The following is a 57,671-nucleotide window of genomic DNA, read 5'->3' on the forward strand; positions in this document are numbered from 1 at the left end:
GGTGGGCGATCACCCCTCCGGCATCCCGGCGCTGGTGATGGCGCTGATAGACCCTGACTTTATCAACCTGGCGGGGCCGCCGAGCCTGGACTCCTGCACTCGCGACATCTACCCGGCCGATGCCCGCTTTACCCCGGCTGCGCTGCTGGCCATGGCGCAGGGGGTGGCGAGCGCCGCGCTGCATCTGCACGGGCGCGGCATCCTGCACGGCGATCTCTACGCCCACAACATGCTGCACTCCTTGCAAGGGGAAGGCCGGCTGCTGCTCGGGGATTTCGGTGCCGCTTCCTGTTATGAGCGAACCGATGGTGAACTGACCGGCTTGCTGGAGCGACTGGAAGTGAGAGCCTTCGGCTGCCTGCTGGACGAGCTGCTGGCCCGCTGCGTCCCCCGTGATGACCGGCTGGACGCCCTGCATGCCCTGGTGGATGACTGTCTTGCCGAGGTGGTGGCGGCGCGCCCAGATTTTACCGAGATTGCAGCCAGGCTTGCTGCGGTGGCGGCGGTCATCTGCGCCGAGCCAGTCTTGCTCTGATCCGACTCGCCTTGCCGTCGCGGTAGCAAGCAGGCGAGCAAGAGCAGGAGTGGATGACAAAAAGATGTCAAAAGGGGGCCTTCTGGCCCTTTTTTGTTTTGCTGTGCTTTTTTGGGCAAAAGTTGCGGCTGCCGCCCTGTTGGTGCTTGCGTGCAGCGGGCTAAGTTGTGATATTGAGGCATCTTTACATGACAGGGGTGACAGGATGGAAGCGGCTTTTTGGCATCAGCGTTGGGAAGAGAACCGGATTGGCTTTCATCAGGCGGATTTCAATCGCTGGCTGCAATCCTGGTGGTCGGCCCAGCAGCAGGGCGAGCCCGTGCTGGTGCCCCTGTGCGGCAAGTCCCGCGACATGCTCTGGCTGAGCGGGCAGGGCCATCCGGTCGACGGGTTCGAGCTCTCGTCCGTCGCCATCAACAGCTTTTTCAGCGAGAACAAACTGAGTGAAACGGTGAGTGCCGAGGGGCCCTATCAGTGCCATCAGCACGAGAGCCTGCGCATCTATGAGGGGGATTTTTTCGCCGCCCCCGAACTTGGCCGCCGCTATCGGCTGGCCTACGACAGGGCCGCTCTCATTGCGCTGCCGACCGCCATGCGCCGTCAATATGCCGAGCTGATGAGCCGGCTTATCGAGGCGGGCGGTCAGATCCTGCTGGTGACTCTGGAGTATCAGCCGGAGCAGCAGCGCCAGCCGCCGTTCTCGGTGGGGGAGATGGAGGTACGCACCCTGTTCGAGCGCCACTTCCAGGTCGAGGTGCTGGGGCGAGCGGCGGAGCTCGATCACCCCAGGGTGCTGTCGGGTCAGCTCTCCTACTTCGACGAGGTGGCCTACCGGTTGGTGCGCCGTCCAGAGGCCTGACCAAAAGCGTGACCCGAGGCGATAAAACTCGCCATAAAGCTGCAGCTGGTTGACTCTTTATTACCTCCTTTGACATAGATCAACGTGACAAGGGAGGGGAGTGCCTAAGATGAGCCTGTTTCTCAATCACTGTTGTCATCGGCAGGCGCGCTCTGGTTTGGGACTGCCCGCCGACCATCAACTCAGTGTCTGATTTTCACGCTCATGTTCACTTTTGGCGGCTCTGGTCGCAATTGATTATGGTTTTTCCAGCCGACCCCACGGGGTCGGCTTTTTATTGGCGGCAAGAAGGGGAACAGGAGGCCTGATCAGGCCTCGAAGGTGGCGGCATCGAGCCGAAACGCACGCGGGTCGTCGATAAACTGGCCGGTGATGCGCTCGTCGTGCTCGTGGCCCTGACCATAGCTGCAGAGGATCAGCCGATCCGACGTTCTCGATCTCAGCTGGGTGATAAAGCGCACCAGATCGGCGCGGCTCAGGTTGCCCACCTCCTCGCACACCCTTTCGCGCTGATCAAAGCCCAGATCCTTGTTGCCGATGCTGACCCAGAGCCGCTGTCCCCGACTGCGCAGGTTGGCATCCCGCTCGCTCAGCTGGGCCTGCAGGCCCTCCTTGCTGTCCTGCCACTGCCGGGCGGTGAGTTCGAGCATGGCCAGCGGAAACAGATCGATGAACTCCTCTACGGCATCCAGCAGGATCTGCGGCCCGGCCACCGGCGACTGGATATAGAAGATGAGGCCGGGATGGCGGTTGAGGGGCAGGTTGCCGGCCCCCACCACGTAACCGAGCTGCTGACGGGTGCGCAGCTCGTGAAAGAAGGTGGAGGACATGATGTGGTTGGCCAGTGTGAAGCAGGCCAGATCCCGCGCCCGGGTGGTGCGCGACTGGTAGTAGACCAGCAGGGCCGAGTCTTCATGCTCACAGCCCTGTTCACGAATGAGGGTGCCCCTGTCCTGAATGGAGATGAGCGGGCGACGGGTCTCGGCACTGGGCTGGCTGTTGACGCCGAGGTGGCGCTCCAGCAGGGCGGCGAGTTCGAGGGCCTCGGCGGCGGTCCAGTCGCCGTGCACCAGGGTCTCTACATGCACCTCGGCAAAAAGGCTCGCCACGAAGGCGGGCATCTCGCCCAGCTCGACGCTGCGCAGGTGGCGCAGCAACTGCTCGAACGGCGGGTTGTTGGGCTGCAGCAGGCTGGTGAGCTGGTTGAACAGCTGGGAGATGGGGCGCGCCTTGGACTGGTTGTCCCAGTTGCGGATGAGCTGCTCCTTGATTTCGGCAAAACGGGCCGGATCCGGGTAACCCAGGGTGCGGTTGCCGAGGATCATGTCGAGCAGCAGCGGCTGCTTGTCGGCAAAGCCGCTCAGGTTGATGGTAAAGCCGCCCTGATGGGCATAGATCTGGTAACCGAGCCCCGCCAGCTCCGCCGGGTAGGTGAGGGCGTTGAGGTGGTCGGTGAGCAGCTCCACCGCGAGGCGTGCCATGGCGATGTGGCGCGGGCTCTTGACCGCGTGCTCGCTGTCGATGGAGATGTAGAGGTTGCCCTTGGGCACGCTGAACTGATGCTCGTGCAGGTGCCAGAGCCGAAAGCCGGGCCGATCGATGAGACAGGCGGGCATGTCGGCGGCAAGCTCGGGCGTGCGCACGTCTAGCCGGTTGCTGATAAAGGGGTTGGGCAGCGGCAGGGCCAGCGCCGGATCCGGCTCGCTCTGCTGCCAGCGGATCTTCTCCGCTTCCGTGATGATGGCGACGCTGTAAGGGGTCTGATACCAGCGGGCCAGCCGGTCCGTGCCGAGCTCCGGCGCCGTGACGGTCATGCGCAGGTTGTGCGGGGTGAGCTTGGCGAGCAGGCGGCGAATGAGCGGCTCGTCGTATGCGCGCATCATGTAGTCGCCGTAGAGCAGGTCATCGGGGGCGTAGCTGAACAGGTTCAACACCAGTCCGGAGACGGTATCGAGCGCCCGGCCCCGCTCCTGAAAACGAAACGCCGATTCGAGTACGGTGCGTTTCTCGTCATAGCGCCAGGCCTCCACCCCGCCGCGCTCGATGAGCTTCAAGTAACCGAACAGGGCCGCCACTATCTCGTTGACGTGTTCGAGCCCTAGCGGGGTCAGGCTGAAGTTGACGCCAAAATCCTTGAAGTTGGCGCCGCTGATGCCACCGCCGGCGGAGAGCTGGTTGACCCAGCCCTTCGCTTTCAGCAGAGAGAGCAGGCTGCCGTCCCCTTCGTAACCGATGAGGTGGCTCAGGAAGGTGAGGGGCTTCTTGTCGTAATACTCATCCACGTTGGGCAACGGGAAGGTGAGCGCGAGCTTGCGGGTCTCCTTGACCGGGTTGATCTGGATGCGAATGCCCAGGTCATCGAGCCGGTAGAGGGGCATGTCGAGGGTCGGCGTTCCCAGATTGCGATTCATAATGGGAGCGAAAAAGCGATCGCACCAACCCAGCTGGGTCTCGATGGTGGCTGGCGAGATCATCACCAGCGCCATGCGATCCGCACTGTAGTGGGTTTCGTAAAACCGGATAAGGTCGGAGCGCAGATCCCGGCCGGGCAGGTCGGCCAGGGTATCCAGATTGCCCACCGAGAATTTGGCGAAGGGGTGAGCCGGGTTGACCGTCTCCTTGTGCACCTGGTAGCTGCGGCGCACGTCGTCCTGCAGCTTGAGGCGGTATTCGGAGTCGACCGCGTTGCGCTCCTTGTCCACCCACTCGGGATCGAAGGTGGGGCAGATGAAGAACTGGGAGAAGCGATCCAGCCCGGCCTCGAAGAAGCCGTTGTCGATCTCGAAGAAGAAGTTGGTGAACTCGGTGCCGGTCCAGGCGTTGTTGCTGCCGCCATGACGGCTCATAAATTGCTGGTATTCACCAGGTTTGGGATAGGTGCAGGTGCCAAGGAACAGCATATGCTCAAGGAAATGAGCCATCCCCTGCCGGTCCGCCGGATCGTCGAAGTGGCCGGTGTTGACGGCCAGGGAGGCGGCAGACTTGTCGGTGTCGGGATCGCAAATCAACAAGACCCTGAGCCGGTTCGCCAGCTCCAGATAGTGGTATTGCCGATGGTCGTTGGGACTGGCATATGGGCTCATTGGCGCGTGACTCTTGTTGGATTTATTTGAATTTAAACATGATTATCGACCCCGCTACCCGGTGAGGCAAACCCTTTTCTGAGAGGTAGCGCAATTGTTTCCCCCGGCATGGCGGGGTAAGATCCCCCCGCTATCAAAACAGGCCCGTTGGGCGAGGTTGTAATGAAAATCTACATCATGCGTCATGGCCAGGCTGGCATGAATGCGAAAACAGATGAACAGCGTCCACTGACCGAGCAGGGAATCGAAGAGTCCATCCACATGGCCCGCTGGCTGGCCCCCCAGCTTGGCGGCAAGCTGGATCGGGTGATCCACAGCAACTACCTGCGCGCCAGACAAACCTGGCAGAGCATATGCAGTGAATTACCCAAGGCAGGGGCCGTCGAAGAGAGTGGTGACATCACCCCTTACGGCGATCCGGCCTTCGTGGCAAGTTACCTCACTGCGCTTGCGGCCAAACATGACAGCATCCTGATGGTGAGCCACCTGCCGCTGGTGGGATACCTGGTGCAGAGCCTCTGTCCGGCGGCCGGTGCCCCCATGTTTGCCACCTCGGGCCTGGCCTGTATCGAGTGGCAGAATGGCAAGGGGGTCTTGCTCTGGCTGGAAGGACCACATACAATACGCTAAAAGTTAATAAAAAGTTATAGATTGGTTTTTTGGGGAAGAGAGTTGCGATTTTTCCGGATTTTTATACAGATTTGACGGAATTATTTCGCAGAAGCTGCTGTCATACGGATACAACTGCAAGAGGTTGCAAACGATGAGAGTATTCAAGAAGTACCTGCCACTGATGGTGGCAAAACATGTCAAAACCTTCTTCAAGGGGCGGATTTACATCCACGGCAGAGGACGCTTCGACTTCCAGTCCGGCTTGCTGATGATGCCCACGTCGGCGGACATTCCCCACCGCCAGACCGTGGTCGAGGTCAACGCGTTGATCTCGAGACTGCACATGGATGCGGCGTGATTGCTTCGTCACCTCGCTGATCCGCGTCATGCCCGCCACCGTGCGGGCATGATTGTTTTTGGGGCCATTCCGACCTCTTTGGCGCTGTTCGGTTCCCCTTTTTGTCAGGCAATCCACCCCGGACGGCCTGATGCTTGCTAATCCTGCCGGCCTCCCTATACTCCCGCCTGAAATACCCGCTGGCTTTTTCTGGATATAGCGATGCCCCTTGCCTTCTTGTTTCCCTTCTCCTGCATGGCCATCTGGGCCGGCAACGCCATCGTCAGCAAATTGGCGGTGGGGGTGCTCTCGCCGGCGGCCCTGGCCTGGTCACGCTGGATGGTGGCCGCCATCGTGTTGACCCCGTTTCTGGCCCATCGGGCCTGGCGCGAGCGAGCCAAACTGCGGGCCGGCTTCTATCAGCTGGCGGCGCTGGCCCTGCTCGGCATGGTGCTCAACCAGACCTTCGGCTACTACGCGGCGCAGACCCTGGGGGCCACCGAGATCGGCCTGATGATGGGGCTGACGCCGTTGATGACTGTGCTGCTCAGCATCTGGTTGCTGCGGGAGCGTCCCACCTGGGGGGCGCTGCTAGGCGGCGTCATCTCCATTCTGGGACTGGCCATTTTGCTGGGGCAGGGGGATCCCGCTCGCCTCTTTACTCAGGGCATCCACATCGGCTCCGTCTACATGCTGCTGTCGGCGGGCACCTATGCGCTCTACAGCGTGCTGCTCAAGAAGTGGGATCTGGGGCTCGACAACTGGTCCATGCTCTACGGCCAGGTGCTCTGCAGCCTGCTGTTTCTCACCCCGTTTTATCTGCTAGTGGACGGGCACTGGCCGGACGGGCGGGCGCTCTGGCTGATCCTCTACGCGGGGATCCCGACCTCGGCTCTGTCGCCCTGGCTCTGGATGCAGGGCATCGCCCTGCTGGGGGCAAGCCGCACCGCCATCTTCATGAACCTGTTGCCGGTGATGACAGCGGGCCTGGCCATCAGCTGGCTCGGCGAGAGATTGACCAGCTATCACCTGATCGGCGGCGGCATGACCCTGTTTGGGGTCTTGCTGGCCCAGCTGCTGGTGCAACCTGTGGTGCTGCGCCGGCGCAGGGTGGCGCTGGCCACCTGCCGGGAGGATTGAAAAAAAGACCGCCGAATGGCGGTCTTTTTTATGCGGGATAGCTAGCCTCACTGCGCGGTGAGGTAGAGGTCCTTCGAGTAGACCAGATCCTGCGGATTCTGGTAGGGGTAGCCCTTGATGTTGGGCTTGAGCAGGCGGGACTTGACGTAGAAGTAGACAGGCGCGATGGGGGCGTCGGCCTCGATCACCGCTTCCGCCTGTTGATAGAGGCGGTTGCGCTCGGCGCCATCCTGCGAGTCGTGGGCCTTGCTCAGCAGGGCGTCGTACTCCTTGTTGAACCACTTGCCGCTGTTGGCGCTGCTGCTGGAGGTCAGGATATCGAGGAAGGTGGACGCATCGTTGTAGTCCCCGTTCCAGGAGTAGCGGCTGACCCCGAAATCCCCTTCATTGAGGGCCGAGACCATGGTTTTCCACTCCATGTTGTTGAGCTTGGCCTGGACACCCAGGTTGTGCTTCCACATGGAGGAGATGGCCAGCGCTATCTTCTTGTGCCCCTCGTTGGTGTTGTAGAGGATGTCCACCGTCAGCGGTTTGTCCGGGCCGTAGCCCGCCTCGCCGAGCAGCGCCTTGGCCTGCTTGATCCGCTCCTCCTTGCTCATCAGCTCGCTGGCCGGTCGCTTGAGCTCGAAGCCGTCGACGATGGGCGGGGTCAGGCTGAAGGCGGAGATCTGACCCTGTCCCAGGATCTTCTCGGTGATGGTGTCCCGGTCTATGGCAAGCGACAGCGCCTTGCGCACCTTGGGGTCATCGAACGGTTTGCGCTGGGTGTTGAACACGTAGTAGTAGGTGGCCAGGGTCGGCACGCTCACCAGCTCCTGCGGGCTCTGCTGCTTGAGCTGCTTGTACTGCTCGAGCGGGTAGCTGGTGTAGTGCAGCTCGCCGGCGCGGTAGCGGTTGTAGGCGGCAGTGTCGGAGACTATCTCCAGATAGAACACCTTGTTCAGCACCGTATTCTTGTTGTCCCAGTAATGGGGGTTGCGCTCGGCGATGAGGCGTTCGTTGGGGGTCCACTCCTTGAGCACGAAGGCGCCGTTGGAGACGATGTTGCCCGGCTTGACCCACTCATGACCGAACTTCTCGATGGTCGCCTTCGGCGCCGGGAAGGTGGTGTAGTGGGAGAGGGTCTTCAGGAAGAAGGGGACCGGGTTTTTCAAGGTGATCTGCAGGGTATGGTCATCGAGCGCCTTGATGCCCAGCGTATCCGGGCTCTGCTTGCCCTGGATGACCTCAGCGGCATTGGTGACGCCGGTCAGCTCGATGAACCAGGCATAGTTGGAGGCGTTCTTGGGATCCGCCGCCCGCTGCCAGCCATAGACGTAATCGGCTGCCGTCACCGGCTCGCCGTTGGACCACTTGGCATCGGGTCTGAGCTTGAAGGTGTAGACGGTGCCGGTGGGATCGAGCTGGTAACCCAGGGCGCCGGCAGGTTGCAGCTTGCCGTCCCCGTCCAGGGTGTAGAGCCCCTCGAACAGATCGTTGACGATTTCGCTGCCCGCGCTCTCTTCCACCATTTGGGGATCGATGGAGGCGGGTTCGGTACCTATGTTGCGGATGAAGGTTTGCTGTTCTGCGGGTAACAGCTTGGTACCGGCCGGTACCTGGGCCGCCAGGACGGGGAATGCGAACAGCGCGGCCACCGTGCCGGCAATGAGAGTCCTTTTCATTGAATATCCTTATGTTTTTTTGCTTCCAAAGCCTGGCCAGTGTGCGGGATTGATGGCGAGATCTCAAGAGGCAGACCGGTCTCCTTTGGCATGCGCCCCAGATAGGGGGCAGAGCGGGGATCTTGGCGACTTCATGGCAACATCTTCGTGATTTTTTGCCACGAATTAACATTCGAAAAGTTACCGATTGAAACCAGTTTATGGCGAGCGTCGGGCAGAAAAAATGGCGGGAATGTGCATTTATCAAGCGGCTTAATTCGCTGCAAAAACAAAAAACAGACGTTACATTAGGTTACAAAACAACGCTGCCGAGGATCGGCACTTTTTTTGCTGATGCTTGCAAACGTTTTCAATGCCAACGGAAACGATCTTAAAGGAACCATAATGCGAAACATGATCACCATGGGCGAGTTCATCGTCAAAAAGCAGGCGGATTATCCCACTGCGACCGGCGAGCTGACCTCTCTGCTCAGCTCCATTCGCCTGGCTGCCAAGGTGGTGAACCGGGAGATCAACAAGGCGGGGCTGGCGGACATCATCGGCTCCATGGGTGCTGAAAACGTGCAGGGCGAGGTGCAGCAGAAGCTGGACGTCTACGCCAACGAGCGCTTCAAGGCGGCGCTCGAAGCCCGTGGCGAGGTGTGTGGCATGGCCTCCGAAGAAGAAGAGGATTTCGTCTCCTTCGATTCCGAGCTCTCCCGCCACTCCAAGTACGTGGTGCTGATAGATCCCCTCGACGGCTCCTCCAACATCGACGTCAACGTCTCCGTCGGGACCATCTTCTCCATCTATCGCCGGGTCAGCAAGCCGGGTGCCGGCGTCACCCTGGAAGACTTCCTGCAGCCGGGCAACCGTCAGGTTGCCGCCGGTTACGTGGTCTATGGCTCCTCCACCATGCTGGTCTACACCACTGGTTTTGGCGTCAACGGCTTTACCTACGACCCCTCCATTGGCTGCTTCTGCCTCTCCCACGAGAACATCCGCATTCCGGAGGAGGGCAAGATCTACTCCATCAACGAGGGCAACTACATCAAGTTCCCGGACGGGGTGAAGAAGTACCTCAAATATTGCCAGGAGCGGGACGAGGCGACCCACCGTCCTTACACCTCCCGCTATATCGGTTCTCTGGTCTCCGATTTTCACCGCAACCTGCTCAAGGGTGGCATCTACATCTATCCGTCCGGCACCAACTCGCCGAACGGCAAGCTGCGCCTGCTCTATGAGTGCAACCCCATGGCGTTTCTGGTGGAGCAGGCGGGTGGTAGAGCCTCCGACGGCTTCAACCGCATCATGGATATCCAGCCCACCGCACTGCACCAGCGCACCCCCTATTTCGTGGGCTCCACCAAGATGGTGGAGCGTGCCGAGGCCTTCATGCGGGAGTTCTCCGCGCACGAGAACCCGGCCGAGCAGTCTTGACGGCCAGCGTCACGGGATAAAAAACGGGAGCCAATATGGCTCCCGTTTTATTTGGGTGAGCGGCTAGCCGCTCAATCACCACCACCTCAGGGGCTGGCGTGGCTGGCGAGATCCGCCAGCAGACCGTCCACCAGCTTGAGGCGCATGGCCCGCTCCTGGGTCGGCACCTGGAAGCGCAGCCGGGTCGGCCCGTCCATCTTGTAGATGCGCGGCTGCTCGGAGAGCAGCTTGACCAGATAGGCAGGGCTGACCTTGGTGTCCTGGGTGAAGTCCAGATAGCCGCCGCGCTCGCTCATCTCCACCCGGCGAATGCCCAGCGCCGTGGCGCGCTGGCGGAAGGCGGCCAGCTCCATCAGGGTCTTGGTCGGTTCCGGCAGCAGGCCGAAGCGGTCGATCAGCTCCACTTTGAGTTCGCGCAGCTCCTGCTCGTCCGCCGCACTGGCGATCCGTTTGTACATGGAGAGGCGCATGTTGACGTCCGGGATGTAGTCGTCCGGGAGCAAGGCCGGCAGGCGCAGCTCCACCTCGGTGTGCTGACTCATGAGCTGTTCGAGCGACGGCTCCTTGCCATGTTTGAGCGCCTCCACCGCCTGCTCCAGCATCTCCATGTAGAGGGTGAAGCCCACCGATTCGATCTGGCCGCTCTGATCGTCGCCAAGCAGTTCGCCGGCGCCGCGGATCTCCAGATCGTGGGTGGCCAGCGCAAAGCCGGCGCCGAGATCTTCCAGCGACGCGATGGCCTCCAGCCGCTTGGCCGCGTCCTTGGTCATCAGCTTGGGATGGGGGGTGAGCAGATAGGCATAGGCCTGGTGGTGGGAGCGGCCGACCCGGCCCCGCAGCTGGTGCAGCTGGGCCAGGCCCAGATGATCCGCCCGGTCCATGATGATGGTGTTGGCGCTCGGCACGTCGATGCCGGTCTCGATGATGGTGGTGCAGACCAGCAGGTTGAAACGCTGGTGGTAGAAGTCCGACATCACCCGCTCGAGCTCGCGCTCACGCATCTGGCCGTGGGCGATGCCGATGCGCGCCTCCGGCACCAGCTCGGCAAGATCCGCCGCACACTTCTCGATGCTCTCCACGTCGTTGTGCAGGTAGTAGACCTGACCGCCACGCTTCAGCTCCCGCAGCACCGCCTCGCGCACCACCGCCGGCTCATGCTGGCGCACGAAGGTCTTGATGGCCAGGCGCTTGGCGGGCGGGGTGGCGATGATGGAGAGATCCCGCATGCCGGACATCGCCATGTTGAGGGTACGCGGAATGGGGGTCGCGGTGAGGGTGAGGATATCCACGTCGGCGCGCAGCGCCTTGATCTTCTCCTTCTGGCGCACCCCGAAGCGATGCTCCTCGTCGACGATGAGCAGGCCGAGATCCTTGAAGGTGAGCTCGGCGCCCAGCAGCTTGTGGGTGCCGATGATGATGTCCACCTTGCCCTCGGCCATCTCCTTCATCACCGCGCTCTGCTCCTTGGCGGAGCGGAAGCGGCTCAGCACCTCGACCCGCACCGGCCAGTTGGCGAAGCGGTCGCGGAAGTTGTCATAGTGCTGCTGGGCGAGCAGGGTGGTGGGCACCAGCACGGCCACCTGTTTGCCGCCGTGCACGGCCACAAAGGCCGCCCGCATCGCCACCTCGGTCTTGCCAAAGCCCACGTCGCCGCACACCAGCCGATCCATGCTCTTGGCCTGGCACATGTCGCCGAGCACAGCATTGATGGCATTGAGCTGATCCTCGGTCTCCTCAAACGGGAAACCGGCGGCAAACTGGCGATAGGCCTCGCGGTCGTGCTTGAAGGCAAAGCCGGCGCGGGCCGCGCGGTGGGCGTAGACATCGAGCAGCTCGGCCGCCACGTCGCGCACCTTCTCGGCCGCCTTGCGCCGCGCCTTGACCCAGGCCTCGCCGCCGAGCTTGTGGCTGGGCGGATTGTCGGAACCTGTGTAGCGGCTGATGAGATGCAAGCTGGTGACCGGCACGAACAGCTTGTCGCCACCGGCGTATTCCAGGGTCAGAAACTCGGTGGGCAGGCCGCCGGCGTCTATGGTCTCCAGCCCCAGATAGCGACCGACCCCGTGATCCAGATGCACCACCGGCTGACCCTGGGTCAGCTCGCCCAGGTTTCGGATCACCGCATCCGAGCTTAAGTTCTTGTTCTTCTCCCGTTGCCGTTTGCTGCGGATCTTGCCGCCCAGCAGTTCGGTCTCGGTGATGAGCGCCAGCTCCTCTTGCCCCGGCTCTCGCAGCAAGAAACCGCGCTCGAGCGGTGCCACCAACAAGCCATGGCGGGCCTTGCTGGTGATGAAGGCATCCAGCGAGGCGAACTCCTTGGGTTGCAGCGCGATGCGCGCCAGCAGATCCCCCAGCACCTCGCGCCGACCTTCGGACTCCACCGCAAACAGGGTGCGGCCGGTAAAACCTTGCAGGAACTGGCTGAGGGCCAGCAGCGGCTGCTCCTTGCTGTGATCGAGCTGAAGGTCCGGTAGCGCCGAGAGAGGCAGGTCGTGCTGGCCGGCATCACCGGCGGTGGGGGCCTCCTGCAGCCGCACGGCGCCGTACTGGCCGAGCGCCGCAAAGAGCTGCTCCACCGGCAGGTAGATCTGCTGGGGTGGCAGCAGGGGACGGGTATTGTCCCAGCGCCTGTCTTCGTAGCGCTGGCCGATGTCGTTCCAGAAGCGCTGGGCGGCGGGGTAGATCTCCCCCACGGTCAGCAGCAGGGTGTTGTCCGGCAGGTGATCAAACAGGCTGGCGGTCTGCTGGAAGAAGAGCGGCAGATAGTACTCGATGCCTGCCGGCCAGCGTCCCTTGCTCACCTCCTGATAGATGGAGCCCTCGGCGCGGGAGATCTCGAACTGTTCGCGATACTGGCCGCGAAACAGCTCGATGGCCGCTTCATCGGTGGGAAACTCCCGGGCCGGCAACAGGCTGACGCTCTTGACCGGCTCGCTGGAGCGCTGGGTCTCGGGGTCGAACGGGCGGATGGAGTCCACCTCGTCGTCGAAAAAATCGATGCGATAGGGGCTGCTGCTGCCCATGGGGAAGAGATCGAGCAGGGAGCCGCGGGCGGCAAATTCGCCGTGCTCCAGCACCTGCTCCACCGCCACGTAACCCGCCTCGGCCAGGCGTGCGCGCAGCTGCTGCAGGTTGAGGCGCTGGCCGCTCTTCACCATCAGGCTGTATTTGTCGAGATAGACCCGGGGCGCCGTGCGCAGCATCAGGGTGGAGATGGGCACGATCAGCACGCCGCTGCTCATCTGCGGCAGCTTGTAGAGGGTCTCGAGCCGCTGGGAGATGATGTCCTGATGGGGGGAGAAGGTGTCGTAGGGCAGGGTCTCCCAATCCGGGAACAGCAGCACCGGGCAGCCCTTGTCGGCCAAGAGGTATTGCAGTTCCTGTTCGAGGCGCAGGGCACTCGGGGTATCGGCGGTCACCAGCAGGACGGGGCGATGAGCCTCCTCGGTGAGGCGGGCGGCCATCAGCGAGAGGCTGCTGCCTGTCAGCTGGCCGAGCGTTAACTTTTGGCCCGCCTTGGCGGGCAAGGCGGGGAGCTTCATTGGCATCATTCGATTCTTTTAACGTTGACGGTCTTGCGCACGAAGTTTGAGTTGTTTGGACTGGATATGCAGGCTGGCGCGTACCAGCAGTTCGCGGTCATCCTCGCGGATCCGCACATAGTCGAGCACCACCTGGGTGCCGTGCTCGCTCGGTTCCAGCTGCTTGACCTGGCCGTAGCAGTAGATGGCGGAGGCCTCTTCGCGCAGAAAGATCTTGAGCCGCACTATCTGGTGCAGGCGCGGTGCCTCGCCGTGGCCCTGGCGCGGGTGCAGATAGGTGAGCTGGCCGGCGCCAAAGCGCAGGGTGTGGAAGCGGTGCTCCGGGTGATCCTGCACCGACAGCACATAGCCCATGATCATGTCGATCTTGCGCGACTGCTGGTTGATGATCTCCACCAGATCGTGCATCGACTCACTCTGGTTGCGGAGCAGGCGACTGGTCACCATGTCGATGGAGGTGATGGAGGAGGCGATGCGAAAGGGTTCGGGCAGCTCGGCTTCCAGTGCCTCCAGCGAGGGCAGGTGAAAATCGCCGGGCATGGGGATCACATTGACCGGCGTGGCATGGGTGACACTGAAGAACTGTTCCTGCATGGAGGCTATCCCTTGTTGTCATAGACGGTTTCCCTTTATTATCCGGTATCTTATTTTGTTGGCAACGTAGATATCCTTGAAGACTGGACTTTTTCAGCCACTGTCGCTGGCCATCGGCCTGCGTTACGCAGGCTCGCGACGCAGCAATCGCTTCGTGTCATTTATCTCCCTGTTTTCCACTTTCGGCATTGCCATCGGGGTCGCGGCCCTGATGGTGGTCATCTCGGTGATGAACGGTTTTGAAGGGCAGCTCAAGGGGCGCATCCTCGGGGTGATCCCCCATGTGGTGGTGACCAGCCCGGCGGGGCGCATCGACGCCGCGCCGCAGGGGCTGCCGGACTTGGCCAAGTTGCCCCACGTGATCGCCCATGCCCCCATGCTCGACAGCGAAGGCATGTTGCAAAGCCCCGGTCAGCTCACCGGCGTGAGCGTGCAGGGGATCGATCCCGCCCAGTGGCCCAAGGATGACATCCTGCACGCCCAGATGCAGATGGGGCGTCTGGACAGCCTGCAAGCCGGTGAATACCACATAGTGCTGGGGCAGGGGGTGGCCAATCGTCTCAAGGTCTCCATGGGCGACCAGGTCCGTCTGATCCTGACCGAAGGCACCCGTTTCACCCCGTTTGGCCGGGTGCCGGCCCAGCGCCTCTTCACCGTCTCCGGCATCTTCGGGGTCGGCGCCGACGTGGACAGCCAGGTCGCCCTGATTGCGCTGGGGGATGCCCAGCGTCTGCTGCGCCTGCCTGCGGACAAGGTAGGCGGCATTCGCCTCTGGCTGGATGATCCCTTCTCTGCCGACGAGGTGGTGAAGACGGCGCTGCCGGACGGGCTGGAGTGGCAGGACTGGCGCCGCGAGCGCGGCGAGCTGTTCCAGGCCGTGGCCATGGAGAAGCGGATGATGGGGCTGATGCTGGTGCTGATCATCGCGGTCGCCACCTTCAACATCCTCTCCGCCCTGGTGATGGTGGTGACCGACAAGGAAGGGGAGGTCGCCATCCTGCGAACCATGGGCATGAGCGAGTCTGGCATCGTCAAGATCTTCATGGTGCTGGGGGCCTCCAGCGGCGTCATCGGCGCCCTGTTCGGGGGGCTGGCGGGGCTGGCACTCTCCATGGGGCTCAACCCCCTGCTCAATGCGGTGGGGCTCAACCTCTACATGACGGCCGGCGGCTCGGGTCTGCCGGTCATCGTCGAACCCGCCCAGGTCGTGACCATTTTGCTGGGCGCCGTGCTGCTCAGCTTCAGCGCCACCCTCTACCCGGCGGCCCGCGCGGCCCGGGTCAAACCGGCGGAGGCGCTGCGCTATGAATAATTCATCTTCTGTTGTTACTGGTGCAAGTGGAGCCCCCTTTATGAATCAATCCGTCTCCTGCGAGCCGCTGCTGCGCTGTCAGGCCCTCAATCATGTCTACAAAGAGGGCGATCTGGAGACCCAGGTACTCAAGGGCATCGATCTTAGCGTGGCGCCCGGCGAGATGCTGGCGGTGGTGGGCAGTTCGGGCTCCGGCAAGACCACCCTGCTGCACCTGATGGGGGCGCTCGACAACCCCTCCAGCGGCGCCGTGCTGTTCAAGGGGCAGGACATCCATCGCTGGGACAGCCGCACCCAGGCGAAGTTTCGCAACCAGGAGCTGGGGTTTGTCTACCAGTTCCACCACCTGCTCTCCGAATTCAGTGCGCTGGAAAATGCCGCCATGCCGCTGCTGATCGCCGGCGAGTCGGTGGCGAGCGCCACCGAGAAGGCGAGCAAGATGCTGGGGCGGGTGGGGCTCTCCCATCGTCTCAACCACAGACCATCCGAGCTCTCCGGTGGTGAGCGCCAGCGGGTGGCCATCGCCCGCGCCCTGGTCAACGAACCCAGCCTGGTGCTGGCGGACGAGCCCACCGGCAACCTGGATCACGCCAGCGCCACCGCCGTCTATGAGCTGCTCTGCGAACTCAACCGTGAGCTCGGCACCGCGTTCGTGGTGGTGACCCACGACTTGAGCCTGGCGGCCAAGCTCCATCGCCGGGTGACCCTGGTGAGCGGCGTGATGGCGGAGGTCGCCTGATGTTCAAACCGCTGCCCCTGTTTCTGGGCCTGCGTTACAGCCGCTCCCGCCGTCGAAACGGCTTCATCGCCTTTATCTCCGCCTCCTCCCTCATCGGCATCGCCCTCGGGGTGATGGCGCTGATCCTGGGGCTTTCCGCCATGAACGGCTTTGAGCGGGAGCTCAAAAACCGGGTGCTCTCCGTGGTGCCCCACGGCGAGCTGATGGGGATGGAGGCGCCGCTCCCCAACTGGCCCAAACTGCGGGATTACCTGCTGGCCCAGCCCGGGGTGGAGGCTGCCGCCCCGGTGATCCGGCTCGACGGCCTGCTGGAGCACGGCAGCGCCCTCAAGGGGTTGCAAGTGCGCGCCGTGCTGCCGGAGCTCGAGGCTAATCTCTCCGATGCGGGCAACTACATGACGGGGCGCGGCCTGCGCGAGCTGCAAGCCGGCGAGCACGGCCTTATTCTCGGCAAGACCATCGCCGACAAGCTGGGGGTCAAGATAGGGGATACCGTCACCCTGCTGCTGCCTCAGGGGGGCGATGCCACCGGCATCAAGAACCCGAAGCGGGAGACCCTCAAGGTGGTGGGGCTGCTCGAGATCGGCGGCCAGCTCGATGGGGTGCTCGGTTTCATGCATCTGGCCGATGCCCAGGCCATCACCGGCATGGGTAGCGCGGTGGAGGGCTTCAGTCTCAAGGTGAACGACGTGCTCAAGGCGCAGTCCATCACGGTGGCGGCCGCCCAGAAGTTTCCGCACTACGTCTACATCAGCAGCTGGATGAGCCGCCAGGGCTATCTCTATCAGGACATCCAGATGGTGCGCACCGTGATGTACGTGGTGATGCTGATGGTGGTGGCGGTGGCCTGTTTCAACATCGTCTCCACCCTGGTGATGGCGGTGAACGAGAAGCGCAGCGAGATCGCCATCTTGAAGACCATGGGGGCGAGCCCGGGCCAGATCCGGCTCACCTTCGTCATTCAGGGGATGGTGAACGGGGTGGCAGGGGCTCTACTCGGCGCCTTGCTGGGCGGCCTGCTCTCCAGCAAGCTGACCCAGATCCTGAGCGCCATCGAAGGGGTGATCGGCCACCGTTTCCTCAATCCGGACATCTACTTCATCGACTTTCTGCCGACCGAGCTGCACATGCAAGACTTGCTCATCGTGACCGGCGCCGCCATCCTGATGAGCTTGGTGGCGACCCTTTACCCCGCCTGGCGGGCGAGCGGGCTGGTGCCGTCCCGCGAGCTGGGGCACTGATACGCGGCATCTTGTCTGCTGAGAAAAACGAAGGACCCACCGGCGCAAACCGGCGGGTCCTGCTGTTTTGAGGGGAGCTGGCTGGCTCAGTGGGCGTTGAGTTCATCCAGCGGCAGGGAGAAGCTGGCCACGAAGATGTCGATGAAGTAGCGCATCTCGTCGCTCATCCGGGCGGCCAGCATCTGCTCGAGGCGCTTGCGCGCCGGCTCGAACTCCCGGTTGCCGGCGTTGATCTCCTCCAGGCACTTGGTATAGGCGCAGAGGGTGTCGGCATCCTTCACCAACCTGGCCAGCTCGCCGTCCTGGGCACCTGAGTCCAGCAGCGGGCGAAAATCCTCGACCAGCTCAGGCGGCAACATGCCCAGCAGGCGCTGCTCGGCCGCCAACTCAATCTTCTTGTATTCGCGGGCAATCTCGGGATTGAAGTACTTGACCGGGGTGGGCAGATCGCCGGTCAGCACCTCGCTGCTGTCGTGATAAAGGGCCATCACGGCGGCGCGATCGGCATCCACACTGCCGCCAAAGAGCCGGTTTTTGATGAGGCCGAGGGCGTGGGCCACCATGGCCACCTGCAGGCTGTGCTCGGCGATGTTCTCGGGCTGGATGTTGCGCATCAGCGGCCAGCGGTAGATGAGCTTCATGCGGGCGAGATTGGCGAAGAAGTGGCTGGGCAGCATGGGGTACCTCAAAGATGGCAATGAAAAAGGGCAGACCCTAGTCTGCCCTTTTTTGCGGTCGGCGGCATCGCCCTTAACGAATATAGCGACCGGATTCGGCTTCCTGATTGGTGACGATCATCTGGCCGATGGGGGCTAGGCTGATGAGCGCCAGCTTGAGGTGCTGAATGCCGAACGGGATGCCAACGATGGTGACGAAGCAGGCCAGCGCCGAGGCGATGTGGCCGATGGCCAGCCAGATCCCGATCAGCACGAACCAGATGATGTTGCCAATCAGCCCCATGGTGCCGGTGCCCATGTCGCTCAGCCCCGTCATGGTCTTGCGGTTGACTGCCTGCTTGCCGAACGGGAAGAAGGTGAAGGTGCCGATGACGAAGCAGGCGCGTCCCCAGGGGATGCCGATGAGGGAGATGAAACAGAGCAGTCCGGCCAGCCACCAGGCCAGCCCCATGAAGACGCCTCCCAGTACGAACCAGAGCAGATTGAACAAGAAGCGGAAAAAGGCCATGTCGGTGACTCCAGACTTATCAAGATGGCTGCCACCATAACGAGCGATGGTCATGGACGCAATGGTTGAAGGGGCGGGGCGGACAATTTGGGTCGCAGCCTGCACGCCGCGGCCGGTCTGCCGGCTGATGAGCTGAAAAAGTAGACTCTTACACGAAAAAAGGTGAGCAAGTGCAAATTCTTGCAGTCTGCATCCTTGAAGTCGGGCTCGGTTTTCCCCATATAAGGGGCAGTTTTGCGCGAATTGTGCCATTGCCAGCCCGGTTTGGGGACGTGTGGCTCGACTCGATCAAAGTGCGCCGCTATAATGTCGCGTCATATTTTCTCATCACAAAGACAGTCGTTGTCTTTATAAACAGGAAGACTCCGGGCTTTGCCCAGGGGCAATAAAGGGTCAGCACGCAGTGCTGAGTTGAACGAGGTAGAAGAATGCAAGTTTCTGTAGAGACAACCCAGGGTCTGGAACGCCGTCTTACCATCACCGTACCGGCCGCTACCGTTGACGCCGCCGTGCGCAAAGAATTGAACGGCCTGGCCAAAACCCGTCGCATCGACGGTTTCCGTCCTGGCAAGGCTCCGGTTGCCATCATCAAGAAAATGTTCGGCGCCATGGCTCATGCTCGCGTTGCTGACGAAATGATGCAGAGCAACTTCATCAAGGCCATCATCGACAACAAACTGAGCCCGGCCGGTGCCCCGACCATGGATCCGAAAGAGATCAAAGAGGGTCAGGATTTCGAATTCACCGCCACTTTCGAAGTGTATCCGGAGTTCGAAGTTGCCGGTCTGGAGACCATCAAGGTCGAGAAGCCGGTTGCTACCGTGAAGGATGAAGATCTGGCCAACATGATCGACACCCTGCGCAAGCAGCACGCTACCTGGAGTGAAGTGGACGCCGCCGCTGCCGATGGCATGCGTGTGACCATGGACTTCGTCGGTTCCATCGACGGTGAAGAGTTCGACGGCGGCAAGGCCGAAGGCTTCAACCTGGTACTGGGTGCCGGTCGCATGATCCCTGGCTTCGAAGACGCCATCATGGGCAAGAAAGCAGGCGACGAGTTCACCATCGACGTGACCTTCCCGGCTGACTACCACGCTGAAAACCTGAAAGGCAAAGCTGCCAAGTTCGCTTCCAAGCTGAACAAGGTGGAAGAGCAGATCCTGCCTGAGCTGACCGAAGAGTTCGTCAAGCGTTTCGGCATCGAGAGCGGCAGCGTTGAAGAGCTGAAAGCCGAAGTGCGCAAGAACATGGAGCGTGAACTGGCTCAAGCCCTGAAAAACAGCGTGAAAGAGCAGGTGCTGAACGGCCTGGTTGAAGCCAACCAGATCGATCTGCCGAAGGCTGCCGTTGCTCAGGAAATCGATGCCCTGCGTCAGCAGGCACTGCAGCGTTTCGGCGGCTTCCAGGGCGGCAACGCACCTGAACTGCCGGCCGAGCTGTTCCAGGCCCAGGCCGAGCGTCGCGTACGCGTTGGTCTGCTGCTGGGTGACGTGATCCGTACCAACGAGATCAAGGCTGACGACGCCCGCGTCAACAGCATCATCGAATCCATGGCCACTGCCTACGAAGATCCGAAGGAAGTGATCGAGTACTACCAGAAGAACGAGCAGATGCTGAACGGCGTTCGCAACCTGGCGGTAGAAGATCAAGCCATCGACCTGATCCTCTCCAAGGCCCAGGTGACCGAGAAAGAAGTTGCATTTGACGAAGTGATCAACAAGTCCGGTGCCGCTGCCTAAGAACATTTGACTTAAGGTCAAGACTGTTAAGTATAATGGCTCGTGTGATCTCCACTCGGGCCATTTTATTTTAGGGACAATGCCTTATGTACAAGAACTATAACGATGTGACTGAATCCCCACGCAATGCGCTCATCCCGATGGTGGTAGAGCAAACCGCGAAAGGGGAGCGTTCCTACGACATCTATTCTCGTCTGCTGAAGGAGCGGGTGATCTTCCTGACCGGTCAGGTTGAAGATCACATGGCGAATCTGGTGGTGGCTCAGCTGCTGTTCCTGGAGTCCGAAAATCCGGATCAGGACATCAGCATCTACATCAACTCTCCGGGTGGGGCCGTCACGGCCGGTATGTCCATTTATGACACCATGCAGTTCATCAAGCCGGACGTCAGCACTGTGTGCATGGGGCAGGCCTGCTCCATGGGCGCCTTCCTGCTGGCCGGTGGTGCCAAGGGCAAGCGTTTCTGCCTGCCCAATGCCCGGGTGATGATCCACCAGCCGCTTGGCGGTTTCCAGGGCCAGGCATCTGATATCCAGATCCACGCCCAGGAGATCCTGAAGATCAAGAATACCCTGAACGAGCGTCTTGCCTTCCATACCGGACAGGACATGGCCACCATCGAGCGTGACACCGACCGTGACAACTTCATGTCCGCCGAGCAGGCCGTGGCCTATGGTCTGGTTGATGGTGTCCTGAGCCGCCGCGGCTGAGCCACGAGCTAGCCCGTACCATCATTGAGGACATCATCTGATTTGGTGATGCCCTCAATCGGCAGATCAGGCATGGGCAGGGTGTTCCGGACTGTTGTAAACTCAACAGGACAATCCATCCTCTATTGATAAAACGAGGTTGCTGAATGACAGAAAAACGCAAGGGTGAGGGTGATAAGCTGCTCTACTGCTCTTTTTGCGGCAAAAGCCAGCATGAAGTGCGCAAGCTGATCGCTGGCCCTTCCGTCTACATATGTGATGAGTGCGTCGAGCTGTGCAACGACATCATCCGCGAGGAGATCCGCGAGATCTCGCCCAAGCGCGATGGTAGCGAGCTGCCGACCCCTCATGAAATCCGCGCTCATCTGGATGACTATGTGATCGGGCAGGAGTACGCCAAGAAGGTGCTGGCGGTGGCCGTCTACAACCACTACAAGCGGCTGCGCAGCGGCAGCGAGTCCGGTGGTGTGGAGCTGGGCAAATCCAACATCCTGCTGATCGGTCCGACCGGCAGCGGCAAGACCCTGCTGGCCGAAACCCTGGCCCGTCTGCTGGATGTGCCGTTCACCATGGCCGATGCCACCACCCTGACCGAAGCCGGTTACGTGGGCGAGGACGTGGAGAACATCATCCAGAAGCTGCTGCAAAAGTGCGACTACGACGTGGAGAAGGCCCAGCGTGGCATCGTCTACATCGACGAGATCGACAAGATCTCCCGCAAGTCGGACAACCCCTCCATCACCCGCGATGTCTCCGGGGAAGGGGTGCAGCAGGCCCTGCTCAAGCTGATCGAAGGGACCATCGCTTCCGTGCCGCCGCAAGGTGGTCGCAAGCACCCGCAGCAGGAGTTCTTGCAGGTCGATACCTCCAAGATCCTGTTCATCTGTGGTGGCGCCTTCGCCGGCCTGGACAAGGTGATCGAGCAGCGCTCCGTCAAGGGCACCGGCATCGGCTTTGGTGCCGAGGTCAAGTCCAAGAGCGCCAAGGCGACCCTGAGCGAGAGCTTTGCCAAGGTGGAGCCGGAAGATCTGATCAAATACGGTCTGATCCCCGAGTTCATCGGTCGTCTGCCGGTGGTCGCGACCCTGACCGAGCTGGACGAGGCTGCCCTCATCCAGATCCTGAAAGAGCCGAAGAACGCGCTGACCAAGCAGTATGCCGCGCTGTTCGATCTGGAAGGGGTGGAGCTGGAGTTCCGTGACGACGCCTTGAACGCCATTGCCCGCAAGGCGATGGAGCGCAAAACCGGCGCTCGCGGTCTGCGTTCCATCGTGGAAGCCGTGCTGCTGGATACCATGTATGACCTGCCGTCGCTGGACGGTGTCAGCAAGGTGGTGATCGACGAGACCGTGATCAAGGGGGACTCCGCGCCCTTGATGATCTACGAAAATCCCGAGACCCAGGCCGCCGCATCAGAGTAAATGTCTGATTTTTAATCAAATGAAAGGGGCTTTTTGCCCCTTTCATGCTTTTTGCGGTTTCGGCGATTGAATCTCATCTAAGCGCCCCCATATACTCAGCCAAGCGCTTTGCCAACGGTATAACAAGCCGAGAGGACATATATGAACCTAGAGCGTTCAGAACGCATCGAGATTCCCGTCCTGCCTCTTCGTGACGTGGTGGTTTATCCCCACATGGTCATTCCACTCTTTGTGGGGCGGGAAAAATCCATTCGCTGTCTGGAAGCGGCCATGGAGCAGGACAAGAAAGTTCTGCTGGTGGCCCAGAAGGATGCGTCAACCGATGAGCCGACGGTGGAGGAGATCTTCTCCGTCGGGACAGTGGCCAATATTCTGCAGATGCTCAAGCTGCCCGACGGCACCGTCAAGGTGCTGGTGGAAGGGGGCCAGCGTGCCCGTCTTGAGCGGATGATCGACGACCGGGACTTCTTCGTTGGCGAGGCGCAGTACATCGCCTCCAAGGCGATCGACGAGAAGGACCAGGACGTGCTGGTACGTTCTGCCATAGGTCAGTTTGAAGGTTACATCAAGCTCAACAAGAAGATCCCGCCCGAGGTGCTCACCTCGATTTCGGCGATCGACGACGCGGCGCGCCTGGCCGATACCATGGCTGCCCACATGCCGCTCAAGCTCGAAGACAAGCAGAAGGTGCTGGAAATCGCCTCCGTGTCCGAGCGCATCGAGTTTCTGATGGCCATGATGGAGTCGGAGATCGACCTGCTGCAGGTCGAGAAGCGCATCCGCTCCCGGGTCAAGAAGCAGATGGAGAAGAGCCAGCGCGAGTACTATCTCAACGAGCAGATGAAGGCCATCCAGAAAGAGCTGGGTGAGCTGGAAGACAGCCCGGATGAGTTCGAGGCTCTCAATCGCAAGATTGAAGAGGCCGGCATGCCGGAAGATGCCCGTGAGAAGGCGCAAGCCGAGCTTGCCAAGCTGAAGATGATGTCCCCCATGTCGGCGGAAGCCACCGTGGTGCGTAGCTACGTCGACTGGATGGTGCAGGTGCCGTGGAAGGCGCGCTCCAAGGTCAAGAAAGACCTGGGCAAGGCGCAAGAGGTGCTGGATGCCGATCACTATGGCCTGGAGAAGGTCAAGGATCGCATCCTCGAGTATCTGGCGGTGCAGGCGCGGGTGAACAAGCTCAAGGGCCCCATCCTCTGCCTGGTTGGGCCTCCCGGTGTGGGCAAGACCTCGCTCGGTCAGTCCATCGCCAAGGCCACCGGTCGCAAATATGTACGTATGGCGCTCGGCGGCGTGCGTGACGAGGCGGAGATCCGCGGTCACCGTCGTACCTACATCGGCTCCATGCCCGGCAAGCTCATCCAGAAGATGGCCAAAGTCGGCGTGAAGAACCCGCTGTTCCTGCTCGACGAGATCGACAAGATGAGCTCGGACATGCGAGGCGATCCCGCCTCCGCCCTGCTGGAAGTGCTGGATCCCGAGCAGAACAACAGCTTCAACGATCACTACCTGGAAGTGGATTATGACCTGTCGGACGTGATGTTCGTGGCCACCTCCAACTCCATGAACATCCCGGGTCCACTGCTGGACCGGATGGAAGTGATCCGTCTGTCCGGTTACACCGAAGACGAGAAGCTCAACATCGCCAAGCAGCACCTGGTCTCCAAGCAGATCCAGCGCAACGGCCTGAAAGAGTCCGAGATCACCATCGAGGATTCCGCCCTGGTCGGGGTGATCCGCTACTACACCCGCGAGGCGGGGGTGCGTAGCCTGGAGCGCGAGATCTCCAAGATTTGTCGCAAAGCGGTCAAGCGCATCCTGCTGGACAAGAGCATCAAGCATGTTCAGGTCAATCAGGCCAACCTCAAGGAGTTCCTCGGGGTGCAGCGTTTCGACTACGGCAAGGCGACCGACCAGAACCAGGTGGGTCAGGTCTGTGGTCTGGCGTGGACCGAAGTGGGGGGCGATCTGCTCACCATCGAGACCACCAACATGCCGGGCAAGGGCAAGCTCACCTATACAGGCTCCCTCGGTGACGTGATGCAGGAGTCCATCCAGGCGGCCATGACGGTGGTGCGGGCCCGTGCCGAGAAGCTGCGCATCAATGCGGACTTCTACGAGAAGCGCGACATCCACGTGCACGTACCGGAAGGGGCCACCCCCAAAGATGGTCCTAGCGCCGGTATCGCCATGTGTACCGCCCTGGTCTCCAGCTTGACCGGTAATCCGGTTCGTGCTGATGTGGCCATGACGGGGGAGATCACCTTGCGCGGCGAAGTGCTGCCCATCGGCGGTCTCAAAGAGAAGCTGCTGGCGGCTCATCGTGGTGGCATCAAGCGTGTGCTGATCCCGAAAGAGAACGAGCGGGACCTCGAGGAGATCCCGGACAACGTCAAACAAGACCTTGAAATTCATCCGGTTCGCTGGATTGACGAGGTACTGGAACTGGCGTTGCAGGACAATCCGCAAGGGTTTGAGCGCGTTTCTGTCGTATAAATGTTGATGCGCCGCAAATTTGGCGCATTCTGGCGGTGGTTAAGGCTTGCATGCTCCGGATAACGGAAGTAGCCTTGACCACCGATCGGGAACTCATGATGAGTCGCAAGGCGTGATGTGGCGCGGGTTTGCGCCAGATTGTCACTTGCAACTGATCAGGAGGCTTGCTATAAAACCTCCACTTGTTGTGGCCAGGGAAATCGGCGCCGCAGCGATGTTCGATAAAAGGGGAATATAAGAGTGAATAAATCTCAACTGATTGACAAGATTGCAGACGGTGCTGATATCTCCAAAGCCGCTGCTGGCCGTGCGCTGGATGCTTTCATTGACGCCGTCGGTGAAGCTCTGAAAGAGGGTGACCAGGTTGCGCTGGTTGGTTTCGGTACTTTCGCCGTGCGCGAACGTGCTGCCCGTTCTGGCCGTAACCCGCAAACTGGCGCGACCATCGAAATCGCCGCTGGTAAAGTTCCTGCCTTCAAAGCCGGTAAGGCCCTGAAAGACGCGGTCAACTAAGCCGGGCGCTGATTCTACATCGGCTACCGTCCTTGGTCACAGACCAGACAAGTGAGAGGGCTCTCCCTCATACTGATTGACCAAGGCGCATCGCAATCGGTGCGCCTTTTCATTATTTACGCCCATCGAGTTCGGGAGCATAAGTACAAACATGATGTTGGATAAACTACGCGAAGGGGCGCAGGGCAAGGTGGCCAAGGTTATCTTGGGCCTGATCATCCTCTCCTTTGCCTTGGCCGGTGTAGGTAGCTATCTGAACGGTCCGGCCCGTACCGCCCCCGCCACCGTCAACGGCACGGATATCACTGCCGCGGCACTGGAAAATGCCTACCGCAACGAGCGCGCCCGCATGGAGTCCCAAATGGGGGAGTCCTTCAATCAGCTGGCCGCCAATCCCGATTACATGAAACAGTTCCGCCGCGGCGTACTGGACAGACTGATCGATCAGGCCCTGTTTGACAGCAAGGCCCGTGAACTGGGTCTGCGGGTCAGCGATGAGCAGATCAAGCAGGCCATCGTCGCCATGCCCGAGTTTGCCGAAGAGGGCAAGTTCAACAACGATCGCTACCTGCAGCTGATCCGCCGTGCCGGCATGACCCCCGAGATGTTCCGTGACTCCCTGCGCCAGGACATGGTGCGTCAGCAACTGATGGGCGCCCTGCTGGGCACCGAATTTGCGCTCAAGGGTGAAGCCGAGCAACTGGACAAGCTCTACAACCAGACTCGCGATCTGCGTCTGGTGCGCCTGGCCGCCTCCGCTTATCTGGGTGACGTAAAAGTCTCCGATGAAGAGGTGGAGCAGTACTACAAGGCCAACAGCAACCGCTTCATGAACGACGAGCAGGTCAAGGTCGACTATCTGCTGCTGGACGCTGCCACCCTTGGCAAAGACGTCAAGGTGAGCGAACAGGATGCCCAGGACTACTACGATCAGCACCAGGATCTGTTCCAGCGTGCCGAGCGTCGCCACGTGGCTCATATCCTGATCCCGTTTGGCAAGGACGAGAAAGCCGCCGAGCAGAAGGCTGAAGCCGTACTGGCGAAAGCCAAGGCGGGCGAGGACTTCGCCGCGCTGGCCAAGGCCGACTCCTCCGATACCTTCTCCGCCAAGAAGGGCGGCGAGCTGGACTGGTTCGAGAAAGGGGTGATGGATCCGGCGTTCGAGAAGGCGGCATTTGCCCTGGCCAAGGCCGGCGATCTCTCCGCCGTCGTCAAGAGCCCGTTCGGCTTCCACGTCATCAAGCTGCTGGGGGTTGAACCTGCCCAGACCAAGCCGTTTGCCGATGTGAAGGCAGAGACCATCAGCCGTCTGCAGAGCGACAAGGCCAAGGAGCTGTTCTTTGCCGAGCAGCAGAAGATGGCCGACAGCAGCTTCGAGAACCCGGACTCGCTGGACTTGACCGCCGAGACCATGGGCCTCAAGGTGCAGTCCACCGGTTACTTCAGCCAGGCTGATGCCCCGGCACCGCTCAATGATCCCAAGGCGCTCTCTGCGGCCTTCTCCGAGCAGCTGCGCGATGACAACACCAACTCCGACGTGATCGAACTGGCTGACGGCAAGGCGCTGGTGATGCACATCACCGGTCACCAGCCGAAAGCGGCCAAGCCGCTGGCGGAGGTGAAAGAGCAGGTGATTGCCGCCATCAAGCACGACAAGGCCAGTGAAGTGGCCCGTGGCAAGGCGCAGGGTCTGCTGGACAAGCTCAAGGCCGGTGAGAACATCCAGCCCGAGCTGACTGCACTGGGTCTGAAGGTGGAGAGCCACGATGGCGTCGCCCGTTTCGCCCAGGATCTGGATCAGAACCTAGTGGCACAGGCCTTCCGCATGCCTCATCCGGTCGATGGCAAGCCGAGCGTCGAGCTGGTGACCGAAGCCAATGGCGACCGCGTGGTGGTGGCCCTGGACAAGGTGACCGTCGCCAAGGAGCCGTCCGGCATGGCCAAGCTGCTGCAAGGCCAGCTGGGTCAGGGCAAGGCTCAGGTGAGCTACAAGTCTCTCATCGACGAGCTGCGCAAGTCTGCCAAGATTGAGTACTTCACCGACGTGGAAGCCACGGTCGAATAAGTCGAACCAATCCCAGTCGATATGAGAACGGCCCCTTGATGGGGCCGTTTTTTATCTGTACGCGGCAGAAGGGGCGGGATGTGCTGCCCCTTCTGACTGAAATAAGCTGCCTGGCCGAAGATAAGCAGCGGGAGCCAAACCCTTGGCTCTTCTGGTCTGCATTCCAAGGCAGGTAGCCTTGCCAACAGGCATAAAAAAACCGGCACTCAGGTGCCGGTTTTCATTGACGGGATGTGCGGGCTGGGGGGTTACACTACGCCCTGGGTACGCAGGTAATCCTCGTAGGTGCCGCCGAAATCGCGGATGCCGTTCTCGGTCAGCTCCAGGATGCGGGTCGCCAGGGAGGAGACGAACTCACGGTCATGGGAGACGAAGATCAGGGTGCCCTTGTACATCTCCAGCGCCAGGTTCAAGGATTCGATAGATTCCATGTCCAGGTGGTTGGTCGGTTCATCCATGATCAGGATGTTGGGGCGCTGCATCATCAGCTTGCCGAACAGCATGCGGCCCTGTTCACCACCGGAGAGCACCTTGACCGGCTTCTTGATATCGTCCTGAGAGAACAGCAGGCGGCCCAGCACGGAGCGTACGGCCTGCTCATCTTCGTTCTCCTGTTTCCACTGGGCCATCCAGTCGAACACATTGAGGTCGGTGTCGAAGTCCTCGGCGTGATCCTGGGCGTAGTAGCCGATCTGGGCGTTTTCGGACCACTTGATGGTGCCGGTATCCGGTGCCAGAGCCCCAACGAGGGTCTTGATCAGGGTGGATTTACCGATACCGTTGGTACCCAGAATGGCGACCTTCTCACCCACTTCCAGCATCATGTTGAGCCCCTTGAACAGGGGGCCGTCGCCATAACCCTTGGAAACGCCTTCGATCTCCAGGATGTTGCGGTAGAGCTTCTTCTCCTGCTCGAAGCGGATGAAGGGGTTCTGACGGCTGGAGACCTTCACTTCCTCAATCTTGATCTTGTCGATCTGCTTGAGGCGAGAGGTGGCCTGGCTGGACTTGGAGGCGTTGGCGCTGAAACGCGACACGAAGGATTGCAGATCGGCGATCTGGGCCTTCTTCTTGGCGTTGTCGGCCAGCAGGCGCTCACGGGCCTGGGTAGCGGCGGTCATGTACTCGTCGTAGTTGCCCGGGTAGACGCGCAGCTCGCCGTAGTCCAGATCCGCCATGTGGGTGCAGACGGAGTTCAGGAAGTGGCGGTCGTGAGAGATGATGATCATGGTGCTCTCGCGATCGTTGAGCACCTGTTCCAGCCAGCGAATGGTGTTGATGTCCAGGTTGTTGGTCGGTTCGTCCAGCAGCAGGATATCGGGGTTGGAGAACAGCGCCTGTGCCAGCAGCACCCGCAGTTTCCAGCCCGGTGCCACTTCGCTCATCGGGCCGTTGTGCTGCTCGATGGGAATGCCGGCACCCAGCAACAGCTCGCCTGCGCGCGCTTCGGCGGTATAGCCGTCATACTCGGCGACCAGGCCTTCCAGCTCGGCGGCCTTCATGTAGTCGTCGTCGGTCGCTTCCAGGTTGGCATAGATGGCGTCGCGCTCGGCGATGGCGGCCCACAGCTCGGTGTGACCCATCATGACCACGTCCAGTACGCGCATCTCTTCGTAGGCGAACTGATCCTGACGCAGCTTACCGATCCGCTCGTTGACGTCCAGGCTCACATTACCGCCAGTGGGCTCCAGATCGCCGCCGAGGATCTTCATGAAGGTGGACTTGCCACAGCCGTTGGCGCCGATGAGGCCGTAGCGGTTGCCGCCGCCAAACTTGACGCTGATGTTCTCAAACAGCGGCTTGGCGCCGAACTGCATGGTGATGTTGTTGCTTGAAAGCACTGGAATGTCCCGGTTGATCTGTCAAATGGCGCGCATTATGGCACAGATCCCCCGAAAGTTTTAGCAAGAACTGTGATCCGGGTCTATTGCAGGGGGGATTTGGATGGTGGTGCTGGGCACTCGCGCACCCTGGCGGCCATGGCCGTATCGATCCGATAGCAACGGGCGCTGACCGCTGTCTGTCGGCATGAAAAAAGCCGGCCCTGAGGCCGGCTTGCAACTGTCAATGGAAGGCTCAGTGGGAGCTGGCGCTGGCGGCGCCAAGTCCGGTCTGGGAGCGGACGAACTGCGGGAAGAACTTGGCGTGCTCGTCGGCGGCATTTTGTGACTTGTCGGTCACCGAGAAGAACCAGATCCCGACAAACGCCAGCCCCATTGAGAAGAGGGCGGGGTACTCGTAGGGGAAGATGGCCTGGGCGTGACCCAGCACCTTCACCCACACGGTCGGGCCCAGGATCATCAGGCTGACTGCACTCACCAGCCCCAGCCAGCCGCCATAGACGGCGCCGCGGGTGGTCAGGCGTGACCAGAACATGGAGAGGAACAGCACCGGGAAGTTGCAGCTGGCGGCGATGGAGAAGGCCAGTCCCACCATGAAGGCGATGTTCTGCTTCTCGAACAGGATCCCCAGCCCGATGGCAACCACACCCAGCACTATGGTGGTGAGCTTGGAGACGCGCAGCTCGTCGGCTTCGTTGGCCTTGCCCTTCTTGATGACGCTGGCGTAGAGGTCGTGGGAGACCGCAGAGGCACCGGCCAGGGTCAGCCCGGCCACCACCGCCAGTATGGTGGCAAACGCCACGGCGGAGATGAAGCCGAGGAACAGGCTGCCACCTACCGCATCGGCCAGGTGAATGGCCGCCATGTTGGTGCCGCCCAGCAGGGCGCCGGTGGCATCCTTGAAGTCGGGGTTGGTGCTGACCAGCAGGATGGCGCCAAAGCCGATGATGAAGGTGAGGATGTAGAAGTAGCCGATGAAGCCGGTGGCATAGAACACGCTCTTGCGCGCTTCCTTGGCGTCACTCACGGTGAAGAAGCGCATCAGGATGTGGGGCAGGCCGGCGGTGCCGAACATCAGGGCCAGACCCAGCGAGATGGCGGAGATGGGATCGGCGACCAGGCCGCCCGGGCTCATGATGGCAATGCCCTTCTCGTGCACCTTGACCGCTTCACTGAACAGGGTGCCGATGTCGAAGTTGACCGACTTCATCACCATGATGGCCATGAAGCTGGCACCGGAGAGCAGCATCACCGCCTTGATGATCTGCACCCAGGTGGTGGCCAGCATGCCGCCAAACAGTACGTAGAGCACCATCAGAATGCCGACCAGCACCACGGCCACATGGTATTGCAGGCCGAACAGCAGCTCGATGAGCTTGCCGGCACCGACCATCTGGGCGATCAGGTAGAGGGCGACCACCACCAGCGAGCCGCTGGCGGAGAGGGTGCGCACCTCGGTCTGCTTGAGGCGATAGGAGGCCACGTCGGCAAAGGTGTACTTGCCGAGGTTGCGCAGCCGTTCGGCGATCAGGAACAGGATGATGGGCCAGCCCACCAGAAAGCCGATGGAGTAGATGAGACCGTCGTAGCCGGAGGTGTAGACCAGCGCCGAGATGCCGAGGAAGGAGGCGGCAGACATGTAGTCACCGGCAATGGCCAGACCGTTCTGGAAGCCGGTGATGCGCCCGCCGGCGGCGTAGTAGTCGGCAGCCGAGCGGTTGCGCTTGGAGGCCCAGTAGGTGATGAACAGGGTCGCCGCCACGAAGACCACGAACATGATGATGGCCGGGATGTTGAGGGGCTGGCGATGCACTTCGCCGGTCAGCGCATCGGCTGCCATCAGGGGGAACGATGCCAGCAGGGCCGGCAGCAGCAGAAACTTGCCTTTCATGATTTCACTCCCTTGAGGATCTTCTGGTTCAGTTCGTCAAACTCGCCGTTGGCCCGAAACACGTAGACACCGGTCAGCACGAAGGCGGACAGGATGAGACCTATTCCGACCGGGATGCCGCGGGTGACGGAAGATCCTTCGCTCAAGGGGGTGCCAAGCCAGCCGGGGGCAAAGGCGATGAGCAGGATGAACGCCAGGTAGAGCCCCAGCATCAGGATGGAGAGGGTCCAGGCGAAGCGCTGGCGCTTGGCGACCAGCGCCTGGAAGTTGGGATCTTGCTGGATCCGAAGATACGGTTGCTGTTCCATTGCAGTGCTCCATGACGTTGAGTGTCAGCGGTGGATGAGGGAGTTCCCTACCGGGCAGCCTAAGCCGCCCATGTAACCAAAATGTGAATCAAATGTTATTTGTGGACAATTAGACTTTGGGATAAGCCAGTGGCCCGCCCTGATGCAAGCGCAGGAAGATGAGGCCCGCGGTGATGGCGTCGCTGAGGGCGTCGTGGGCGGGCAGGGGGGGAAGCGCCAGATGGCGGCAGATCGCCGCGAGATGAAGATCGATGACGGCCTCAGGATAGCGGCGATAGAGCTGATCGTGGTAAAGCCGGCTCACTTCTATGCCCCGCTGCACCAGGGTCAGCCCCCACAACTTGCGGCAGGCCAGGTTGAGGATGCGCAGATCATAGGCGATGTGATACCCCACCAGTTCACGGGGGCCGATGAAGGCAAGCAGCTGATGCAGCGCGGCTTCCAGCGGCATGCCCTGTTGCAGATCCTGATGGCGCAGACCGTGGATCACCACCGACTCGGCGGTGAGGTTGTCGGGTGGCAACACCCGCAGGGAGAGCGCTTCACCGGTCAGCAGCCGGTTGCCCCGAATGCGCACCGCCCCGATGGCGACGATCTCGGCCCGGTCGGGATCCAGGCTGGTGGTCTCGAAGTCGAGGGCCACCCACTCGTCGGCCGGGGGGGCGGCAAAGAGCGGCGCGAACGCCGAGGTGTGAAAGCGGCGGCCAAGCCAGTGACGACGCAGGCGGCTCAACACGCTATTGTCTCAGACGAAAGTGCAAGGTGAGCCACTGCTGGAATTTCTTCACCTGATGCAGCGCCTGGCGCAGCAGGTCCCGCTCGCCATGGCTGAGATCATTGACCTGCACCCGGCTCTCCCCCTCCTTGAGCTGGCTGCGCAACCTGAGCCGCACGAACAGTCTGAACGCCTCCGCCAGATCGGCGCCAAAGCTGGCGCTGAGCCGCTCTGCCGTCACCAGCGCCTCGATCCGCCCCAGGGTGGAGGTCTCCAGGATGGTAGCTTCCAGCGCCAGCATGCGGATGCCGTGCACCAGCGGGAAGAGGCCGCCACGTTTCAGATCCAGCCCCTCCGGTGCCCGTTCCAGCCGGCCAAACAGGGTGAGGGGGGTGTGAAAGGCGACCGCCGGTCGCACCATCTCCGCCAGCAGATCTCCCCGCTCGGCCAGCTGCTCGCGCAACTTGCGGGCAACGGGGGGAAGGAGGGCGCGATCGCCGGCGATGGGGTGGGCGTCGGCCAGGGTGGCCAGCCAGAGCAGATCCTCTTCCCTGGCTTCGACACAGGCCCGCTCGATCTTCTGCAGCCAGCCGTCGAGGGGTTTGACCCAGGCGGGGTTGTTGACCATCACCCGGCCGGGGCAGGGTGGGTAGCCGAGCCTGGCCAGCAGCTCGCTGAAGGCGGCCAGATCCGCCTGTTGGGTGGGCCAGGACAGGTCGGCGGGCAGGATCAGGGCATTGTCCTGATCGGTTTTGAGGATCTGCTCGCCGCGCCCCTCCGAGCCCAGCATCAGCAGGCAGACCCGCTCCTGCACCTCGGGCGGGATCACCAGCGCGAAGGCCTTGGCGATCAGCTGCTCGTTGATGGTGGCGATGAGCTTCATCAAGAAGGCGGTGTGGATCCCCTGGGCGAACAGGGAGCGGGTCAGCTGCTGCTGTTCACGGGCCACCGCTTCCAGTGCTGGCAGAGTGTCGGCACGGGCGATGCGCAGGGTCAGCACGTGGGAGTGGGTGGAGAAGAGGCCGAGCACCTGGGTCAGGTGTAGGATCCCCGCCACCTCCTGTCCCTGCCAGACAACCAGCCGCTTGATGCGGTGGCGGGTCATCAGCAACAGGGCATCGAACAGATAGCTGTCAAGTGGCAGGCCGATCAGCGGGGTGGGGGTCAGCACCGCCAGCGGCGCCGTCAGCGGTAAGCCCTTGAGGGTCAGGGCGTGCAGCAGGGTCTTGCGGGTCGCCAGGCTCAGGCTGCCGTCCGTGGCGGGGTAGAGCAGGCAGTCGGTGCCCCTGGCCACCATGGCTTCGGTGGCGGCCAGGAGCGACAGGCGGCTGTCGACGATGAGCGGCGGCTGCAGATGGCCGGGTTCGATGCGGGTCAGGATGAACTCCGCCAGATTCTTCTGACCCAACTGGGCGCGCTGCTCCTGCAGCTGCTGCCGCTGTGCCAGGCTGGCGGTGAAGTAGCGGGCGAAGGTGTCGTTGCCTTCACACAAGGCCAGGAAGGTATCGCGGGGGATCAGCTGGCAGAGCAGATCTTCCAGCGCGTTGAACTGGTGGCGACAGTGGCCGTCGAACTGGGCGCGCACGTCGAACATGTCCCCCTCGCCGTAGTCGCCAAACTGATGGTGGGCGGTCGACTCCTCCACCGCCCCTTTGATGACGAGGTAGAGGCCGGGCGGGGCGTCGCCGGCCTTTAACACCGGCTGGCCGGCGCGAAAGTAGCAGATGGAGAGGGCCTGCCCCAGTTGTTGGCGCTCAGGCTCGCTCAGGCACTCAAACGGCGGACGGGCAAAGTTGAACAGAGTGGTCATGGCAATCCTTGGCCGGTGGCGTCAAATCAGTCTGACAAAGCGGCGTGCTGCCGGCCAGCCGACTTTAGTCGCACGCGCCGTAGCGATGGGAAACCGGGCTCCTCGCTGTACCTAGCGATAACACTCTGATAACGTGGTGGTATGACCAGTGTGAGCTCAGGAGAGGACAGGGGAAAATGGAAAAACCAAGGGTCAAATGCGAGATCCGGGACGGCATCGCCGAGGTGATGCTGGCGCGGGGCGACAAGCTCAATGCGCTGGACAGGGCCATGTTCAGCGCCATCGACGGGGTACTTGAGCAGCTGCGCCAGCACAAGGGGTTACGGGCGGTGATCCTGCACGGGGAGGGGCGGGCCTTTTGCGCCGGGCTGGATGTGAAATCCATGCTCAAGCAGCCGGTGGCGGCGCTCGAGATCCTGAAACGCGAGGCGGACGAAGCCACCAACCTGGCCCAGCGGGTGGCCTATGGCTGGCATCAACTGCCGGTGCCGGTAATCGCCGTGACCCAAGGGGTCTGCTTTGGCGGCGGGCTGCAGATTGCGCTGGGCGCCGACTTTCGCTTCAGCACCCCCGATTGCCGCTTCTCGGTGATGGAGATCAAGTGGGGCATCATCCCCGACATGAGCGGCAGCGTCACCCTGCGCAACCTGATGGGGGTGGATACCGCCATGGAGCTGGCCATGAGCGGGCGCGAGCTGGCGGCGCCGGAGGCCAAGTCTCTCGGGCTGGTGAGCCGGGTCTGCGACGATCCGCTGGCCCAGGCGCGGGAGTTCGCGAAGACCCTCATCACCAAGTCGCCGGACGCGCTGGCGGGGATCAAGCAGCTCTACAACCAGGCCTGGGCCCGCAGCGACGAGGCGATGCTCAAAGAAGAGACCCGGTTGCAAAAGCAGATCCTGGGACGCCCCAACCAGTGGCGCGCCACCCTCAACAGCCTGTTTCGCTGGCGCCTGCCGTTCGGGCCGCGCCGCAATGCGCTCTGACAGGCAGGGATAAACAAGAAAAGGCATCGACCTCTTCGGTCTTGAGCGCCTGTGCCGTAGCTGGACTCACGATCGTGTTCAGGTCAGATGACGGCAGTGTAATAGGTCGGATTGCAGGCCTCAGCGTTTGCTGTGGCAAGATAGGTTGTTGATTTGGATAGAAAAGGGGGCGTAATGCGGGTTTATTGCAACGTGTATAGCCAGCGGGGCCGCATTACTCAGACCAACCGACTGAGCGATGATGTCTCGGATCTCTACTGCCAGTGCACCGATGCAGAATGTGGTCACAGCTGGGTGGCCACCTTGTCGTTCGCCCATACCTTAAGTCCCTCGGCCAAGACCACCAACCAGCTGGTGCTGAGCTTGATGGGCTCGCTGACGCCAGAGGGGCGGCAGCTGGTACTCAAAGGACTGGGGGCGCAATAGCGTCCCCAGTTGTTCCTATTGATTCAACACCGTCATATATTGCTTGCGTTATGTAGCAGAGACTTAACGCTTCACATTAGCTGCGCGCGCCTTTGGCGCGTCCACTGGAGACGTTTGTTATGTATTTTACTGCAAAATTTAGGACAGCCCGTATTTGGCTTGATAAAGCAGGCTTAGTTATTAATAAGTAGGCTATTGCAGGTGATAGTTTATAATAAGCATTCACAAATGCTCTGCCCGCGATACATTTTAAGTAATGTGTTATCTCGATATTTGAGCAGCTCTCTTACTTGGTAACACGAAGGTTCACCATAAACACCTGTAGCTATGAAGCAATTATTAAATGTTATTACTATTGCAACACAATATGGGCAAACCAGACTTTTCTGGGCTGCCTCGATAAGTAATGATTCTAGGTACAATTTTTACCACAACTCGGGCAGTTTACTTTGTTATCAAAGGATCGAGTGTTCTGCGAGGGTGCTTTTGCTGTAATTGTGACATTAATTGCTTTTGGACCTTTATTGCCAGGCCTTGACTCAAACTGAACCGAATCACCATTTGATGGCAGCGATGTACCATTGATGCTCTGAACATTGAAATAATGATCTTCTCCACCTTCAGACGGAATGAAGCCGTAACCCTTCTCTGAGTTAAACCATTTTACAGTGCTTTGTACGACATCTCATTTTTATTGCAAATAACACCTTGTTAAGGTGTAAGCAACCCAACGCCGAAGTTCTCGCATACAACCTTAAACACAACGTATGGCAAAAATACCTAGAGTTGTGAATCACTCTTAAACAGATTTTTATAAAAATTCACCAATCCATGTTTGCTGCTTGGTCAAACTGATGGCTTAGATGCTCTACAAATTCCTCCATGTCTTCACGGCTCGACATTGCTCTAGCATAAGAGCCGTCCTTCGCCATAGTCAGAATCACCGGTAGATAGCTTTCCATAACATAATACATTGCTGGAGAAATTTCAGAACTCCAAAGAAACTCAGTAAAGCTTTCAAGTAAAGATATTACTTCATCTTCGTTAAATGATAAACCACCAAATAAGGAAAATTTATTTTTCCCTTTTTGATGGGGCATTATTACAGGTACTGCGCCTACAGATGAGTGAAAGTGAAATGTTTCACCGTTTTTGCCAAATGCTCCATGAGCAATAAAAGTTCTTAACTGGCGTCGGACAAAAATTAATTGATCAAAGTAATTCTTAGTCTCTCGATCAGTAATATCCAATGCTGAAGTGAACTTTTCTTGCCATTCAGCAAGAGCAAGATTTGCAACACTGTTTCCATCAGATTCGCCTCTAGCTACCACAGTTAAATGTACAAACAAATTTTCAGTCCAGCTAAAAAATGCTTCTATAGCTGAAATCGCTAACCAGTTTGCATTTTTCCTAAGTTGAAAGTAAGGTCGCTCATGTGTCGAAAAAGTACCATGTTCTGTTTTAGTTGTTTTAGTTGTTTTAGTTGTTTTAGTTGTTTTAGTTGTTTTAGTTGTTTTAGTTGTTTTAGTTGTTTTAGTTGTTTTAGTTGTTTTAGTTGTTTTAGTTGTTTTGGTATGCACTTCTTCCTTTCGTTCGATGGCCTCCTGCGGCTCCTTTTTATAAAGGTTCAACAAATATTCGTATCGACCAAACAGTTCAGTACAGTTGTTACTTACATTAAGATGCGACTTGGAGACAGCTTCCGTTGCAACCCATTCATAATATGATTCAGCTACCTTTACTGCTTTTTGGATAGCTTTGGTTATTTCCATGGCTTCAGTTTCATCATTCTTCAGATCGTAAGCAAATACACCGAGCCCAAATTTTCTATGTTCTACTAAAAAGGCCTTTCCATTGTAATCAATTGGAATTGACCATGACACTTTTTCACATGGACCTAAGTCATTAAAACCGAGAAGGTCATGCAATAGAAAATAGACTAAGTAGTATGCAGGTAATTGTCTACCTGCATTTGTGCGTCCGGCCTTTAATAGAAAATCTTGAGGGGTGACTGTATCTTTAGTTGCTGGCTTTACATTCCCTAATGCTCTTAATGCCCGCTAAATCAATAGTTCTTTGTCTTCTGGCATAACCAATTTTGCCATTCGCTGACTCCATTTTTCTAACGCTGCATTAAGATGTGAGCCACATAGTCTCCAAGCCTAAACCGTAGCATCATAAACACGAAACCAAACTTTGAACTGAATATGCCAAGCGTTAGGTATTATAGTTAAATGCTATGTTATACCTATCTACCACTTGATCTCTTTAAATTGATAACGAATGTAATCGACAAGCTCCGCATGACTATTAATAAAATTTTGAACAAGTGGGTTCACTGTCTGTTCGACAAGTCCTATTTGTTCTTCTGATAGGAATCTCTTGTTCATTACAATAAAAAGTCCATTGTCTTCTCCGACATACGTATTGTAACAGATAGAGTCAGAACCAAACTCACCTAATGGATAAAATTCATTCCCACATATATTACTCAACGTAAAATTTTCTATATTGTTTGCATCTAACAAAAATGATTCCCACAACTTAGTAAGTTTTTTATCCCAAAATGGATAAGCCTGAGGGTTACCTTTTCTAAAATTATAGAAAACCTCTGAGATATCAAACCTCAAGGATAGTTTGCGAGGTAGGTCCATTGCCATTCCTCTCAGGTCCAAGAATGGTATGAATTCAAAGAGAATATTTAATGACTGGAGGTCATGTTCATATTCTCGAGTCCTATTAATACGTGCAGCGATATCAGCTTCGTGTTCTGATTTAGTGTGACGGAGCCAATTTTCCGTATATTCTAACGGTAGAGAATCAACTTTCTTATGATCAATAGAACACAGCAAAATCAAATTGTCATACGTGTCATTTCTAGGGGTATTTTCATCACCTCTAGGCCCTTTTGAGCTTTTTGCGATTATGTGGGCCATTTCCCCGATAACTACTTCGTCCTCTATTACATCTCGCTTGCACATATTGCATTGACCGGCCGACCGGCTGAACAACTTTTTAATATCAGTTTGATTAATAGCCACTTCTTTTATCCTTTACCTTCCGAGAGACATAACGTCGATTAGATGGATGGCGATACTAATCCGTTAAGGGAGCCTTCCATATAATTTCGAATCACCCTGATAAGCATTATGAAAAAACCATTTTAAATCATAACCTTATCATCTACCTCTGGTGCTGAACATATGCGCGGCGGTTCCTCTTTTGGCTCCGCTCGTGTCGAGGTGCAACAATACACTCAAGGAGCTGTAATGGAAAGATCCACCAAGCCTCGTTTTCGTGAACAAGTCAGGATTGTGATCGAGACGACCCGTATTACATGGAATAGGTAGGGCGGCGGAACGAGAGAGAAGGGAAAAGCGAGGGCCTTCTGGTACTCATATCAGCAGGCCCTGAGCAGTATTTCTTAAGGCTGTGCGAGGGCCTCCTCATGTTGATGATGGTCAACCACGAGCTGGTGCAGTGCAGGCTGGTAAGTTGGGTTGATCTGTGCGGTTGTCCCTAGGTTGGAGAGAGCGGTGATGGCACACAGGATGGTGTTGTTCTGGTCGATGACCACAAGGTGAGCCCCTTCTCGATATGGCGGTTGGCGCTGGACTGAAATGGGTTCGGCACCTCTGGGACGATGGCTGGCAGGGCCAGCTGTGCTGTGCGAGGGTACCGGCGGTGCAGGATGGCGCAGGCCACGTACTGCTGTTTGCCCTTGAATCCTCATCCACTGGCTTATCTCTTTAGCAGGCCAGCGCTGCTGGAGAATGCTGGTCACCCGATTATCCAAGCGGCGGTACTCTTCGCGGCTGACGGCCTTTATGTTGTACATACTCACACCTCGCTGTGGTCGTTCTGTTCTAGCACCCACTCCTGGGTGTCCAGTCTCTCCAGTTCTGCCCACATGTGGGACAGGTATGGCTGCGGCAGCATTTCGATCCAGCTGTGCGCCCCGGCGTGGCCTTGTGCTTGGTAAACCTTACAGCACAGCTCAATCAGCATCGGCCAGTCCTCATCCCCCTCTGGTACAACGTATTCATCCAGCTGGCTCTGCTCTGCGGGTGGCTGGCCATCGAGCTCCCAATCCGGATCGCTTGGTAGCGATCTGCACGATTGCAGCTGTCCGTTCTCCAGCCGGAGGGTGAAACCGTCAGCCGTGACGCTGGCACCAGCCCGTAATCGATAAATGGAGAAGGGCGATAACCCCCATTGTTCCCTCATGATCTGGTCTGTGAAGGCATCAGGATCTAGCCGCGTACAGTTATTGTCAGAGCTCCAAGGTGCCGGGCTGTCGCCCGTCTTAACCCCAACCCCCTCGCTGCAGCCTAGGCGGCTTTCCTGGCTTCATGGGTGCCGGCAGGCACAATTTCCCACCCTTGCAGGCGGGTCTTGATGCCCAGGCGAGCGGAGGTAATGCCCATCAGGCGCTTGATGTCTTCGCCATAGCTGTTTGCTTGCTCCTCAATAAGGTGGGCCAGCTTGATGGGGTGTTCGACACGGGTGGCCAGTGCGCCGCCCATGGCGTGCAGGTAGCAGCGAAAGATGCCGTTATCTGCGGCAAAGCGGGCTGCCTCAAAGCGCGGGTCTTGCAGCACTGGCTTGGGTGGGCCAACCAGTTCGGCATGCTGCTTGGCATTGCTGATGCGGCGCAGCTCGCGCCATACCCCGACCGGGGCGCCGCCGTTCTGCTGGAAGGTGCGAATACCCCACCAACTGGCCCAGGCCACGGCATGCAGGGCGCCCTCATCGGCGGCGGTGCCAGCCTCTTCGTCATCGTCCAGGTAGGCGCCGTCGATGTTTTTGGCACGCAACTAACTGATATTAATGAAAATCATTGAAATTAAGGAAATAAAAATGGCAGCCAAGGCTGCCATTTTTGTTGGGGAGTGGTGCGCGATCAGGAGATCTTGCGATCCTGATCCGGCTCGAACGAGTGACCGGATTTCTCCTGCTCCAGGTTGTCTTCGGAGCGGTGACCAGACCAGTAGTCGGCGTTCTTGATGCCGAGTTTCTCCGGGTGGAACACCGGATCCAGCCCTTGGGCCTGCTGGGCCTCGTAGTCTTTCAGACAGGTGAAGGCGGTCTTTTGCAGCAGCAGGATGGCGATGATGTTGAGCCAGGCCATCAGGCCGACCCCGATGTCACCCATGCCCCAGGCCAGATCGGCGGTCTTGACGGTGCCGTAGACAGTGGCGGCCATCAGGGCAATCTTCAGCAAGAAGGTGAGCCAGGGGCGATTCATCTTGCGGTTGATGTAGGCGATGTTGGTCTCGGCGATATAGTAGTAGGCAACGATGGTGGTGAACGCGAAGAAGAACAGCGCGATGGCCACGAACATGCTGCCAAAGCCAGGCATCATGCTCTCCATGGCGGTCTGCACATAGCCCGGGCCCGCAGCCACGCCGGCAATGCCGGTATAGAGCGCCGCGCCATCCGGTCCCTGCACGTTGTAGAGGCCGGTGATGAGCAGCATAAAGCCGGTGGCGGAGCAGACGAACAGGGTGTCGATGTAGACGGAGAACGCCTGCACCAGGCCCTGTTTGGCCGGGTGGCTTACCGCGGCGGCGGAGGAGGCGTGCGGACCGGTACCCTGGCCTGCTTCGTTGGAGTAGACCCCGCGTTTGACCCCCCACATGATGGCCAGACCCAGAATGGCACCGAAGCCGGCATCCATCCCGAACGCGCTCTTCCAGATCAGCAGGATCACGCCCGGCAGCGCATGGATGTTGAGGGCGATGATGACGCAGGCGACGATGATGTAGCCCAGCGCCATGAAGGGCACCACGGTACTGGCGAAGCTGGCGATACGCTTGACGCCACCGAAGATGATGAAGCCGAGCAGCAGTGCCAGAGCGGCGGCGGTGACGTTCGGATCGATATCAAACGCGTTTTGCAGGCTGGCGCCGATGGAGTTGGCCTGCACCCCTGGCAGCAGCACGCCGCAGGCAAACACGGTGGCAATGGCGAAGGTCCAGGCGTACCACTTCATGCCAAGCCCTTTCTCGATGTAGAAGGCCGGGCCGCCGCGGTATTCGCCGTTGATCTTCTCCTTGTAGACCTGACCCAGGGTGGACTCCACGAAGGCGGAGCTGGCGCCGAGGAAGGCTACCATCCACATCCAGAACAGGGCGCCCGGGCCACCGAAGGTGATGGCGGTGGCGACCCCGGCGATGTTGCCGGTACCGACGCGACCGGCCAGGGTCATGGCCAGCGCCTGGAAGGAGGAGACCCCCGCATCCGTGCTCTTGCCATCAAACATCAAGCGGATCATCTCCTTGATGTGACGCAGTTGCAAAAAGCGGCTGCGCAGGGAGAAGTAGAGGCCTACCCCCAGACACAGGTAGATGAGCGCAGGGCTCCAAATCACACCATTGATGGCATTGACGATCTCATTCATGTACAACAACTCCTTTGTTGTGCTGTCTTGTTGGCGGGGTCTCTGCCCCGCTCCCTTAAATTTCAGGTGACCCTGGAGTCACTCGTTATGATTGGGGACCGGTCGGTGGCGGAAGTTTCCACTGGCCAGTCCGCGGGTTTTAACATATCGATTTGTGCAAGGGCTTCCTAGCGAAATATGTTGTCACCTTGTTAATTTGTGAATTGACATTAACAAATCGTGATGTGGTTGGACAAAATGCGGTGTCAACCCGGTATCATCTCCTCTTTCATCGGCATGCCCGTGGGGGAGAAGCAGAGCAAAATCGAGGCCAAGGATGCAAACAGAGAGAGAGACGGCGGTGATCCGCCCGGCCTGCGCCGGGGATGTGGCCGCCATGGCCGACTTGTTTGGCCAGCTGGGCTACCCGGTCAGCCCACAGGAGCTGGAGGAGCGCTGGCTGACGCCGGATCCGGCCCGCGAGGTGCTGGTGGCCTGCCTGGATGAGGGGATCGCAGGCGTCTTGGTGTGGCACTGCCTGAACCCGCTACACGTTGCACCAGAGTGGGGCCTGATCTCGGCGCTGGTTGTCGATGAGGGTGCAAGGGGAAGCGGAGTGGGGGCCGCCCTGCTGGCCGTGGCAGAGAGCCATGCACAGGCGCGGGGGTGCAGCCAGCTGGAGCTCTCCAGCAGCCTCAAGCGGGAAGGGGCCCATCGCTTCTATCTGGCGCAGGGGTATGTCGAGCGTCCGAAACGGTTTGTGAAAACAGTCTGATCAGCAAGAGGAGTCTGTGTGTTCTGGTCTCGCTTACGAAGTGTGTTTGGTGGTGCGTCCCGGCAAGATGAGCAGGGGCCGGATGCCCTGGAGTGGCAGCAGGCCCTGGCCGCGGTGCCCATTTTGCAGGGCTTTTCCCGGGAGGAGGAGGAGACCCTGATCGGGTTGGCGCAGCAACTGCTGGCCCGCAAGACCCTCACCCAGATCGGGGTGACGCTTACCCCCCGTCAGCAGGCGGTGCTGGCCCTGCAGGCGGCGCTGCCCATTCTGCATCTGGGGCTCGACTGGTATCGGGGCTTTCACGAAATCATCCTGATCCCCGAGCCTGTGGTGCGCCGCCAGCAGGTACAGGACGAGTTCGGGCTGGTGAGCGAGGTGGAAGAGGAGAACGCCGGCGAATCCTGGCCCCAGGGGCCGCTGGTACTGGCCTGGAGCGAGCTGCAGCAGGACGGTGACTGGGACGGCTTCAATCTGGTGATCCACGAGCTGACCCACAAGCTCGACATGCTGGGAGGGGAGGCCGACGGGGCGCCGCCGCTGCCGGCAGGCATGGATCCGCGCCAGTGGACGAGTGCGCTGCAGGCAGCATTCGATGCCATGCAGGCGCAACTGGATCGCCATGAGCCTACCGCCATCGACCCTTACGCCGCCTCGCACCCGGCCGAGTTTTTTGCGGTGTGCAGCGAGAGCTTTTTTACCGATCCGCTGCGCCTGCGCGACACCTATCCGGCGGTGTACCAGCAGTTCACCCGCTTCTTCGGCCAGCAGCCGGCGACGCGTTTTCCGGCGACCCGACTGCTGGCGGGTGAGCCCGAGTATCACGGCTAGTCGGGTGAACCTGGCAAATCGCGCCCAACAAAAAGGCACCCCGCGGGGTGCCTTTTTCGTGACAGCTGTGTCGGCCGGGTGCTTAGGCAGCGGCTTTGAGCTGAACGGCGGCGGCTTTCTTGTGATCGCCGATCGGCAGCACGGTGCGGCCGAACTGCTCGTTCAGCACGGTGGCCATGGCCAGATAGATGGCGCTGGCGCCGCAGATGATGCCTTCGAAACCGGCGATGGTGCCGATCAGGGTGCTGCCGGTGAAGTCACGGGCGGCCAGCAGGAAGAACAGCACGGTCAGGGAGGCGAACACGAACTGCTTCACGCGCGGGTAGTTGACGGTCCCGATCAGCATGAACAGGGTGAACATGCCCCACATCAGCAGGTACCAGCCCATGTAGGCGTGCGGAGTGGCTTCGGCCAGACCCATGGTCGGCATCACCAGCAGGAACACCAGGCTCCACCAGAAGGTGCCGTAGGAGATGAAGGCAGTCACACCGAAGGTGTTGCCGCGCTTGTACTCCATGATACCGGCGATGATCTGGGCCAGACCGCCATAGCACAGGCCCATGGCCAGGATCATGGCGCTGATGGGGAAGAAACCTGCGTTATGGATGTTCAGCAGAATGGTGGTCATACCGAAACCCATCAGACCCAGAGGGGCAGGGTTGGCCAATTTTTCGCTCACGTGGCGTTCTCCAAAAATAGAGGTGGGGGTTGATAAAAGACGCGCGATTTTAGGCAGGCTATTGGCCTCGGGCAAGAGGCGGAAGGGACGAAACAGTAAAAAAATAACGGAATTTTTTACCCGGCTGACCATTCGTGCGATCCAGGTAGACGGCTGGTGAATGAATGGTGCGGACAAGGTTGATAAATTGTATTGAGCAGAACGTTTCTGAAAGTTTCATACAGTTCGAGACGATGGTTGAGCCGCGCTGTCTACCATATTTTCATCGCCAAACCTGAGCACACCTGAGGCCAAAAAATATGCTCATATGCCATCAGACAAGAGGCGTCAATGACCGGTTCAATACAAACGACCTGACTGCCTGTCCGCGGCTTCGGCATGGTTGAGCAAGGGGCATTGCGCCGGGCGAGTGAGCTGACGAGGTGGATATCTGAAACAAGGGGTCAGGATGGGGGTGATAAAGTGTTGAACGCGAGCTTGGGTTCTGCAGTTGGCCTTATGCAGTGACGCAGATTGTTGCTGGATAGCCGAGAGGGCTGGCCGGATGAAGGGGGAAAGAAGGAACGCGGGCATGTGCTCGGCAACAGCCCTCGAAAGAAGGGCTCAATCCCAAAGAAGAGGGGGGGAATAGCATCCCCCTCATCCTGCTGATGTCACCGGCTCAATCGTCCAGGGTCAGTACCACCTTGGCCTCCTTGTCGGCCTCCCTGACCTGGCTGTCCAGCACAAACAGCCGCTCCGGCGCGATCCCCTGGCGGTCCACCAGAAACTCCTTGGTGTTCTGGGCACGGCGCATGGCCAGATTGCGCAGGGACTTGGCGGTGATGAGCTGCTGATCCCGCAGCAGGAGCACCGCCTGGGCGCGCAGGGCCGGACTCGCCTCATCGAGCTTCAGCCGATCGGCCAGATCCCCGAGATCTTCGTTGAAGCGCGCCTCATAGGCCTCTGCCAGTGCCGATTGCATGGCGGGGTCCTGCTCCAGCAGATCGAGATCCACCGGGTTGCCGGTGATCTTGGCCAGCACCCGTTCGAGCTTCTGGCGCTGCAGTATGGGGCGCTCCTCGTTGAAGTTGACCTTGCCGCGAATGTTCATGCTGAGCTTGGGTCTGTCCTTGAGGGCTTGTGCCAGCTTGGTCAGCTTCTCCTGCTGAGTGGGAGTGAGATCCGGCTCACCGGGCAGGAAGGGCAGCTCGTCCAGATCCTCGCTGCCACCCGCCAGGGAGGCGAGCAGCGAGAAGGGGGAGGTGACCGCCTTGCGCAGGGTGTTGCCAAGCACGTCCCAGAAGATGTTGCCGAGGCTGAAGTCAGGCTGATCCAGATTGCCCTTCACTTTCAGGTTCATCTGGATGACGCCGTTGGCATCGCTCAGCAGGGCAACCGCCAGCCCCAGCGGCAGATCCTTGGCTTGCTCGCTCTTGACCTTTTCCCCCAGCTGCAGCTTCTTGATGGTGATGTCGTTGTCCCCCTCCAGCCGGTTGCCGTGCAACTGGTAGTTGAGCTTCATGGAGAGCTGGCCCTTGTCGATGGCGTAACCGGCGTAGGTGCTGGAGTAGGGGGTGAAGGTGGTGAGCTCCAGGTTGTTGAAGGTGACGGCCACATCCAGCACCGGCTGCTCGATCAGCAGGTTGGTGCCGCCGCGAATGGTTACCGGGGCATAGCGGTCCACCTTGCCGTTGAAGGCCAGCTCGGAGCGCTGGCCCGGGATGTTGCTGATGTGACGGCTCTGGCCGCTGAGGGAAGCGATGTCCACCACGAATTCCGGGCTCAGGCTGCGATCGGCAAAGCGCAGGTTGCCCTGTTCGGTGCGCACCTGGGCGATGCTGACGCGGGGGGCCGGCCCGCTGCTGGCGGGCTTGGCCGTGGCCGGTTGCGGCAGCAGCAGTTGCTGCACGTTGGTGACCCTGTCCTCGTTGATCTCGATGCGGGCGAAGGGTTTGCGCAGCAGGATGTCGTCGATCTTCATCTGCTGGCTGATGCCGTCGTAGTGCAGGCCGCTCAGTTGCAGTTGCTCAATTTGCAACAGGCGCTGGTTGTCGGCCCGATCCAGTACGTTGAGCCGATCGATGTCGAGCCCGCCGCTCAGCTCCAGCTTGCTCAATGTCCCCTTGGCATCGGTGGCCAGCGCTAGCTTGGTGCGGCTGGCAAGCTGGCCGTCGCGCACACTGATGCGCAGCAGATCTTGCAGGTAGGGCTGGGCCCAGCTGAGCGGCAGACCCTGTTGCTTGATCTCGCCGTTGAGGCTGAAGGGCGCCAGGGCGAGGTCGCCGTCAAAGTCCAGTTTTGCCTGGTTGTTGAGCGCCCCGCTCAAGGTGAGCGGGCTGCTCTGTCCGCTCTGACTGCCCAACGGACCCAGGGCCAGCGTCAGGGCGGAGAGCTCTCGCAGCAGCGGCTTGCCGCTGCTCGATTCGGTCAGCTTGAGCTGGCCCTGTTCGATGCGGGTCTGCTTGAGGCTCCAGCGCCAGGGTTTGGCCGGGGCGGCCGGTTTGGCGGCTTTACTGGTTTTGACCGGCGGCTGGGGGATCAGCAGGGTCGCCAGATCCAGCTGCTGGTTGGCATCGAGTATCGCGCTGACGGCCGGCGCCTGGAGCGTCACCCGGTCGATCTGCAGCGCCTGCTTGTTGCCATCGAGCGCGATGCCGGTCAGCGCCAGCTGCTTGAAGCGGGCAAATTCGCCGCCCTTGCGGCGCTGGAGCTGCCAGTCATTGAGGGTCAGCTTGCCCTTGGAGAGTTGCCAGCCCAGCCCCTGCTTGCCCTCGGCTATCTGGTAGGCCAGCTCGGCGTTGGCCTCGCCCTTGGCCAGCTTGACGTCGAGATAGGGGGCCCAGAGCGGGGCGAAGGGGGTGAGGGCCAGTTTGCCGAGGCTGATCTTACCCTTGCCGGCGCCGCTCATGATGTCGAGCTCGCCGCTCGCCTTGAGTGGGCTCTGCTTATTGAGGGTGGCTCCTAGCACGAAAGGGTTGGCACGGCCCGGAGCGGTGGAAAAGCGTGGCAGTTGCAGGTCGAGCCCGCTCAGGGCCAGGGTGGGCACCCAGCCGGGGCTGCTCTGCTTGCGGCTGTCCTGATAGGTGATGTGACCCTGCTCGGCCGCCAGCCGGTTGATCTGCACCAGCAGTGGGGCGCCGCTGTCGGTGGTCGCGGCGTCACCCGGCGCGAGCAGGCTGGCCAGCGCCTCGGTCAGGTTGAAGCGAACGTCTTGGCCGCGATCCGCCAGTCGTACCAGATTGACCGTCGGCTTGACCAGCAGTGCCTCATCGAGGATCAGGGCGCGCTGGCGCCAGCTTTCCCCTATCAGGGGGGTGAGCTGCAAGCGATCGAAGGCGACGAGGGGCTGTTGCTGGTCATCGAACAGGGTGGTGGGGCCGATGGCGAGGGAGGGGTGGCGCAGGCCGATGTCAATCTCCCCCAGGGTCAGGTACAGACCGTAGTGTTTGGCCAGCCAGGCCGGCAGGTGGCGCTGGGTGAGGGTGGGGGCTTGCCATAACAGAATGAGCAGAGAACAGAGCAGGGCGGCGCAGAAGTAGAGAGCGTAGCGCAGCAGGCGGGCACGCAGGGGCTTGGGCATGAGGGTCTCCAATTGATGCGCATAGGGTAACAAACTTTCAGGTCATTATCATGGTGCCACTTGATTCTGTACGCCGTACCTTGTCCAGAGGCTTGCCAGTTTTCCGCTCTTTTCAAGCGCATCCAGCCACAGCTCCAGCTGCTGCACCGAGACCCTGCTATCCGGGCTGAGCAGGGCTCGCAGCGCGTATTGCTGATCCCATTTGTCCGATCGCAGCAGTCGTGCGGCCTGTTCCGGCTGTTCTTTCTCGAACTGGTTGAGGTAGGAGAGGTTGATGATGGCCACCTCGCCGCGCCCCTTGAACAGCCCCTGCAGGGCGCTGACGTTGTCCTTGACCAAGGTGATGTTGAAGCGTCGCTTCATGTTGCCCGGTGTCGCGTCGAAATCGGCGATGCCGTAGTGATAGCCGCTGACGCCGATCAGCTGGCGTTGCTCCAGATGATCAAAGACAGTTTGATCCCGCCCCGGCGCCTTGAGCGCAACATAGATCTCTCCACCCAGCAGCAGCGGACGGGTCATCAGCACCTCATCGGCATGCCAGTCCCAATGGATGTCTTCAAACAGGATCAGGGAGAAACGACCGAGGGCCAGCGCCTGGTAGCGGTGAGCGGCGGAGGTGGGCACGAAGACGAAACGCACGTCCCGCTGGATGTCGTTGAGCTGGGCGATAAGATCCAGGGTTAGCCCGTGATAGCCGTCGTTCGCATCCTTGATCACAAAGGGGGCATAGGGGTAGCCGCCGACCCGGATCACAGGGTGGCCCCATGCCCCGCAGCAGAGCAGCAGCAACAACCAGCACCAGCGTTTCATCGGGGCTCCCGGAAGGGGGTAAATAACCCCAGATTCGGTTAATCTGCGCCAGTTTTCAAGCCGTTAAGGGAATTTACGCAGCGCTGCTCGGCCGCCTCCAGCTCGGCCATCACCATCTGGATATCCTCCAGCTGCTGGCGCAGGGAGTGGCGCTTGGTTTCGATGAGCTGGATCATGGAGTTGAGCTGGGTCTTGCTGGAGCGGTCGGTGTCATACATGTCGAACAGCTCGCGGATCTCCGCCAGGCTGAAGCCGAGGCGCTTGCCGCGCAGGGTCAGTTTGAGGCGGATCTTGTCCTTGTGGCTGTAGATGCGGGTCTGTCCCTCCCGGGTCGGGGTGATGAGCCCCTCGTCCTCGTAGTAGCGGATGGTGCGCGGGGTGATGTCGAACTCGTGAGCCAGCTCGGAGATGCTGTAGGTCACCTCCTTGCCGGCGAGTCCGTGGGCGAGGGTATTGGGCATGGCGGGGCTCCTTAGTGCGGGGATGAGTGCGGGGATGGCTGGCACAGCCGCGTGCGCAGCCGCTCGGCATTGGCGTGCAGGGCCCGGCCGACCCGAGAACCGTTGGGGCGGCCGAGCTGTTCGCTCACCCACTGGCCGGTGGCGGCCAGCTTGTCGAGATCGACGCCTGTGCTCATGCCAAGGCCGTGCAGCAGATAGACCACCTCCTCCGAGGCGACGTTGCCGGAGGCGCCGGGGGCATAGGGGCAACCACCGAGCCCGGCCACCGAGCTGTCGATGGTGCGGATGCCGCGCTCCAGCGCCGGCAGCAGGTTGGCCAGCCCCTGGCCATAGGTGTCGTGAAAATGGACCGCCAGCCGGCCGGCCGGGATCTCGTGCAGCACCGCATCCAGCATGGGGGCCACCGTGCCAGGGGTGCCGACGCCTATGGTGTCGCCGAGGGATATCTCGTGGCAGCCCAGATCCAGCAGTCGCTCGGCCATGGCGGCGACCCGCTTGGGCCGGGTCGGGCCATCGAACGGGCAGGCGATGACGGTGGAGAGGTAGCCGCGCACCTTGATGCCGAGGCTGCGCGCCTCCTGCACCAGGGGGGCGAAGCGCACCAGCGACTCCTCCACGCTGATGCCGATGTTGGCCCGGGTAAAGCCGTCCGAGCAGGCGGTGAAGAGGCCTATCTCGTCGGCGCGGGCGGCGATGGCGGCCTGCAGCCCCTGCAGATTGGGCACCAGGGCGCCGTAACGGGTTGCAACCTTGCGCGGCAGGGCGTCGAACAGTGCGGCGGAATCCGCCATCTGCGGCACCTTTTTGGGGGAGACGAAGGCGCCCACCTCGATGCGCTGCAGCCCGCTCTCGGCCAGCCGTGCGATGAGCTCCAGCCGCTGCACCAGCGAGAGGGTCGCAGTTTCATTTTGCAGGCCGTCCCGCGGCCCCATCTCCACCAGGCTGACCTTGTCGTCCCGGTTCTCCTGTGCTCGGTTCATGAGCGTACCTCCTGCTCGGTCTGCTCTTCGGCAAAGCGCACCAGCACGGCGCCCTGACTCACCTGTTCTCCCTGGCGGCACTGCAGCGCTTCGATCACCCCATCCCGGTCGGCCTTGAGGACGTGCTCCATCTTCATGGCCTCCAGCACCAGCAGGGGCTGCCCCTTGCTGACCGGCTGGCCGGCCTCGACCTGCAGCGCCACGACTATGCCGTGCATGGGGGCCAGGATGCCGGCGCCGCCGCCCACCTGGTGATCATGGTGCAGCTGATGATGCTGATCGTCGGCCGAGAAGCGGATGCGCCTGCCCGCCAGTTGCAGCAGATAGTCGCCCTCGCCGAGGGACTGCAGCGGGTAGCGTTGCCAGCTGCCGGCCTGCTGCAGGCGAACATGATCCGGCCCAAGCTCGAACGGGATCTGTTCGCCCTGCCAGAGCAGGGCGCCGGCTCGCTCGGTGAGGGTCAGCACGCGGGCCTCCTCGCCGATACGCACCGCTGCGCTGAAGCTGCGGTTGGGGCCGAGCCGAAAGCCTGTTGCCTGCTGCCAGGGGGAGGCATCGCGCTGGCGACTGGCGAGCCAGAGGGCGGCGAGCGGCCAGGCGAGCGCCGGAACGGGCAGGGGGTCGGTGGGAATGGGCCACTGGGTGTGGTGGCCCATCGCCAGCACCTCTGGCTCTTCGCACAGGCGCAGCAAGAGCGGACCGTTATGCACCAGGGGGCCGAGCTCCAGCGCCGCCAGCGCGTCGGCCAGGCTGGCAAAGGCTTCGCTGCGGCTCGGTGCATGGGCGATCAGCTTGGCGATCATGGGATCGTAATAGGGGCTTACCGCATCGCCAGCACCGACGCCGGTGTCGATGCGCACGTCAGCCGGCCAGTGAAGCCAATTGATGGGGCCGCTGGCGGGCAGAAAACCGGCGGCCACGTCCTCGGCGTAGAGGCGCGCCTCCACCGCGTGGCCGCGCAGCACCACCTCATCCTGGGTGAGCGGCAGCGGCTTGCCTTCGGCCACCGCCAACTGCCAGGCCACCAGATCCTGGCCGGTGACGGCCTCGGTGACCGGGTGCTCCACCTGTAGCCGGGTGTTCATCTCCATGAAGAAGAACTCCTCCCCGCACAGCAGAAATTCGATGGTGCCGGCTCCTCGATACTTGATGGCCCGGGCGGCGGCGATGGCCGCCTCGCCCATGGCACGGCGCAGCGCCGGAGGGATGTCGGGGGCGGGGGCCTCCTCGATCACCTTCTGGTGGCGGCGCTGCAACGAGCAGTCCCGATCCCCCAGATAGATGGCGTTGCCGAGGGTATCGGCAAACACCTGCACCTCCACGTGGCGGGCGTAGGCGAGATAGCGTTCCAGCAGCACATGGTCGTCACCGAAGGCAGAACTTGCCTCCCGCTTGACCGCCGCCAGGGCCGCGTCAAAGTCGGCCAGCTGATCGACCCGCCGCATCCCCTTGCCACCGCCGCCACTGGCCGCCTTGATAAGGAGCGGAAAGCCCACCTGGCTCGCCTGATCGCGCAAAAAGTCGGGGTGCTGATCCGCGCCGTGATAACCGGGCAGCACCGGCACGCCGGCGGCCTGCATCAGCGCCTTGGCGCCGGACTTGTCGCCCATGGCGAGGATGGCGGCGCCGCTTGGGCCGATGAAGCGCAAGCCCCGCTGCTCGCAGGCGGCGGCAAAGTCGCTGTTCTCGGAGAGAAAACCGTAGCCCGGGTGGATGGCGTCGGCGTTCGCCTCTTTGGCAATCTTCAGCACCTTGCCGGTGTCGAGGTAGCTCTCCCGGGCGGGGGCCGGCCCCAGATGCCAGGCTTCGTCGGCTTCGCGCACATGCATGGCGCGGGCGTCGGCGTCCGAGTAGAGGGCGATGGTGTGAATGCCGAGGCGCCGGGCGGTCTTGATGATCCGCACGGCGATTTCGCCGCGGTTGGCGATCAGCAGGCGCTTGATGGAGTGGTATTGAGTCATGCTTCGTCCTTGAAACGGGGGCGCCAGCTGGGGGAGCGTTTGTCGAAGAAGGCTTGCATCCCCTCCTGGGCTTCGAGACCGACCCGTACCCGGGCGATGGTCTCGACGGTTTTCTCTTCGTGCAGGCTGGCGCTGTGGCTCTCGAGGGCGGCCAGCAGCCGCTTGGTCTCTTTCATCGCCTCTGGCCCGTTGCGGCACAGACGCAGGGCCTGCGCGCGTCCTTCGGCCAGCAGCTGATCCGGCGGGCAGCGCCGGTGCGCCACGTTGAGCCGGCAGGCAGTGACCGCATCGAACGGTTCGGCGCTGAGCATCAGGGCACGGGCCTGGCGCATTCCCATGGCGCGCACCACGTAGGGGCTGATCACCGCGGGCACCAGCCCGAGGCTCACCTCGGAGAGGCAGAAGCGGGCGTCATCGGCGGCCAGCACCAGATCGCAGGCGCAGATGAGGCCGAGTGCCCCGCCGTAGGCGGCGCCCTGCACCAGCGCCACCGTGGGGAAAGGAAGCTCGTCCAGGGTTTGCATCAACCGGGCCAGTACCCGGGCGTCTTCCCGGTTGTGCTCGAAATCGGCGTGGGCCTGGTTGCGCATCCAGTTAAGATCGGCGCCGGCGCAAAAATGCTTGCCTTCCGCCCGCAGCAGCAGGGCGTGGGGGCGGTCGGCGAGGGCTTGGCCGTGGGTGTGGGCCAGCTCGTCGAGGCAGTCGAGCAGCCCCAGCATGAGGTCGGCGTCAAAGGCGTTGTGGCGGGCCGGGCGCGACAGCACCAGCTCGGCCAGCGGGCCGTGTCGCTCCAGCCGAAAACCGGGCTGGATGTCGTGACTGAATGGATCGGACATGTGAACTCCTTACATCCGGAAGATGCCGTACTGTTCCGGGCCTGTCTCGGCCCCCTGACAGGCCGCCAGCGCCAACGCCAGCACGGTGCGACTCTGGGCCGGGTCGATGACGCCGTCATCCCACAGGCGAGCGCTGGCGTAATAGGGGTGGCCCTGACGCTCGTACTGCTCGATCACCGGGGCGCGGATGGCGGCCGCCTCCTGCTCGCTCAGGCTCTTGCCCTCGGCGGCCAGCTTGTCCCGGCGCACCTGCACCAGCACCCCGGCCGCCTGCTCGCCGCCCATGACGGAGATGCGGCTGTTGGGCCAGCTGAACAGAAAATCGGGGTCGTAGGCGCGTCCGCACATGCCGTAGTTGCCGGCGCCAAAGCTGCCGCCGACGATCAGGGTGATCTTGGGCACCCGGCTGCAGGCCACCGCGGTGACCAGCTTGGCGCCATGCTTGGCGATCCCTTCGTGCTCAGCCGAGCTGCCCACCATAAAGCCGGTGATGTTCTGCAAAAAGAGCAGCGGAATGGCGCGCCGGTTGCAGAGCTGGATGAAGTGGGCTCCCTTCTGGGCGCTGTCGCTGTGCAGCACCCCGTTGTTGGCGAGGATCCCCACCGGCATGCCGCAGATCCGGGCAAAACCGGTCACCAGGGTAGTGCCGAACAGCGCCTTGAATTCGTCAAAGTCCGAGCCATCCACCAGCCGGGCGATCAGCTCCCGCGCGTCATAGGGGCGCTTGAGGCTGGTGCCTACCAGGCCGTAGAGATCCTCGATGGGGTAGCAGGGGGGCTCATAGCCGGGGTTGGTCTCTACCGGTTCGTTGCCCAGGTGGGTCACCAGAGTTCGGGCAATGGCCAGCGCGTGGCCATCGTCGCGGGCCATGTGATCCGCCACCCCGGAGTGGGCGCAGTGCACTTCGGCCCCGCCCAGCGCCTCGGCGCTGATCTCCTCGCCGGTGGCGGCCTTGACCAGCGGCGGCCCCGCCAGAAAGATGGTGGCCTGCTCCCTGACCATGATGGACTCGTCCGCCATGGCGGGCACGTAGGCGCCGCCGGCGGTGCAGAGCCCCATCACCACCGCCAGCTGGGGGATGTTCTGGGCCGACATGCGGGCCTGGTTGTAGAAGATACGGCCGAAATGTTCCCGGTCGGGGAACACCTCGTCCTGCATCGGCAGGAAGGCACCGCCGGAATCCACCAGATAGAGGCAGGGGAGGCGCAGCCGCTCGGCGATGGCCTGGGCGCGCAGGTGCTTTTTCACCGTGAGCGGGTAGTAGGTGCCGCCCTTCACGGTGGCGTCATTCACCACCAGCATGCAGAGCCGGCCAGAGACCCGGCCGATGCCGGTGAGGATGCCGGCGGCGGGCACCGGCTCGTCATAGACCTGCCAGCCGGCCAGCGCCGAGAGTTCGAGAAAGGGGGAGCCCGGGTCCAGCAACTGGTTGATGCGCTCGCGGGGCAGCAGCTTGCCACGGGCCTGATGGCGGGCGTTGTTGGCAGCGCCGCCGCCCAAGGCTATCTCCTCCAGACGGGCATTGAGATCGTCGACCAGAGCCTGCATGGCGGCCCGATTGGCCTCGTAGTCGGGGCTGGCTGTGTCGAGGCGGGAGTGGATCCTGCTCATGCATTATCCCCCATCAGCTCGCGGCCGATGAGCCAGCGGCGGATCTCCGAGGTGCCGGCGCCTATCTCGTAGAGCTTGGCGTCCCGCAGCAGGCGGCCGGTGGGGTATTCGTTGATGTAACCGTTGCCGCCAAGCAGCTGGATGGCATCGAGCGCCATCTGGGTGGCATTTTCGGCGGCAAACAGGATGGCGGCGGCGCAATCCTTGCGGCTGGTGCGGCCCTGATCGCAGGCGCTCGCCACCGAATAGACCAGCGCCCGGCTGCTGGCGAGGCGGGTATACATGTCGGCAAGCTTGCCCTGCACCAGCTGGAACTCACCTATGGCTTGGCCGAACTGCTTGCGCTCGCGCACATAGGGCAGCACCACGTCCATGCAGGCCTGCATGATGCCAAGGGGGCCGGCCGCCAGCACCACCCGCTCGTAATCCAGACCGCTCATCAACACCTTGACCCCGCCGTGCAGGGGGCCCAGCAGGTTCTCCTGCGGCACCCGGCAGTTGTCGAACACCAGCTCGCAGGTGCTGGAGCCGCGCATGCCGAGCTTGTCGAGCTTCTGGGCGGTGGAAAAACCCGGGGTCCCCGCCTCGACGATAAAGGCAGAAATCCCTTTGGGCCCGGCGGCGGGATCCGTCTTGGCATAGATGACGAAGGTGTCGGCATCGGGCCCGTTGGTGATCCACATCTTGTTGCCGTTGAGCACGAAGTGATCCCCCTCGCGCACCGCGGTGAGGCGCATGCTCACCACGTCGGAGCCGGCGCCTGGCTCGCTCATGGCCAGCGCCCCCACATGCTCGCCGCTCACCAGCGGTGGCAGGTAGCGGGCTTTCTGCGCCGCCGTGCCGTGGCGGTGGATCTGGTTGATGCAGAGGTTGGAGTGGGCGCCGTAGGAGAGGCCGACCGAGGCGCTGGCGCGGCTCACCTGCTCCATCACCAGCACGTGGGCCAGATAGCCGAGGTTCACCCCGTCATACTCCTCCGCCACCGTGATGCCGTGCAGCCCCAGCTCACCCATCTGGGGCCAGAGATCGCGGGGGAAGACGTTGCTCTGATCGATGTCGCCAGCCCGCGGCGCGATCACTTTCTGGCAGAAGGCCTCGACCTGCTCGGTCAGGGCGCACAGGGTCTCGTCCATCACTGCATGCATCCTTGCTCTCCTCATATGAAGGGGGTGACAGCCTGGCGGCCGAGCTGAAACAGGGGGCCAAACTGGTCAGTCCATTTGTGATTTAAGTTTACGTTAGCGTAAACGTAAATTGATTGTTAGTCTAAGGTAAATTTGTTGCGCCATGACGGCAAGGGCGATTGCCCGGTCGTGATGGTCCCCCGTCACAGGAGTGCCCATGGCCCGTCCGCAAACGGCCCATGATGTGCCAGCAAGGAGAGAGTACCCATGAACAACCATCAGACCCGGTTCGGTGACGTGCCGCTGCACATCGGCGGGGAGGCGTACCCTTCCGTGAGCGAGCAGTGGATCGAGGTGACCGACCCGGCGGATCAGAGCCTGCTGGCGCGAGTGCCAAAGGCCACCTCGGCAGAAATTGAGTTGGCGGTGCGCACCGCTCACGACGCCTATCTGCTGTGGCGGGAGGTGCCGGCCTCTGAGCGGGCCCGGGTGATGTTCAACTACCAGCATCTCTTGAAGACGCATCACGACGAGCTGGCGGCCCTGCTGGCCCAGGAGACCGGCAAGAACCTGGCGGATGCCAAGGGGGATGTGTGGCGCGGCATCGAGGTGGTGGAGCAGGCCTGCGCCATCGCCAGCCAGACCCTGGGGGAGACCATGGGCAACGTGGCCCGCCGGGTCGATGGCCACTCCTGGGTGCAGCCGCTCGGGGTCTGCCTTGGCATCACCCCCTTCAACTTTCCAGCCATGATCCCGCTCTGGATGTTCCCGTTGGCGGTGGCCTGCGGCAACGGCTTCGTACTCAAGCCCTCCGAGCAGGATCCGCTCACCCCCATGCGCCTGGCCGAGCTGTTTGCCGAGGCGGGGGCCCCTAGGGGCATTCTGTCGGTGGTGCATGGCGGCGCCGAGCAGGTGGATGCCCTGCTGGCCCATCCCGACATCAAGGCTGTCAGCTTCGTCGGCTCGGCCCGGGTTGGCGGCCACGTCTATCGCAGCGCCACTTCCCAGCTCAAGCGGGCCCAGTGCTTTGTCGGTGCCAAGAACCACATGGTGATCATGCCGGATGCCAACAAGGCGCAGGTGCTGAGCAACCTGGTGGGGGCCGGGGTTGGCGCCGCCGGTCAGCGCTGCATGGCCATCAGCGTGGCGGTGTTCGTGGGGAGCGCCCGGGAGTGGATCCCCGAGCTCGCCGCCGAGTTCGCCAAGGTAAAACCCGGTGTCTGGCACGATCCCGAAGCCGCCTACGGCCCCCTCATCAGCCCGGAGGCCAAAGTCAGGGTGGAGGGGCTTATCGAGGCGGGGATCGCCGAGGGGGCCGAGTGCCTGCTGGACGGCCGCTTCTGCGACGTGCCCGGCTACCCGGTGGGCAACTGGGTGGGGCCGACCCTGTTTCGCGGCGTGACTCCCGAGATGCGTATCTACAAGGAGGAGATCTTCGGGCCCGTGCTGGCCTGCCTCGAGGTAGAGAGTCTCGATGAGGCGCTCGCCCTCATCAACGACAACCCCTATGGCAACGGCACCTCCATCTTCACCGGCTGCGGCGCCGCCGCCCGCAAATTCCGCCATGAGGTGGCGGTGGGCCAGGTGGGGATCAACGTCCCCATCCCGGTGCCGCTGCCGTTCTTCTCCTTCACCGGCTGGCGCGGCTCCTTCTACGGGGATCTGCACGCCTACGGCAAGCAGGCGGTGCGTTTTTACACCGAGACCAAGACGGTCACCGAACGCTGGTTCGACGAAGACATCCCGACCGGCCCCAACATGACCATCCAGCTGCGCTGATGGCGGATGCAGCCTGGGTTGTCCGGGCGCACTCATTGACAGCAACGGAACGACCGAACAAGTACAAGGAAGCAAACAAGATGGATTTTAACCTGACCCCGGATCAGCAGGCCTATGTGGAGGCTGCCAGTGCCTTTGCCGAGGAGGCGCTCAAGCCCCACGCCGCGCGCTGGGACAAGGAGCACGAGTTTCCCGTCCCGACCATCAAGCAGGCGGCGGCGCTCGGCTTCTGTGGCCTCTACACCCCGGAGCAGTATGGCGGGCTCGGCCTGCCGAGACTCGATGCCAGCCTTATCTTCGAGCGCCTCGCCATGGGCTGCACCTCCACCACCGCCTATCTGACCATCCACAACATGGTGAGCTGGATGCTGGGCAGCTGGTTGCCTGCCGAGGTGGCCGAGGAGTGGGTACCCAGGCTGGCCAGCGGTGAGCTGCTGGGCTCTTATTGCCTCACCGAGCCGGGGGCCGGCTCCGACGCGGCGGCCCTCAAGACCCGCGCCGTGCGCGATGGCGAGGATTACGTCATCGACGGCAGCAAGGTGTTCATCTCGGGCGCCGGCAGCACCGACGTGCTGGTGGTGATGGCGCGCAGCGGCGGCGAGGGGGCGAAGGGGATCTCCGCCTTTATGGTGCCGGCCCAGACCCCCGGCGTGAGTTACGGCAAGGCGGAGGAGAAAATGGGCTGGAACAGCCAGCCGACCCG

At 61.1% G+C, this 57,671-nt stretch carries 45 protein-coding genes and 2 pseudogenes (1 of these 47 running past the window's edge); 21 read left to right on the plus strand and 26 right to left on the minus strand.

What is annotated here, in order from left to right; all coding sequences use genetic code 11:
- Both BN1143_RS18280 and BN1143_RS18285 read left to right on the plus strand, forming a co-directional pair.
- Positions 1-535 (plus strand): protein kinase family protein (locus tag BN1143_RS18280; protein WP_042051633.1); only part of this gene is annotated, 535 nt, incomplete at its 5' end.
- Positions 536-740: 205 nt separating this feature from the next.
- The gene (locus tag BN1143_RS18285; protein ID WP_042051634.1) at positions 741-1,394 is read left to right on the plus strand and encodes a thiopurine S-methyltransferase; all 654 of its coding nucleotides are present in this window, start codon (positions 741-743) and stop codon (positions 1,392-1,394) included.
- A 308-nt stretch (positions 1,395-1,702) separates the two neighbouring features.
- Here BN1143_RS18285 and BN1143_RS18290 read toward each other — a convergent pair whose 3' ends face one another.
- Positions 1,703-4,477, minus strand: coding sequence for an insulinase family protein (locus tag BN1143_RS18290; protein WP_042051635.1), 2,775 nt, complete (start codon positions 4,475-4,477; stop codon positions 1,703-1,705).
- A 162-nt stretch (positions 4,478-4,639) separates the two neighbouring features.
- On the opposite strand from BN1143_RS18290, the gene sixA reads away from it, so the two are divergent.
- The 3 genes from sixA to BN1143_RS18305 all read left to right on the plus strand — a co-directional run bounded on the left by sixA (position 4,640) and on the right by BN1143_RS18305 (position 6,566).
- A complete protein-coding gene (gene sixA, locus BN1143_RS18295; protein ID WP_042051637.1) occupies positions 4,640-5,107 on the plus strand; it encodes a phosphohistidine phosphatase SixA in 468 nt (155 codons plus the stop codon).
- 133 nt (positions 5,108-5,240) lie between these two features.
- A complete protein-coding gene (locus BN1143_RS18300; protein WP_005301545.1) occupies positions 5,241-5,447 on the plus strand; it encodes a DUF1107 domain-containing protein in 207 nt (68 codons plus the stop codon).
- Between the two features lie 201 nt (positions 5,448-5,648).
- Complete coding sequence (locus BN1143_RS18305) at positions 5,649-6,566, plus strand: DMT family transporter (protein WP_042051638.1); 918 nt, start codon at positions 5,649-5,651, stop codon at positions 6,564-6,566.
- A gap of 47 nt (positions 6,567-6,613) precedes the next feature.
- Here the strand turns inward: BN1143_RS18305 and BN1143_RS18310 are convergent, their stop codons facing one another.
- Positions 6,614-8,230, minus strand: coding sequence for a peptide ABC transporter substrate-binding protein (locus tag BN1143_RS18310; protein WP_042051639.1), 1,617 nt, complete (start codon positions 8,228-8,230; stop codon positions 6,614-6,616).
- A 384-nt stretch (positions 8,231-8,614) separates the two neighbouring features.
- Here BN1143_RS18310 and fbp point away from each other — a divergent pair, with 384 nt between their 5' ends.
- Positions 8,615-9,649 (plus strand): class 1 fructose-bisphosphatase, encoded by a 1,035-nt coding sequence (gene fbp, locus BN1143_RS18315; RefSeq protein ID WP_017764306.1) that lies wholly within the window; start codon positions 8,615-8,617, stop codon positions 9,647-9,649.
- Between the two features lie 86 nt (positions 9,650-9,735).
- Here fbp and mfd read toward each other — a convergent pair whose 3' ends face one another.
- Together mfd and BN1143_RS18325 are read right to left on the minus strand one after the other, a co-directional pair.
- Positions 9,736-13,200, minus strand: coding sequence for a transcription-repair coupling factor (gene mfd, locus BN1143_RS18320; protein WP_042051640.1), 3,465 nt, complete (start codon positions 13,198-13,200; stop codon positions 9,736-9,738).
- A 9-nt stretch (positions 13,201-13,209) separates the two neighbouring features.
- Positions 13,210-13,785: a hypothetical protein gene (locus BN1143_RS18325; protein ID WP_042051641.1), complete on the minus strand. Its 576-nt coding sequence runs from the start codon at positions 13,783-13,785 to the stop codon at positions 13,210-13,212.
- 76 nt (positions 13,786-13,861) lie between these two features.
- Here BN1143_RS18325 and BN1143_RS18330 point away from each other — a divergent pair, with 76 nt between their 5' ends.
- From BN1143_RS18330 to lolE, 3 genes are read left to right on the plus strand one after another with little or no spacing between them, the layout of a single operon-like run.
- Complete coding sequence (locus BN1143_RS18330) at positions 13,862-15,097, plus strand: lipoprotein-releasing ABC transporter permease subunit (RefSeq protein WP_042051642.1); 1,236 nt, start codon at positions 13,862-13,864, stop codon at positions 15,095-15,097.
- Positions 15,098-15,137: 40 nt separating this feature from the next.
- Positions 15,138-15,836: a lipoprotein-releasing ABC transporter ATP-binding protein LolD gene (lolD, locus tag BN1143_RS18335; protein WP_005301532.1), complete on the plus strand. Its 699-nt coding sequence runs from the start codon at positions 15,138-15,140 to the stop codon at positions 15,834-15,836.
- Positions 15,836-17,077 (plus strand): lipoprotein-releasing ABC transporter permease subunit LolE, encoded by a 1,242-nt coding sequence (gene lolE / locus BN1143_RS18340; RefSeq protein ID WP_005301531.1) that lies wholly within the window; start codon positions 15,836-15,838, stop codon positions 17,075-17,077. Before lolD ends, lolE begins: the two co-directional genes overlap by 1 nt.
- Before the next feature lie 86 nt (positions 17,078-17,163).
- Here the strand turns inward: lolE and yfbR are convergent, their stop codons facing one another.
- Positions 17,164-17,754: a 5'-deoxynucleotidase gene (gene yfbR, locus BN1143_RS18345; RefSeq protein WP_010633794.1), complete on the minus strand. Its 591-nt coding sequence runs from the start codon at positions 17,752-17,754 to the stop codon at positions 17,164-17,166.
- A gap of 73 nt (positions 17,755-17,827) precedes the next feature.
- Positions 17,828-18,262 carry a YccF domain-containing protein gene (locus BN1143_RS18350; protein ID WP_017764310.1) on the minus strand — a complete coding sequence of 145 codons (435 nt, stop codon included), beginning with the start codon at positions 18,260-18,262 and terminating at the stop codon, positions 17,828-17,830.
- Positions 18,263-18,690: 428 nt separating this feature from the next.
- On the opposite strand from BN1143_RS18350, the gene tig reads away from it, so the two are divergent.
- From tig to ppiD, 6 genes are all read left to right on the plus strand, one after another.
- Positions 18,691-20,001: a trigger factor gene (tig, locus tag BN1143_RS18360; protein ID WP_005301527.1), complete on the plus strand. Its 1,311-nt coding sequence runs from the start codon at positions 18,691-18,693 to the stop codon at positions 19,999-20,001.
- A gap of 86 nt (positions 20,002-20,087) precedes the next feature.
- Positions 20,088-20,711 (plus strand): ATP-dependent Clp endopeptidase proteolytic subunit ClpP, encoded by a 624-nt coding sequence (gene clpP, locus BN1143_RS18365; RefSeq protein ID WP_005301526.1) that lies wholly within the window; start codon positions 20,088-20,090, stop codon positions 20,709-20,711.
- A gap of 146 nt (positions 20,712-20,857) precedes the next feature.
- Positions 20,858-22,132, plus strand: coding sequence for an ATP-dependent protease ATP-binding subunit ClpX (gene clpX, locus BN1143_RS18370; protein ID WP_005301524.1), 1,275 nt, complete (start codon positions 20,858-20,860; stop codon positions 22,130-22,132).
- A 141-nt stretch (positions 22,133-22,273) separates the two neighbouring features.
- Positions 22,274-24,628 (plus strand): endopeptidase La, encoded by a 2,355-nt coding sequence (gene lon, locus BN1143_RS18375; protein ID WP_005301522.1) that lies wholly within the window; start codon positions 22,274-22,276, stop codon positions 24,626-24,628.
- A gap of 240 nt (positions 24,629-24,868) precedes the next feature.
- Complete coding sequence (gene hupB, locus BN1143_RS18380) at positions 24,869-25,141, plus strand: nucleoid-associated protein HU-beta (RefSeq protein WP_005315375.1); 273 nt, start codon at positions 24,869-24,871, stop codon at positions 25,139-25,141.
- Between the two features lie 151 nt (positions 25,142-25,292).
- A complete protein-coding gene (gene ppiD / locus BN1143_RS18385; protein WP_042051643.1) occupies positions 25,293-27,206 on the plus strand; it encodes a peptidylprolyl isomerase in 1,914 nt (637 codons plus the stop codon).
- A gap of 248 nt (positions 27,207-27,454) precedes the next feature.
- Here the strand turns inward: ppiD and BN1143_RS18390 are convergent, their stop codons facing one another.
- From BN1143_RS18390 to BN1143_RS18410, 5 genes are all read right to left on the minus strand, one after another.
- Positions 27,455-29,047, minus strand: coding sequence for an ABC-F family ATPase (locus tag BN1143_RS18390; RefSeq protein ID WP_010633798.1), 1,593 nt, complete (start codon positions 29,045-29,047; stop codon positions 27,455-27,457).
- Positions 29,048-29,282: 235 nt separating this feature from the next.
- Positions 29,283-30,938: a cation acetate symporter gene (locus BN1143_RS18395; protein ID WP_042051644.1), complete on the minus strand. Its 1,656-nt coding sequence runs from the start codon at positions 30,936-30,938 to the stop codon at positions 29,283-29,285.
- Positions 30,935-31,246 (minus strand): DUF485 domain-containing protein, encoded by a 312-nt coding sequence (locus BN1143_RS18400; protein ID WP_010633800.1) that lies wholly within the window; start codon positions 31,244-31,246, stop codon positions 30,935-30,937. Before BN1143_RS18400 ends, BN1143_RS18395 begins: the two co-directional genes overlap by 4 nt.
- Positions 31,247-31,355: 109 nt before the next feature.
- Positions 31,356-31,982 (minus strand): 3'-5' exonuclease, encoded by a 627-nt coding sequence (locus tag BN1143_RS18405; protein WP_042051645.1) that lies wholly within the window; start codon positions 31,980-31,982, stop codon positions 31,356-31,358.
- A 1-nt stretch (position 31,983) separates the two neighbouring features.
- Positions 31,984-33,771: a putative nucleotidyltransferase substrate binding domain-containing protein gene (locus BN1143_RS18410; RefSeq protein WP_042051646.1), complete on the minus strand. Its 1,788-nt coding sequence runs from the start codon at positions 33,769-33,771 to the stop codon at positions 31,984-31,986.
- A 176-nt stretch (positions 33,772-33,947) separates the two neighbouring features.
- Here BN1143_RS18410 and BN1143_RS18415 point away from each other — a divergent pair, with 176 nt between their 5' ends.
- Both BN1143_RS18415 and BN1143_RS18420 read left to right on the plus strand, forming a co-directional pair.
- On the plus strand, positions 33,948-34,754 hold the full coding sequence (locus BN1143_RS18415) for a crotonase/enoyl-CoA hydratase family protein (protein ID WP_042051647.1): 807 nt from the start codon (positions 33,948-33,950) through the stop codon (positions 34,752-34,754).
- 174 nt (positions 34,755-34,928) lie between these two features.
- On the plus strand, positions 34,929-35,180 hold the full coding sequence (locus BN1143_RS18420; protein ID WP_042051648.1) for an ogr/Delta-like zinc finger family protein: 252 nt from the start codon (positions 34,929-34,931) through the stop codon (positions 35,178-35,180).
- 412 nt (positions 35,181-35,592) lie between these two features.
- Here BN1143_RS18420 and BN1143_RS22810 read toward each other — a convergent pair.
- From BN1143_RS22810 to BN1143_RS18440, 6 genes and pseudogenes are all read right to left on the minus strand, one after another.
- Positions 35,593-35,844 (minus strand): annotated as a pseudogene (locus BN1143_RS22810) (cold-shock protein); the annotation flags it as partial.
- A 157-nt stretch (positions 35,845-36,001) separates the two neighbouring features.
- A complete protein-coding gene (locus tag BN1143_RS22490; protein ID WP_156141321.1) occupies positions 36,002-37,063 on the minus strand; it encodes a hypothetical protein in 1,062 nt (353 codons plus the stop codon).
- Between the two features lie 369 nt (positions 37,064-37,432).
- Positions 37,433-38,221, minus strand: coding sequence for an HNH endonuclease signature motif containing protein (locus tag BN1143_RS22495; protein WP_156141322.1), 789 nt, complete (start codon positions 38,219-38,221; stop codon positions 37,433-37,435).
- 383 nt (positions 38,222-38,604) lie between these two features.
- Positions 38,605-39,018 carry a hypothetical protein gene (locus BN1143_RS18430; RefSeq protein ID WP_331428972.1) on the minus strand — a complete coding sequence of 138 codons (414 nt, stop codon included), beginning with the start codon at positions 39,016-39,018 and terminating at the stop codon, positions 38,605-38,607.
- Positions 39,019-39,020: 2 nt separating this feature from the next.
- Positions 39,021-39,991, minus strand: a pseudogene (locus tag BN1143_RS21545) (replication endonuclease); the annotation flags it as partial.
- Between the two features lie 92 nt (positions 39,992-40,083).
- A complete protein-coding gene (locus BN1143_RS18440; protein ID WP_017764317.1) occupies positions 40,084-41,583 on the minus strand; it encodes an alanine/glycine:cation symporter family protein in 1,500 nt (499 codons plus the stop codon).
- A gap of 316 nt (positions 41,584-41,899) precedes the next feature.
- On the opposite strand from BN1143_RS18440, the gene BN1143_RS18445 reads away from it, so the two are divergent.
- Both BN1143_RS18445 and BN1143_RS18450 read left to right on the plus strand, forming a co-directional pair.
- Positions 41,900-42,337 (plus strand): GNAT family N-acetyltransferase, encoded by a 438-nt coding sequence (locus tag BN1143_RS18445; RefSeq protein ID WP_042051650.1) that lies wholly within the window; start codon positions 41,900-41,902, stop codon positions 42,335-42,337.
- 18 nt (positions 42,338-42,355) lie between these two features.
- The gene (locus BN1143_RS18450) at positions 42,356-43,165 is read left to right on the plus strand and encodes a M90 family metallopeptidase (protein ID WP_042051652.1); all 810 of its coding nucleotides are present in this window, start codon (positions 42,356-42,358) and stop codon (positions 43,163-43,165) included.
- An 82-nt stretch (positions 43,166-43,247) separates the two neighbouring features.
- Here BN1143_RS18450 and BN1143_RS18455 read toward each other — a convergent pair whose 3' ends face one another.
- The 9 genes from BN1143_RS18455 to BN1143_RS18495 all read right to left on the minus strand — a co-directional run bounded on the left by BN1143_RS18455 (position 43,248) and on the right by BN1143_RS18495 (position 55,210).
- On the minus strand, positions 43,248-43,844 hold the full coding sequence (locus BN1143_RS18455; protein WP_010633807.1) for an acetate uptake transporter: 597 nt from the start codon (positions 43,842-43,844) through the stop codon (positions 43,248-43,250).
- Between the two features lie 661 nt (positions 43,845-44,505).
- Entirely contained in the window at positions 44,506-47,406 is a 2,901-nt protein-coding gene (locus BN1143_RS18460; protein ID WP_042051856.1) for a DUF748 domain-containing protein, read from the minus strand.
- Positions 47,407-47,454: 48 nt separating this feature from the next.
- A complete protein-coding gene (locus tag BN1143_RS18465; protein ID WP_042051653.1) occupies positions 47,455-48,216 on the minus strand; it encodes a substrate-binding periplasmic protein in 762 nt (253 codons plus the stop codon).
- Positions 48,217-48,254: 38 nt separating this feature from the next.
- Entirely contained in the window at positions 48,255-48,677 is a 423-nt protein-coding gene (locus BN1143_RS18470; protein WP_005301493.1) for a MerR family transcriptional regulator, read from the minus strand.
- A gap of 11 nt (positions 48,678-48,688) precedes the next feature.
- Positions 48,689-49,657: a hydroxymethylglutaryl-CoA lyase gene (locus BN1143_RS18475; protein ID WP_017779672.1), complete on the minus strand. Its 969-nt coding sequence runs from the start codon at positions 49,655-49,657 to the stop codon at positions 48,689-48,691.
- Positions 49,654-51,618: an acetyl/propionyl/methylcrotonyl-CoA carboxylase subunit alpha gene (locus tag BN1143_RS18480; protein WP_042051655.1), complete on the minus strand. Its 1,965-nt coding sequence runs from the start codon at positions 51,616-51,618 to the stop codon at positions 49,654-49,656. Before BN1143_RS18480 ends, BN1143_RS18475 begins: the two co-directional genes overlap by 4 nt.
- Positions 51,615-52,454, minus strand: coding sequence for an enoyl-CoA hydratase-related protein (locus BN1143_RS18485; RefSeq protein ID WP_017779674.1), 840 nt, complete (start codon positions 52,452-52,454; stop codon positions 51,615-51,617). The genes BN1143_RS18480 and BN1143_RS18485 overlap by 4 nt, the downstream gene beginning before the upstream one ends.
- 9 nt (positions 52,455-52,463) lie before the next feature.
- Positions 52,464-54,065 (minus strand): carboxyl transferase domain-containing protein, encoded by a 1,602-nt coding sequence (locus BN1143_RS18490; RefSeq protein ID WP_042051656.1) that lies wholly within the window; start codon positions 54,063-54,065, stop codon positions 52,464-52,466.
- Entirely contained in the window at positions 54,062-55,210 is a 1,149-nt protein-coding gene (locus BN1143_RS18495; protein ID WP_042051658.1) for an isovaleryl-CoA dehydrogenase, read from the minus strand. Before BN1143_RS18495 ends, BN1143_RS18490 begins: the two co-directional genes overlap by 4 nt.
- A gap of 246 nt (positions 55,211-55,456) precedes the next feature.
- Here BN1143_RS18495 and BN1143_RS18500 point away from each other — a divergent pair, with 246 nt between their 5' ends.
- Positions 55,457-56,968 carry a CoA-acylating methylmalonate-semialdehyde dehydrogenase gene (locus tag BN1143_RS18500; protein WP_042051659.1) on the plus strand — a complete coding sequence of 504 codons (1,512 nt, stop codon included), beginning with the start codon at positions 55,457-55,459 and terminating at the stop codon, positions 56,966-56,968.
- Positions 56,969-57,048: 80 nt separating this feature from the next.
- On the plus strand, positions 57,049-57,671 hold the 5' portion of the coding sequence (locus tag BN1143_RS18505) for an acyl-CoA dehydrogenase family protein (protein ID WP_042051660.1). The gene runs 535 nt beyond the window's last position; only the first 623 of its 1,158 coding nucleotides appear in the window; it begins with the start codon at positions 57,049-57,051; its stop codon lies beyond the right edge, outside the window.

This window comes from Aeromonas dhakensis (assembly GCF_000820305.1).
Classification (GTDB): Bacteria; Pseudomonadota; Gammaproteobacteria; order Enterobacterales; family Aeromonadaceae; genus Aeromonas; species Aeromonas dhakensis.

Bases quoted from the DNA above. Each gene is read 5' to 3' on its own strand.
- BN1143_RS18285 (WP_042051634.1), top strand. From the start codon at position 741: ATGGAAGCGGCTTTTTGGCATCAGCGTTGGGAAGAGAACCGGATTGGC.
- BN1143_RS18290 (WP_042051635.1), bottom strand. From the start codon at position 4,477: ATGAGCCCATATGCCAGTCCCAACGACCATCGGCAATACCACTATCTG.
- sixA (WP_042051637.1), top strand. From the start codon at position 4,640: ATGAAAATCTACATCATGCGTCATGGCCAGGCTGGCATGAATGCGAAA.
- BN1143_RS18300 (WP_005301545.1), top strand. From the start codon at position 5,241: ATGAGAGTATTCAAGAAGTACCTGCCACTGATGGTGGCAAAACATGTC.
- BN1143_RS18305 (WP_042051638.1), top strand. From the start codon at position 5,649: ATGCCCCTTGCCTTCTTGTTTCCCTTCTCCTGCATGGCCATCTGGGCC.
- BN1143_RS18310 (WP_042051639.1), bottom strand. From the start codon at position 8,230: ATGAAAAGGACTCTCATTGCCGGCACGGTGGCCGCGCTGTTCGCATTC.
- fbp (WP_017764306.1), top strand. From the start codon at position 8,615: ATGCGAAACATGATCACCATGGGCGAGTTCATCGTCAAAAAGCAGGCG.
- mfd (WP_042051640.1), bottom strand. From the start codon at position 13,200: ATGATGCCAATGAAGCTCCCCGCCTTGCCCGCCAAGGCGGGCCAAAAG.
- BN1143_RS18325 (WP_042051641.1), bottom strand. From the start codon at position 13,785: ATGCAGGAACAGTTCTTCAGTGTCACCCATGCCACGCCGGTCAATGTG.
- lolD (WP_005301532.1), top strand. From the start codon at position 15,138: ATGAATCAATCCGTCTCCTGCGAGCCGCTGCTGCGCTGTCAGGCCCTC.
- lolE (WP_005301531.1), top strand. From the start codon at position 15,836: ATGTTCAAACCGCTGCCCCTGTTTCTGGGCCTGCGTTACAGCCGCTCC.
- yfbR (WP_010633794.1), bottom strand. From the start codon at position 17,754: ATGCTGCCCAGCCACTTCTTCGCCAATCTCGCCCGCATGAAGCTCATC.
- BN1143_RS18350 (WP_017764310.1), bottom strand. From the start codon at position 18,262: ATGGCCTTTTTCCGCTTCTTGTTCAATCTGCTCTGGTTCGTACTGGGA.
- tig (WP_005301527.1), top strand. From the start codon at position 18,691: ATGCAAGTTTCTGTAGAGACAACCCAGGGTCTGGAACGCCGTCTTACC.
- clpP (WP_005301526.1), top strand. From the start codon at position 20,088: ATGTACAAGAACTATAACGATGTGACTGAATCCCCACGCAATGCGCTC.
- clpX (WP_005301524.1), top strand. From the start codon at position 20,858: ATGACAGAAAAACGCAAGGGTGAGGGTGATAAGCTGCTCTACTGCTCT.
- lon (WP_005301522.1), top strand. From the start codon at position 22,274: ATGAACCTAGAGCGTTCAGAACGCATCGAGATTCCCGTCCTGCCTCTT.
- ppiD (WP_042051643.1), top strand. From the start codon at position 25,293: ATGATGTTGGATAAACTACGCGAAGGGGCGCAGGGCAAGGTGGCCAAG.
- BN1143_RS18395 (WP_042051644.1), bottom strand. From the start codon at position 30,938: ATGAAAGGCAAGTTTCTGCTGCTGCCGGCCCTGCTGGCATCGTTCCCC.
- BN1143_RS18400 (WP_010633800.1), bottom strand. From the start codon at position 31,246: ATGGAACAGCAACCGTATCTTCGGATCCAGCAAGATCCCAACTTCCAG.
- BN1143_RS18410 (WP_042051646.1), bottom strand. From the start codon at position 33,771: ATGACCACTCTGTTCAACTTTGCCCGTCCGCCGTTTGAGTGCCTGAGC.
- BN1143_RS18415 (WP_042051647.1), top strand. From the start codon at position 33,948: ATGGAAAAACCAAGGGTCAAATGCGAGATCCGGGACGGCATCGCCGAG.
- BN1143_RS18420 (WP_042051648.1), top strand. From the start codon at position 34,929: ATGCGGGTTTATTGCAACGTGTATAGCCAGCGGGGCCGCATTACTCAG.
- BN1143_RS18430 (WP_331428972.1), bottom strand. From the start codon at position 39,018: ATGTACAACATAAAGGCCGTCAGCCGCGAAGAGTACCGCCGCTTGGAT.
- BN1143_RS18440 (WP_017764317.1), bottom strand. From the start codon at position 41,583: ATGAATGAGATCGTCAATGCCATCAATGGTGTGATTTGGAGCCCTGCG.
- BN1143_RS18445 (WP_042051650.1), top strand. From the start codon at position 41,900: ATGCAAACAGAGAGAGAGACGGCGGTGATCCGCCCGGCCTGCGCCGGG.
- BN1143_RS18460 (WP_042051856.1), bottom strand. From the start codon at position 47,406: ATGCCCAAGCCCCTGCGTGCCCGCCTGCTGCGCTACGCTCTCTACTTC.
- BN1143_RS18465 (WP_042051653.1), bottom strand. From the start codon at position 48,216: ATGAAACGCTGGTGCTGGTTGTTGCTGCTGCTCTGCTGCGGGGCATGG.
- BN1143_RS18470 (WP_005301493.1), bottom strand. From the start codon at position 48,677: ATGCCCAATACCCTCGCCCACGGACTCGCCGGCAAGGAGGTGACCTAC.
- BN1143_RS18475 (WP_017779672.1), bottom strand. From the start codon at position 49,657: ATGAACCGAGCACAGGAGAACCGGGACGACAAGGTCAGCCTGGTGGAG.
- BN1143_RS18480 (WP_042051655.1), bottom strand. From the start codon at position 51,618: ATGACTCAATACCACTCCATCAAGCGCCTGCTGATCGCCAACCGCGGC.
- BN1143_RS18485 (WP_017779674.1), bottom strand. From the start codon at position 52,454: ATGTCCGATCCATTCAGTCACGACATCCAGCCCGGTTTTCGGCTGGAG.
- BN1143_RS18490 (WP_042051656.1), bottom strand. From the start codon at position 54,065: ATGAGCAGGATCCACTCCCGCCTCGACACAGCCAGCCCCGACTACGAG.
- BN1143_RS18495 (WP_042051658.1), bottom strand. From the start codon at position 55,210: ATGCATGCAGTGATGGACGAGACCCTGTGCGCCCTGACCGAGCAGGTC.
- BN1143_RS18500 (WP_042051659.1), top strand. From the start codon at position 55,457: ATGAACAACCATCAGACCCGGTTCGGTGACGTGCCGCTGCACATCGGC.